This window comes from Streptomyces sp. RPA4-2, from assembly GCF_012273515.2.
Classification (GTDB): Bacteria; Actinomycetota; Actinomycetes; order Streptomycetales; family Streptomycetaceae; genus Streptomyces; species Streptomyces kaempferi.
In genome coordinates this window covers 4,357,169-4,412,579 of sequence record NZ_CP050975.2, presented here as the reverse complement: position 1 = coordinate 4,412,579, position 55,411 = coordinate 4,357,169, and the positions used below count along the sequence as shown (strand labels likewise).

At 71.5% G+C, this 55,411-nt stretch carries 59 protein-coding genes (2 of these 59 cut by a window edge); 35 read left to right on the top strand and 24 right to left on the bottom strand.

Annotation, left to right across the window (positions count from 1 at the left end):
* Together HEP85_RS19230 and HEP85_RS19225 are read right to left on the bottom strand one after the other, a co-directional pair.
* Positions 1–571, bottom strand: the start of a protein-coding gene (locus tag HEP85_RS19230) for an FAD-binding oxidoreductase (protein ID WP_168528841.1). 1,007 nt of this gene lie to the left of the window's left edge; the window shows 571 of its 1,578 coding nt (coding positions 1–571); its start codon is at positions 569–571; the stop codon falls past the left edge of the window.
* Between the two features lie 207 nt (positions 572–778).
* Positions 779–949 carry a hypothetical protein gene (locus HEP85_RS19225; protein ID WP_168524950.1) on the bottom strand — a complete coding sequence of 57 codons (171 nt, stop codon included), beginning with the start codon at positions 947–949 and terminating at the stop codon, positions 779–781.
* Between the two features lie 118 nt (positions 950–1,067).
* On the opposite strand from HEP85_RS19225, the gene HEP85_RS19220 reads away from it, so the two are divergent.
* Together HEP85_RS19220 and HEP85_RS19215 are read left to right on the top strand one after the other, a co-directional pair.
* A complete protein-coding gene (locus tag HEP85_RS19220) occupies positions 1,068–1,928 on the top strand; it encodes a hypothetical protein (protein WP_168528840.1) in 861 nt (286 codons plus the stop codon).
* A 213-nt stretch (positions 1,929–2,141) separates the two neighbouring features.
* On the top strand, positions 2,142–2,330 hold the full coding sequence (locus HEP85_RS19215) for a hypothetical protein (RefSeq protein WP_168528839.1): 189 nt from the start codon (positions 2,142–2,144) through the stop codon (positions 2,328–2,330).
* Positions 2,331–2,396: 66 nt separating this feature from the next.
* On the opposite strand, the gene HEP85_RS19210 is transcribed toward HEP85_RS19215, so the two are convergent.
* Positions 2,397–2,765 (bottom strand): metal-sensitive transcriptional regulator, encoded by a 369-nt coding sequence (locus HEP85_RS19210; RefSeq protein WP_168528838.1) that lies wholly within the window; start codon positions 2,763–2,765, stop codon positions 2,397–2,399.
* Positions 2,766–2,989: 224 nt separating this feature from the next.
* On the opposite strand from HEP85_RS19210, the gene HEP85_RS19205 reads away from it, so the two are divergent.
* Together HEP85_RS19205 and HEP85_RS19200 are read left to right on the top strand one after the other, a co-directional pair.
* Positions 2,990–3,610: a DUF47 domain-containing protein gene (locus HEP85_RS19205; protein ID WP_148009124.1), complete on the top strand. Its 621-nt coding sequence runs from the start codon at positions 2,990–2,992 to the stop codon at positions 3,608–3,610.
* Between the two features lie 6 nt (positions 3,611–3,616).
* Positions 3,617–4,615, top strand: coding sequence for an inorganic phosphate transporter (locus HEP85_RS19200; protein ID WP_168528837.1), 999 nt, complete (start codon positions 3,617–3,619; stop codon positions 4,613–4,615).
* 670 nt (positions 4,616–5,285) lie between these two features.
* Here the strand turns inward: HEP85_RS19200 and pstB are convergent.
* From pstB to HEP85_RS19145, 11 genes are all read right to left on the bottom strand, one after another.
* Entirely contained in the window at positions 5,286–6,062 is a 777-nt protein-coding gene (gene pstB, locus HEP85_RS19195) for a phosphate ABC transporter ATP-binding protein PstB (protein WP_168528836.1), read from the bottom strand.
* A 47-nt stretch (positions 6,063–6,109) separates the two neighbouring features.
* The gene (gene pstA / locus HEP85_RS19190; protein WP_168528835.1) at positions 6,110–7,174 is read right to left on the bottom strand and encodes a phosphate ABC transporter permease PstA; all 1,065 of its coding nucleotides are present in this window, start codon (positions 7,172–7,174) and stop codon (positions 6,110–6,112) included.
* A complete protein-coding gene (gene pstC / locus HEP85_RS19185) occupies positions 7,171–8,178 on the bottom strand; it encodes a phosphate ABC transporter permease subunit PstC (protein WP_168528834.1) in 1,008 nt (335 codons plus the stop codon). Before pstC ends, pstA begins: the two co-directional genes overlap by 4 nt.
* Positions 8,179–8,279: 101 nt before the next feature.
* Positions 8,280–9,419, bottom strand: coding sequence for a phosphate ABC transporter substrate-binding protein PstS (gene pstS / locus HEP85_RS19180; protein WP_168528833.1), 1,140 nt, complete (start codon positions 9,417–9,419; stop codon positions 8,280–8,282).
* A gap of 433 nt (positions 9,420–9,852) precedes the next feature.
* Complete coding sequence (locus tag HEP85_RS19175; RefSeq protein ID WP_168528832.1) at positions 9,853–10,272, bottom strand: NUDIX hydrolase; 420 nt, start codon at positions 10,270–10,272, stop codon at positions 9,853–9,855.
* Between the two features lie 10 nt (positions 10,273–10,282).
* Positions 10,283–11,368, bottom strand: coding sequence for a CHAD domain-containing protein (locus HEP85_RS19170; protein WP_168528831.1), 1,086 nt, complete (start codon positions 11,366–11,368; stop codon positions 10,283–10,285).
* Positions 11,349–13,580, bottom strand: a complete 2,232-nt coding sequence (locus HEP85_RS19165) for an RNA degradosome polyphosphate kinase (RefSeq protein WP_187285603.1) — start codon at positions 13,578–13,580, stop codon at positions 11,349–11,351. Before HEP85_RS19165 ends, HEP85_RS19170 begins: the two co-directional genes overlap by 20 nt.
* A 387-nt stretch (positions 13,581–13,967) precedes the next feature.
* Positions 13,968–14,903, bottom strand: a complete 936-nt coding sequence (locus HEP85_RS19160; protein ID WP_168528830.1) for a hypothetical protein — start codon at positions 14,901–14,903, stop codon at positions 13,968–13,970.
* On the bottom strand, positions 14,900–15,925 hold the full coding sequence (locus tag HEP85_RS19155; protein ID WP_168528829.1) for an ABC transporter permease: 1,026 nt from the start codon (positions 15,923–15,925) through the stop codon (positions 14,900–14,902). The genes HEP85_RS19160 and HEP85_RS19155 overlap by 4 nt, the downstream gene beginning before the upstream one ends.
* Complete coding sequence (locus tag HEP85_RS19150; protein ID WP_168528828.1) at positions 15,922–16,815, bottom strand: ABC transporter ATP-binding protein; 894 nt, start codon at positions 16,813–16,815, stop codon at positions 15,922–15,924. The genes HEP85_RS19155 and HEP85_RS19150 overlap by 4 nt, the downstream gene beginning before the upstream one ends.
* Complete coding sequence (locus HEP85_RS19145) at positions 16,812–17,216, bottom strand: GntR family transcriptional regulator (protein ID WP_168528827.1); 405 nt, start codon at positions 17,214–17,216, stop codon at positions 16,812–16,814. Before HEP85_RS19145 ends, HEP85_RS19150 begins: the two co-directional genes overlap by 4 nt.
* Before the next feature lie 122 nt (positions 17,217–17,338).
* On the opposite strand from HEP85_RS19145, the gene HEP85_RS19140 reads away from it, so the two are divergent.
* The 6 genes from HEP85_RS19140 (at position 17,339) to HEP85_RS19115 (ending at position 22,341) form a co-directional block, all read left to right on the top strand.
* Positions 17,339–17,881 (top strand): RNA polymerase sigma factor, encoded by a 543-nt coding sequence (locus HEP85_RS19140; protein ID WP_168528826.1) that lies wholly within the window; start codon positions 17,339–17,341, stop codon positions 17,879–17,881.
* The gene (locus HEP85_RS19135) at positions 17,878–18,771 is read left to right on the top strand and encodes a zf-HC2 domain-containing protein (protein ID WP_168528825.1); all 894 of its coding nucleotides are present in this window, start codon (positions 17,878–17,880) and stop codon (positions 18,769–18,771) included. Before HEP85_RS19140 ends, HEP85_RS19135 begins: the two co-directional genes overlap by 4 nt.
* Positions 18,768–19,022 carry a hypothetical protein gene (locus HEP85_RS19130; RefSeq protein ID WP_168528824.1) on the top strand — a complete coding sequence of 85 codons (255 nt, stop codon included), beginning with the start codon at positions 18,768–18,770 and terminating at the stop codon, positions 19,020–19,022. The genes HEP85_RS19135 and HEP85_RS19130 overlap by 4 nt, the downstream gene beginning before the upstream one ends.
* 130 nt (positions 19,023–19,152) lie before the next feature.
* Positions 19,153–20,016, top strand: a complete 864-nt coding sequence (locus HEP85_RS19125) for an ABC transporter ATP-binding protein (protein WP_168528823.1) — start codon at positions 19,153–19,155, stop codon at positions 20,014–20,016.
* Positions 20,013–21,557, top strand: coding sequence for an ABC transporter permease (locus HEP85_RS19120; protein ID WP_369657767.1), 1,545 nt, complete (start codon positions 20,013–20,015; stop codon positions 21,555–21,557). The genes HEP85_RS19125 and HEP85_RS19120 overlap by 4 nt, the downstream gene beginning before the upstream one ends.
* Before the next feature lie 139 nt (positions 21,558–21,696).
* On the top strand, positions 21,697–22,341 hold the full coding sequence (locus HEP85_RS19115) for an ABC transporter (protein WP_329288729.1): 645 nt from the start codon (positions 21,697–21,699) through the stop codon (positions 22,339–22,341).
* Between the two features lie 243 nt (positions 22,342–22,584).
* Here the strand turns inward: HEP85_RS19115 and mshD are convergent, their stop codons facing one another.
* Positions 22,585–23,511, bottom strand: a complete 927-nt coding sequence (gene mshD, locus HEP85_RS19110) for a mycothiol synthase (RefSeq protein ID WP_168528822.1) — start codon at positions 23,509–23,511, stop codon at positions 22,585–22,587.
* A gap of 304 nt (positions 23,512–23,815) precedes the next feature.
* On the opposite strand from mshD, the gene HEP85_RS19105 reads away from it, so the two are divergent.
* From HEP85_RS19105 to HEP85_RS19085, 5 genes are all read left to right on the top strand, one after another.
* Positions 23,816–25,615: a bifunctional UDP-sugar hydrolase/5'-nucleotidase gene (locus HEP85_RS19105; protein WP_168528821.1), complete on the top strand. Its 1,800-nt coding sequence runs from the start codon at positions 23,816–23,818 to the stop codon at positions 25,613–25,615.
* Between the two features lie 119 nt (positions 25,616–25,734).
* A complete protein-coding gene (locus HEP85_RS19100) occupies positions 25,735–27,033 on the top strand; it encodes a DUF2993 domain-containing protein (protein WP_369657766.1) in 1,299 nt (432 codons plus the stop codon).
* Positions 27,034–27,281: 248 nt separating this feature from the next.
* Positions 27,282–27,422 carry a hypothetical protein gene (locus HEP85_RS19095; protein WP_168528819.1) on the top strand — a complete coding sequence of 47 codons (141 nt, stop codon included), beginning with the start codon at positions 27,282–27,284 and terminating at the stop codon, positions 27,420–27,422.
* 116 nt (positions 27,423–27,538) lie between these two features.
* On the top strand, positions 27,539–29,293 hold the full coding sequence (locus HEP85_RS19090) for an ABC transporter ATP-binding protein (protein ID WP_168528818.1): 1,755 nt from the start codon (positions 27,539–27,541) through the stop codon (positions 29,291–29,293).
* 223 nt (positions 29,294–29,516) lie between these two features.
* Positions 29,517–30,437, top strand: a complete 921-nt coding sequence (locus HEP85_RS19085) for a hypothetical protein (protein WP_365217398.1) — start codon at positions 29,517–29,519, stop codon at positions 30,435–30,437.
* Positions 30,438–30,458: 21 nt separating this feature from the next.
* Here HEP85_RS19085 and HEP85_RS19080 read toward each other — a convergent pair whose 3' ends face one another.
* The 4 genes from HEP85_RS19080 to HEP85_RS19065 form a co-directional block, all read right to left on the bottom strand.
* Positions 30,459–31,931, bottom strand: a complete 1,473-nt coding sequence (locus tag HEP85_RS19080) for a cell wall metabolism sensor histidine kinase WalK (RefSeq protein WP_168528817.1) — start codon at positions 31,929–31,931, stop codon at positions 30,459–30,461.
* Entirely contained in the window at positions 31,928–32,659 is a 732-nt protein-coding gene (locus HEP85_RS19075; protein ID WP_168528816.1) for a response regulator transcription factor, read from the bottom strand. Before HEP85_RS19075 ends, HEP85_RS19080 begins: the two co-directional genes overlap by 4 nt.
* 159 nt (positions 32,660–32,818) lie before the next feature.
* Complete coding sequence (locus HEP85_RS19070; protein ID WP_168528815.1) at positions 32,819–33,055, bottom strand: hypothetical protein; 237 nt, start codon at positions 33,053–33,055, stop codon at positions 32,819–32,821.
* 48 nt (positions 33,056–33,103) lie between these two features.
* Positions 33,104–34,303, bottom strand: coding sequence for a S1C family serine protease (locus HEP85_RS19065; RefSeq protein WP_369657765.1), 1,200 nt, complete (start codon positions 34,301–34,303; stop codon positions 33,104–33,106).
* Positions 34,304–34,673: 370 nt separating this feature from the next.
* On the opposite strand from HEP85_RS19065, the gene HEP85_RS19060 reads away from it, so the two are divergent.
* A complete protein-coding gene (locus tag HEP85_RS19060) occupies positions 34,674–36,419 on the top strand; it encodes a trypsin-like serine protease (protein ID WP_168528813.1) in 1,746 nt (581 codons plus the stop codon).
* A 121-nt stretch (positions 36,420–36,540) separates the two neighbouring features.
* Here HEP85_RS19060 and HEP85_RS19055 read toward each other — a convergent pair whose 3' ends face one another.
* Positions 36,541–37,563 (bottom strand): LacI family DNA-binding transcriptional regulator, encoded by a 1,023-nt coding sequence (locus HEP85_RS19055; protein ID WP_168528812.1) that lies wholly within the window; start codon positions 37,561–37,563, stop codon positions 36,541–36,543.
* Positions 37,564–37,613: 50 nt separating this feature from the next.
* Positions 37,614–38,405 carry a response regulator transcription factor gene (locus HEP85_RS19050; protein WP_168528811.1) on the bottom strand — a complete coding sequence of 264 codons (792 nt, stop codon included), beginning with the start codon at positions 38,403–38,405 and terminating at the stop codon, positions 37,614–37,616.
* Positions 38,406–38,708: 303 nt separating this feature from the next.
* Here HEP85_RS19050 and HEP85_RS19045 point away from each other — a divergent pair, with 303 nt between their 5' ends.
* The 8 genes from HEP85_RS19045 (at position 38,709) to HEP85_RS19010 (ending at position 44,219) form a co-directional block, all read left to right on the top strand.
* The gene (locus HEP85_RS19045) at positions 38,709–39,572 is read left to right on the top strand and encodes a S9 family peptidase (protein WP_168528810.1); all 864 of its coding nucleotides are present in this window, start codon (positions 38,709–38,711) and stop codon (positions 39,570–39,572) included.
* 139 nt (positions 39,573–39,711) lie between these two features.
* Positions 39,712–39,966, top strand: coding sequence for a MoaD/ThiS family protein (locus tag HEP85_RS19040; RefSeq protein ID WP_168528809.1), 255 nt, complete (start codon positions 39,712–39,714; stop codon positions 39,964–39,966).
* 8 nt (positions 39,967–39,974) lie between these two features.
* Positions 39,975–41,234 (top strand): hypothetical protein, encoded by a 1,260-nt coding sequence (locus HEP85_RS19035; protein WP_369657764.1) that lies wholly within the window; start codon positions 39,975–39,977, stop codon positions 41,232–41,234.
* A 234-nt stretch (positions 41,235–41,468) separates the two neighbouring features.
* Positions 41,469–42,215 (top strand): DUF2993 domain-containing protein, encoded by a 747-nt coding sequence (locus HEP85_RS19030; RefSeq protein ID WP_168528808.1) that lies wholly within the window; start codon positions 41,469–41,471, stop codon positions 42,213–42,215.
* Between the two features lie 240 nt (positions 42,216–42,455).
* Positions 42,456–42,536, top strand: coding sequence for a putative leader peptide (locus HEP85_RS19025; RefSeq protein WP_350310325.1), 81 nt, complete (start codon positions 42,456–42,458; stop codon positions 42,534–42,536).
* Positions 42,537–42,677: 141 nt separating this feature from the next.
* Positions 42,678–43,517, top strand: a complete 840-nt coding sequence (locus tag HEP85_RS19020; protein WP_168528807.1) for a sulfurtransferase — start codon at positions 42,678–42,680, stop codon at positions 43,515–43,517.
* Positions 43,518–43,547: 30 nt separating this feature from the next.
* The gene (locus tag HEP85_RS19015; RefSeq protein ID WP_054232391.1) at positions 43,548–43,835 is read left to right on the top strand and encodes a DUF1416 domain-containing protein; all 288 of its coding nucleotides are present in this window, start codon (positions 43,548–43,550) and stop codon (positions 43,833–43,835) included.
* 123 nt (positions 43,836–43,958) lie between these two features.
* On the top strand, positions 43,959–44,219 hold the full coding sequence (locus tag HEP85_RS19010) for a DUF3099 domain-containing protein (protein ID WP_168528806.1): 261 nt from the start codon (positions 43,959–43,961) through the stop codon (positions 44,217–44,219).
* A 40-nt stretch (positions 44,220–44,259) separates the two neighbouring features.
* On the opposite strand, the gene HEP85_RS19005 is transcribed toward HEP85_RS19010, so the two are convergent.
* Complete coding sequence (locus HEP85_RS19005; protein WP_168528805.1) at positions 44,260–44,622, bottom strand: DsrE family protein; 363 nt, start codon at positions 44,620–44,622, stop codon at positions 44,260–44,262.
* A 318-nt stretch (positions 44,623–44,940) separates the two neighbouring features.
* On the opposite strand from HEP85_RS19005, the gene HEP85_RS19000 reads away from it, so the two are divergent.
* From HEP85_RS19000 to HEP85_RS18970, 7 genes are all read left to right on the top strand, one after another.
* Positions 44,941–45,600 carry a hypothetical protein gene (locus HEP85_RS19000; protein WP_369657763.1) on the top strand — a complete coding sequence of 220 codons (660 nt, stop codon included), beginning with the start codon at positions 44,941–44,943 and terminating at the stop codon, positions 45,598–45,600.
* Between the two features lie 92 nt (positions 45,601–45,692).
* Positions 45,693–46,511, top strand: a complete 819-nt coding sequence (locus HEP85_RS18995; RefSeq protein ID WP_168528804.1) for a hypothetical protein — start codon at positions 45,693–45,695, stop codon at positions 46,509–46,511.
* Positions 46,508–47,449: a hypothetical protein gene (locus tag HEP85_RS18990; protein ID WP_248001995.1), complete on the top strand. Its 942-nt coding sequence runs from the start codon at positions 46,508–46,510 to the stop codon at positions 47,447–47,449. Before HEP85_RS18995 ends, HEP85_RS18990 begins: the two co-directional genes overlap by 4 nt.
* A 246-nt stretch (positions 47,450–47,695) precedes the next feature.
* Positions 47,696–48,271, top strand: coding sequence for an FABP family protein (locus HEP85_RS18985; protein WP_168528803.1), 576 nt, complete (start codon positions 47,696–47,698; stop codon positions 48,269–48,271).
* Between the two features lie 95 nt (positions 48,272–48,366).
* Entirely contained in the window at positions 48,367–48,771 is a 405-nt protein-coding gene (locus HEP85_RS18980) for a response regulator (RefSeq protein ID WP_365217422.1), read from the top strand.
* A gap of 10 nt (positions 48,772–48,781) precedes the next feature.
* A complete protein-coding gene (locus HEP85_RS18975; RefSeq protein ID WP_153289849.1) occupies positions 48,782–49,204 on the top strand; it encodes a Fur family transcriptional regulator in 423 nt (140 codons plus the stop codon).
* Positions 49,205–49,298: 94 nt separating this feature from the next.
* Positions 49,299–50,264, top strand: a complete 966-nt coding sequence (locus HEP85_RS18970; RefSeq protein ID WP_168528801.1) for a folate-binding protein YgfZ — start codon at positions 49,299–49,301, stop codon at positions 50,262–50,264.
* Between the two features lie 72 nt (positions 50,265–50,336).
* Here HEP85_RS18970 and dtd read toward each other — a convergent pair whose 3' ends face one another.
* Positions 50,337–50,762 carry a D-aminoacyl-tRNA deacylase gene (dtd, locus tag HEP85_RS18965; RefSeq protein WP_168528800.1) on the bottom strand — a complete coding sequence of 142 codons (426 nt, stop codon included), beginning with the start codon at positions 50,760–50,762 and terminating at the stop codon, positions 50,337–50,339.
* Between the two features lie 225 nt (positions 50,763–50,987).
* On the opposite strand from dtd, the gene HEP85_RS18960 reads away from it, so the two are divergent.
* The 3 genes from HEP85_RS18960 to HEP85_RS18950 all read left to right on the top strand — a co-directional run bounded on the left by HEP85_RS18960 (position 50,988) and on the right by HEP85_RS18950 (position 54,514).
* Positions 50,988–51,719 (top strand): AmfC protein, encoded by a 732-nt coding sequence (locus tag HEP85_RS18960; RefSeq protein WP_168528799.1) that lies wholly within the window; start codon positions 50,988–50,990, stop codon positions 51,717–51,719.
* A 165-nt stretch (positions 51,720–51,884) separates the two neighbouring features.
* Positions 51,885–52,970 (top strand): asparaginase, encoded by a 1,086-nt coding sequence (locus HEP85_RS18955; protein WP_168528798.1) that lies wholly within the window; start codon positions 51,885–51,887, stop codon positions 52,968–52,970.
* Between the two features lie 287 nt (positions 52,971–53,257).
* Positions 53,258–54,514, top strand: a complete 1,257-nt coding sequence (locus HEP85_RS18950) for a GNAT family N-acetyltransferase (protein ID WP_168528797.1) — start codon at positions 53,258–53,260, stop codon at positions 54,512–54,514.
* Between the two features lie 262 nt (positions 54,515–54,776).
* On the opposite strand, the gene HEP85_RS18945 is transcribed toward HEP85_RS18950, so the two are convergent.
* Positions 54,777–54,962 carry a hypothetical protein gene (locus HEP85_RS18945; protein WP_168528796.1) on the bottom strand — a complete coding sequence of 62 codons (186 nt, stop codon included), beginning with the start codon at positions 54,960–54,962 and terminating at the stop codon, positions 54,777–54,779.
* Between the two features lie 291 nt (positions 54,963–55,253).
* Here HEP85_RS18945 and HEP85_RS18940 point away from each other — a divergent pair, with 291 nt between their 5' ends.
* On the top strand, positions 55,254–55,411 hold the beginning of the coding sequence (locus tag HEP85_RS18940) for a winged helix-turn-helix domain-containing protein (RefSeq protein WP_248001994.1). The gene runs 676 nt beyond the window's last position; the window shows 158 of its 834 coding nt (coding positions 1–158); it begins with the start codon at positions 55,254–55,256; the stop codon falls past the right edge of the window.

Sequence of the window (55,411 nt, the reverse complement as noted above, 5' to 3'; positions counted from 1 at the left end):
AGACGCCGACGGTCGGGCAGGAACCCGCGGGGATGGTGACACCCTTCGCGGCGAGGGCGCGGTAGACGTCGATCAGCTTGGAACCGGCCCCGACGACGGCCTCGTTCGCGGACGCCCGGATCTTGTTCAGCTTGGAGACGTCGAGGATCAGCCGGCCGTCGCCGGAGGACCAGCCCGCGTAGGAGTGGCCGCCGTTGCGGATCGACAGCGGTATGTGGTGGGCGCGGGCGTAGGCCATGGCCGTACGGATGTCGTCCGCGTGGGCGGCGTACGCGACGGCGGTGGGCTTCAGCGCGTCGAAGCGGGTGTTGTACAGCTGGTGCGCGGCGGCCCAGGCGCGGTCGCCGGGGCGGACCAGGGGGCCGTCCAGGTCCTTGGCGAGGGCGGTCCAGTTCGCGGCGGCGCTGACGCCGGCGGTGGTGGTGCCCGAGGTCGTGCGGATCGGGGCGCTGGTCGTCTCCGCGGCCCCTGACGACGTCTTGGTGGCCGCGCCGTTCTTCCCGTTGCACGCGGTGGTGACCGCGGCCGCGAGAGCGGCCGCGCCGCCGCCTATGAATATTCGCCGTTGCATGTGAGCCTCCCGTTGGTTCCCGTGGGACGAGACGGGTGACCGTTTCCGAGGGTTCCACAACGAACGGGCGCGGGACGCAACCGCTACAGGACCGTGATCCCTTTATGACCGATATCACGGGTGTCCCACCCGGAATGCGGACTCCTGCCAGAGGCGTCGCGTCTCCACGCCCTCGCTCGCGCGAGGCCGTCCGGGCCGGACGCGGGGTCAGGCGAGCGGGGGCGTCGTGTGCGACTCCGCGTCCGTGCGCGCGAGGCTGCGGGCCCGGCGCGCCGGACCTCTCCAGCCGCAGGAGCAGCGGGCCACGCAGAAGCGGCCCTGCTCGACCGTGATGGTCCGGTGTTCTCCGACGAATGCGATGTCGTCCTGCTGCGCCACGCCCATAACGTTACCCAAGGCAAGCAAACGGAATCGGACCCGCGTGACGAGCGTCCCTACCCGTCGTTAACCGGTACGACAGGAGGCCCGGGACGGACCGGCTGGGGGTCGGCGGACGATGGTGGCGCAACAGGGCAGGCGGACGGACGCTCGCGTTCTCGCGGTCGCGATGGCGGGGCTCATGTGCTGCGCCGCCGGATGTTCGGCCGGCCGAGCGGGTGCCGAGGACGCGCGCCCCGCCGCCGTGAGCACCCGCTCCGGCGCCGTCTCCGCCGAGGCGCTGCACCGCGCCGCCGCCACCCTGGAGCGCGCCGGCAGCGCGAGGACCCGTACGTCGATGGAGATGGCCACCGGCGGGACCCGCGTCACCATCCGGGGAGAGGGTGTCTACGACTTCAGGAAGCAGTCGGGGCAGCTCACGGTGGAGCTGCCGCAGGACCCGGCCGGCGCCGAGGAGCACCGGCCGATCACGGAACTCCTCGCGCCGGGAGCCCTGTTCATGAAGAACCGCGGCGCGGGTGTCCCGGCCGACAAGTGGGTGCGCGTCGACACGGCCACGCTCTCCGACGGGAATCTGGTGACCGGCGGTGCCACCGACCCGTTCGCCGCGGCCGAGTTGCTGCGCGGGGCGCGGACGGCGACGTACGTGGGCAGGACGGACGTGGCGGGGGTGCCGGTGGCGCACTACCGCGGGACCGCCGACCTGGGCCTCGCCGCACGGAGCGCGTCGAAGGGGAACCGGGAGGCGCTGCGGGCGGCGGCGAAAGGGTTCGCCACCGCCGAGGTCCCGTTCGACGTCTATCTGGACGACGAGGGACGGATCCGTGAGCTGCGGCACCGGTTCAGCTTCGTCAACGGCCAGCACCGGGGTACGGTCGCGGTCGTCTCGACGACCCTGCTGTACGACTTCGGGGTCCCGGCGCCCGTACGGCTTCCCGAATCCGGGGACATCTTCGCGGGGAAGATCGCGGAGCCGTAGAGGCGCGGCGACCGCGGGGTGAAGGGTGTGCGGCATGTCGTGCATGCCGGCGGAGTCCGGGTAGGGGCCCGAGCCGGGGGCGGCGCGGGGGCGCGGAGTGCCTGGGCGGGCTCCGGGTGGGAGGCGGGGTTGGGGGCTGGAAATGGCCCTTCCGTGCCATGCGCGGTGTGTAGGCCGCTCCCTACTCTAGGAAGTCGGTGACGGCAGGAAGAGGTGACGCGCGTGGCTCCGGTCGGCGGTACGGCAGTTCAGGACCACGTGGCCCTCGCCGAGATCGAGCTGTGCGGCGATCTGATCATCGCGGCGTCGGCCGCCCATGAGGACCGGCTCAGCCTGGAGAGCATCGACGAGGTGCTGAAAGTGGCCGAAGAGCGTGCGCGGGAGAGCGGCACGGAGGAGTAGGTCCCGCCGCCTCGCCTCCCACCTGGTGGGTGCCGGGCGTGGTGAGGGGGCGAACGATGACAGCTCTCAGGTACGCAGCAGGCGGCCGATCGCCTTCGTGGCTTCCTCGACCTTCGCGTCGATCTCGTCGCCGCCCTTGAGGGCCGCGTCCGCGACGCAGTGGCGCAGGTGCTCTTCCAGGAGCTGGAGGGCGAAGGACTGCAGGGCCTTGGTGGAGGCGGAGACCTGCGTGAGTATGTCGATGCAGTAGACGTCCTCGTCGACCATCCGCTGCAGACCGCGGATCTGGCCCTCGATCCGGCGCAGGCGCTTGAGGTGCTCGTCCTTCTGCTTGTGGTAGCCGTGGACACCGCGGTCGTGGTCGGTCACGACCTCCTCCGCGGTCTCCCGCGTGTCACCGGAGGGCACCGGCGCGCCGGCCTCGGTGGTCGTCATCGCGTCCTCCTGCTGATCCCGCCGGAAAGGTCGGTTACATATACCCCTGGTAGGTATATGGTATCGAACTTCGTTGGGTATAGGGCCCTTGCCCGATGCCGGGACCGGACCCTGTGCTGATCACTGTGCCTCATGGGCGACACTGGGGGACGGCCGGTTAGCCGTGGCCGGATGATGCGCCTAGCATCAGCCTGACCGAAACAAAAGGACCCCGAGGACCTCACGTGCGATTTCGTCTGACCCCCAGGGAGACGAGCTTCTACGACATGTTCTCCGCATCCGCGGACAACATCGTCACGGGCTCGAAACTCCTGATGGAACTGCTCGGGGCCGACGCCTCGGCCCGGGCCGAGATCGCAGAGCGTATGCGGGCAGCGGAGCACGCCGGTGACGATGCGACGCACGCGATCTTCCACCAGCTGAACTCCTCCTTCATCACACCCTTCGACCGCGAGGACATCTACAACCTGGCCTCGTCCCTCGACGACATCATGGACTTCATGGAGGAGGCCGTCGACCTGGTCGTGCTGTACCAGGTCGAGGAGCTCCCCAAGGGTGTGGAGCAGCAGATCGAGGTGCTGGCGCGGGCGGCCGAGCTGACCGCCGAGGCGATGCCGAACCTGCGGACCATGGACAACCTCACCGAGTACTGGATCGAGGTCAACCGCCTCGAGAACCAGGCCGACCAGATCCACCGCAAGCTGCTCGCCCAGCTCTTCAACGGCAAGTACGACGCCATCGAGGTGCTGAAGCTCAAGCAGATCGTGGATGTGCTGGAGGAAGCGGCCGACGCGTTCGAACACGTGGCGAACACGGTGGAGACCATCGCCGTCAAGGAGTCCTGAGGCTCCGTGGACACCTTTGCGCTGATCGTGACCATCGGGGTCGCGCTCGGATTCACGTACACGAACGGCTTCCACGATTCGGCGAACGCCATCGCCACGTCGGTGTCCACCCGGGCGCTGACCCCCCGGGCCGCGCTCGCCATGGCCGCGGTGATGAACCTCGCGGGCGCGTTCCTCGGCAGCGGGGTCGCGCACACCGTGAGCAGTGGTCTGATCGCGACGCCCCAGGGCTCCAAGGGGATGGGCATCCTCTTCGCCGCGCTCATCGGGGCCATCGTCTGGAACCTGGTCACCTGGTACTTCGGTCTTCCGTCGTCCTCGTCGCACGCGTTGTTCGGCGGTCTGGTGGGGGCGGCGCTCGCGGGCGGTACGACCGTTCTGTGGTCCGGCGTCCTCGACAAGGTCATCATCCCGATGTTCCTGTCGCCGGTGGTCGGCCTGATCGGCGGCTATCTGGTGATGTGCGCGATCATGTGGCTGTTCCGCCGGTCCAACCCGCACAAGGCCAAGAGGGGTTTTCGGATAGCCCAGACGGTTTCGGCGGCCGGTATGGCGCTCGGGCACGGTCTGCAGGACGCGCAGAAGACGATGGGTATCGTCGTGATGGCGCTCGTCATCGGTGACGTCCAGGGCGCCGACGATCCGATTCCGGTGTGGGTGAAGATCTCCTGCGCCGTGATGCTGTCCCTCGGTACGTACGCGGGTGGGTGGCGGATCATGCGGACGCTGGGGCGGAAGATCATCGAGTTGGATCCGCCGCAGGGGTTCGCCGCGGAGACGACCGGGGCGTCGATCATGTTCGCTACGGCGTTTCTGTTCAAGGCGCCCATCTCCACGACGCATGTCATCACGTCGGCGATCATGGGGGTGGGGGCGACCAAGCGGGTGAACGCCGTGCGGTGGGGTGTCGCCAAGAACATCGTGCTGGGGTGGTTCATCACCATGCCGGCGGCGGCGTTGGTGGCTGCGGCCAGTTTCTGGGTCGTGGACCTGGCGTTCCTGTAGGGACCCGCGGGTTCCCTCCGGGGGTCTGCGAAGGATTTCTCTCGCCCCCGCCGCCCCTACGCGACCCATCCCCTAACCGGGGCTCCGCCCCGGACCCCGGCATGGGGCTCCGGCCCTGCATCCCGGCATGGGGCTCCGGCCCTGCATCCCGGCATGGGGCTCCGCCCTGCATCCCGGCATGGGGCTCCGCCCTGCACCCCGGCATGGGGCTCCGGCCCGGTCCCCGCCAAGGGGCTGCGCCCCCTGGACCCCCGCATCGCCCGAAGGGCTTGTCCTCAAACGCCGGACGGGCTGGAGGGCATGGCCTCGGCCGGAGGCCCCCCGCGCACGCCGAGATCCGCCGCGTGTGCCCGCGCCAACAGGACAGGGCCGCGTCCTCAGCGTGGGCCGGCATCTCCGAGGTAGGCCCCGTCTCCGGTGTGGGCCCGCATCTTCCGCGCGAGTCCGCAGCGCAGCCCCCGTCTTCCGCGCGAGTCCGCAGTGCAGGTTCCGTCTGAGGTGCGAGTTCGCAGCGCAGGTTCCGTCTGAGGTGCGCGGGCGTGGTTTCAGGCTGGGGGCGGCTGGACCCGGAGACGGGAGCGGGCCCGCCCCCGGGAGCCGGGGGCGGGCCCTTCTCGTCCTCGCGGTGGCACCGCCATGCAGCACCGCGAGGGGTTTGTGGGGGGTCGGCTCAGCCGAAGCGGCCCGAGATGTAGTCCTCGGTGGCCTGGACCGACGGGTTGGAGAAGATGCGCTCCGTGTCGTCTATCTCGATGAGGCGGCCGGGCTGGCCGACCGCGGACAGGTTGAAGAACGCCGTGCGGTCGGAGACGCGGGCGGCCTGCTGCATGTTGTGCGTCACGATGACGATCGTGAAGCGCTCCTTCAGCTCACCGATGAGGTCCTCGATGGCGAGGGTGGAGATCGGGTCCAGGGCCGAGCACGGCTCGTCCATGAGCAGGACCTGCGGCTCCACCGCGATCGCCCGCGCGATGCACAGTCGCTGCTGCTGGCCGCCGGACAGGCCCGAGCCGGGCTTGTTCAGGCGGTCCTTGACCTCGTTCCAGAGGTTCGCGCCCTTGAGGGACTTCTCGACGATGTCGCTGAGCTCGGACTTCCGGTAGGAGCCGTTGAGCTTGAGGCCCGCCGCCACGTTGTCGAAGATCGACATGGTGGGGAAGGGGTTGGGACGCTGGAAGACCATGCCGATCGTGCGGCGCACGGCGACGGGGTCGACGCCCTGGCCGTACAGGTCCTCGTCGTCCAGGAGGACCTTGCCGTCGACACGGCCGCCGGGGGTGACCTCGTGCATCCGGTTGAGGGTGCGCAGGAAGGTCGACTTGCCGCAGCCGGAGGGTCCGATGAAGGCCGTCACCGAGCGCGGTTCGACCGTCATCGAGATGTCTTCGATCGCCTTGTGGGCGCTGTAGTAAGCGGTCAGACCGCTTACGTCGATTCGCTTGGCCATGTCAGTCACTGCTTCTTTCGAGAGGTTCGGGTCGCTGATTGGCCGCGTCAGCGGCCCGTCTTCGGGGCCTTCCAGCGGGCGATGCCGCGGGCCGCCAGGTTCAGGATCATGACGAAGGCGATGAGCGCGAGTGCCGCCGCCCAGGCCCTGTCGTAGGCCGCGCCGGAGCCGGCGCTGTTCGCGTACTGCTGGTAGATGTACAGCGGCAGCGAGGCCTGCGGGTCCGAGAACGGGTTGGTGTTGATGAAGTTCGTGCCCCAGACCAGGAGCAGCACCGGGGCGGTCTCGCCCGTGATGCGGGCGACCGCGAGCATCACACCCGTGGTGATACCGCCGATGGACGTCGGCAGGACCACCTTGATGATGGTGCGCCACTTCGGGACACCCAGCGCGAGGGAGGCCTCGCGCAGCTCGTTCGGTACGAGCTTGAGCATCTCCTCCGTGGAGCGGACCACGACGGGCATCATCAGGATGGACAGGGCGAGCGAGCCGGCGAAGCCGGAGTAGCCCATGTCCAGGATCAGGATCCAGAAGCTGAGGATGAACAGGCCGGCGACGATCGACGGGATGCCCGTCATGACGTCGACGAAGAAGGTGACGGCCTTGGCGAGCTTGCCCCGCCCGTACTCCACCAGGTAGACGGCGGTGAGCACGCCGATCGGCACGGCGATCAGGGTGGCGATGCCGACCTGCTCCAGGGTGCCGATGATCGCGTGGTAGATGCCGCCACCGGTCTCGGTGTCGGCGACCACACCCATGGAGTGGGTCAGGAAGTAGATGTCGAAGACCTTCACGCCACGCTTGGCGGTCTCCCAGATCAGGGAGGCCAGCGGGACGATGGCGACGAGGAAGCAGACCCAGACGAGGCTGGTCGCGACCCGGTCCTTGGCCTGGCGGCGGCCCTCGACGCGGGCCGAGATGCCGTAGGTGCCGAGGATGAAGAGGATCGCGGCGATCAGGCCCCACTGGACCTTGCTGTCGAGGCCGCCCACCAGTCCGATGACCACGGCGAGGACGAGCGCGCCCACGGCGATCCCCCACGGGGACCACGAGGGGAGGCTGGCGCCGCGCAGGCTGCTGGGGCGCCTCTCGGTGACGGATGCGTGGCTCATGCGTTGGCCCCCGAGTACTCCTTGCGGCGGTTGATGATCATCCGCGCGCCGCCGTTGACCAGCAGAGTGATGACGAACAGGACGAGACCGGAGGCGATCAGCGCGTCCTGGCCGAGCGGGGTGGCCTCGCTGAACTTGCTCGCGATGTTCTGCGCGAAGGTGCCGCCGCCCGGGTCGAGCAGGCTGGCGTTGATCTCGAAGGTGGGCGAGAGGACCGTGGCGACGGCCATCGTCTCGCCGAGCGCGCGGCCGAGGCCCAGCATCGAGGCGGAGATCACACCGGAGCGGCCGAAGGGCAGCACCGACATGCGGATGACCTCCCAGCGCGTGGCGCCGAGCGCGAGAGCGGCCTCCTGGATCATCAGCGGAGCCTGGCGGAAGACCTCGCGGCTCACGTTGGTGATGATCGGCAGGATCATGATCGCGAGCAGGACGCCGACGGTGAGCATCGAGCGGGGGGCGCCGCCCTGCCAGTCGAAGATGCCGGTCCAGCCGAAGTAGTGGTCGAGCCAGCCGAACAGGCCGTCCATGTGGGGGACCAGGACGAGGGCGCCCCAGAGGCCGTACACGATGGACGGGACGGCGGCGAGCAGGTCGATCACGAACCCGATGGGGCCGCCGAGCTTGCGCGGCGCGTAGTGCGTGATGAACAGCGCGATGCCGACGGCGACGGGGACCGCGAGGGCCATGGCGATGATCGAGGAGACCACCGTGCCGAAGGCCAGCACCGCGATGCCGAAGCTCGGCGGCAGCAGGTTGGTGTTCCACTCGAACGTCGTGAGGAAGTTCCCGTGGTCCTCGCTGATCGCGTTGGCCGCGCGATAGGTGAGGAAGGCCGCGATGGCGGCCATGATCACCAGAAGGAAGATGCCGGACCCACGGGAGAGGCCGAGGAAGACGCGGTCTCCGATGGGGGAGGCGCCGCGGTCGGCGATCTTCGTGCCGGGCGCGGAAGTCTGTGGGGTGGGAGGTGGCGCTTCAGTGTTCTGTGTCGTTATGTCCATGAGGATTCTCCGGTCTGCGGAACCGTAAGGGGTGGCGGCTCCAGGCGGCGGTGCACCGGACGGTGCGGCCCGCCTCGGGTGAGGCGGGCCGCACACTCAGGTCAGCTCAGGTTCGAGACGGCGGCGCGAACCTTGGTGATGATCTCGGCGGGGATGGGCGCGTACTGCGCGTCGGTCAGAAGCTTCTGACCGTCCTCGCTCGCGATGTAGTTGAGGAAGGACTTCGTGGCGGGCAGGGTGTCGGCCTTGTTGCCCTTCTCGCAGACGATCTCGTAGGTGACCAGGGTGAGCGGGTAGGCGCCCTCCGTGGTCGGCTTGTAGTTCAGGCCGAGGGCCAGGTCGTTGCCGCTGCCCTTGACCTCGGCGCTGGCGATCGCCTTGGTGGCGTTCTCGACGCTGGCCTTCACCGGGGTGGCGGCGTCCGTCTTGAGGTCGACGGTGCTGATGCCGTCAGCGGCGTAGGAGAGCTCGAAGTAGGAGATCGCGCCGGCGGTCTGCTTGACCTGCTGGGCGAGACCGGCGGAGCCCTGCGCGGACTGGCCGCCCTTGGCCTGCCACGCCTTGCCGCCGGAGTAGTTCCAGTCGGACGGGGCGACGGCCTTCAGGTACTTGGTGAAGTTGTCCGTGGTGCCGGACTCGTCCGAGCGGTGGAACGCCTGGATCTTGGTGCTGGGCAGCTTCGCGGAGGGGTTGAGCTTCGCGATCGCGGAGTCGTTCCACTTCGTGATCTTGCCGTCGAAGATCTTGGCGATGGTGGACGCGTCGAGGACGAGGCCGTCCACGCCCGGCAGGTTGTAACCGATCGCGATCGGGCCGCCGACCATCGGGAGGTCGATCGCCGGGTTGCCGCCACAGGCCTTCGCGGCCGCGCCGACCTCTTCGGGCTTCAGCGGGGAGTCCGAACCGGCGAACGCGGTCTGGCCCTGCGTGAACGCCGTCACACCGGCACCCGAACCCGTCGGGTTGTAGTTGATCTGGACGCCGGAGCAGGCCCGGGTGAACTCCTTCACCCAGGCGTCTATGGCGTTCTTCTGCGCGGAGGACCCGGAGGCCTGCAGCTGGCCCTTGGCGTCGTCGCACTTGATGGCGCTGGCGCTCGTGGCGGAGGAGGTCGCCTTGTCGCCACTGTTGCTCTTGCCACCGGTGTCGTCCGAGCCGCACGCCGTGAGGGCCAGGGCGCCGGAGACGGCGACGGCACCGAGCGAGAGGGCGCGAAGCCGGTTCTTGCGCTGAAGCTTCACTTTTCGGGAGTTCCTTCCAGGAGCCGCCGTCGAGTGGCGGCGTGCGATGTCGGTGGTAGGCGGAAGCCGTGTCCCAGGACTTGCCCGGGGCGCGGTCCGCACCGCGTAAGGCCGAAATTAGGCAGAAGAGGTGAAGGCGCCGATGGCCATAAGTGAACGGAGGGTGAACCCCTGCGGTCGGTGCGGTGAGGTCACGGAACGCTTACGTCGAGGACACGGGGCGGTTTCCGACAACTCGGGTCGCATGGGTAACTCTAGGCAACCAGACGCAATCGTTCAGGTTTCGGCGCGAGAGGCGTGACGGGGCCGGATGCGGTGCTGTGCGGGCATACGGCGCACGGCCTCCTCGTACGGGCGCGGAGTCCGGGCGGGGTGCGACGGCGTGCGCCGGCCTCAGGGTGCGTACCGGTCCGTACCTCATGACTCGTACGGCCTACGCGAGATGCAGCGAGTGCAGCAGCGCGTCGACCAGGTCGCGGTCCCTGGGCTGGGTCAGGCGGTGCCGGGCCGCGGGCGGCGGGAGCCACAGGACCCGGTCGACCTCGCTGTTCGGGCGGAAGCAGCCGTCCGCCGCCTCGGCCGCCCAGTAACGGACCTCCTTGGTGCGTCCGCCGACGACGTATCCGAGCGTGGGCAGGGTGGCGCCCGGCACCGCGGAGTACCCCGTCTCCTCCTCGACCTCCCGCAGCGCCCCCGCCAGGGCGTCCTCGGCGCGCTTGAGCTTGCCCTTCGGATGCGACCAGTCGTCGTACTTCGGACGGTGGACCAGACAGACCTCCAGCTCGCCGTCGACGGGCGAGCGGCGCCACAGGACGCAGCCCGCCGCCCGGATGATGTCGGTGCCGTCGGTCATGGGGTCTCCCTCAGGGGGTGCGTGCGGCTTCCTTCTGCCAGCTCTGCTGGAACGCGAAGCGTGCCGCCTCCACCTCGTGCCGCTGGTCCGCGTGGAGCACTCCGAGCGCGTACGCGGTCGCCGGCGCGATGCGCGGGGTGCGGGCCGCCGACGCCGCGGCCGCGGCCGCCTCGGCCGCGTCCCGGTGCCGGTCGAGGGCCTGACCCGCGCCGAGCAGCCGTACGTCGGAGGGGACGTCCTCCTGGTAGAGGCACTCGCGCGCGTAGCGGTGCAGCCGCAGCAGCAGCCGGACCTGGTGCCAGGGCGCGTCCTGGGGGTGGGGAGCGGCGTCCGCGGACAGGCCGTGCACCAGGGCCTCCGCGTTGTACGGATGCCCCGCGGTGAGCAGCGGCAGCGCGGCGACGGCGTCGATGAGCCGGTCCTGTGCGGCGGCCGCCAGCGGGCGCAGGTCGGCCGCGGTGGCCGCCGTGGTGAGCGGTACCTCGCTCGCGAGGACGGCGACGCTGTCCGCGACCGCGTGGAAGCGGGAGGAACCCAGTGCCTGGAGTGCCGCCGAGTGCGCCCGGGTGCGGGCGAGGGTCAGCTGCCGGTCGAGCAGCGCGCCCGCCTTCGCCGCCCCGATGGTCAGGTGGCCCTTGGGGGGAACGTCGGAGCCCCCCGCGGTCTGCGTGGGGAAGCCGGTCGGGCCGGACAGCCGGTTCAGCGCGCCGAGCAGCCGCTCCAGCCGGGCCGCGTAGGCGTGCTCGCGCGCCAAGGTGCCCGACAGCCAGGCGAGTTCGGGGCGCATGCCCTCCGACCAGTCCGTGTCGAGGAGGGGCCGGAAGGTGTGCAGGGTGCCGCTGATGCGGCGGGCCGAGCGGCGCAGGGCGCGCGCCGCGTCGACAGAATCCGCCGAGCCGCCCGCCGCGGCGCCGGTCTCCCGGTGCTGCCGCAGCGAACGGAGGAACTCCGTGGCCTGGTCCCGCAGATAGTCCGCGAGGACCTCGCCGACGGGTGTACCGCCCTGCACGCGAGGGTCCCGCAGGTCGGGCGGGACCGCCAGCCGGGGTGAGGACCCGGCCGTGGGGTCGGTGGGGTCAAGGTGTTGCTGTGCCACGCCGGCGCCTCCGGGCGTCTATGAGCATCTCCTGGACGTTCCGCAGCGGTTGGCCGTCCTGGTCGGTCGCATGCCGGGTCCATTCGCCGTCCGGGCCCAGGTGCCAGGAAGCGGTGGTGTCCGACATCCCGGTCTCGAACAGCCGGCTGAGGGCTGCCCGGTGGGCCGGGTCGGTGATCCTGACCAGGGCCTCGATCCGCCGGTCGAGGTTGCGGTGCATCATGTCGGCGCTGCCGATCCACACCTCGGGCTCGCCGCCGTTGCCGAACGCGAAGACCCGTGAGTGTTCCAGGAAGCGGCCGAGCACCGACCGGACCCGTATGTTTTCGGACAGGCCCGTGACGCCGGGCCGGACCGCGCAGATGCCGCGCACCCACACGTCGACGGGGACTCCGGCCTGGGACGCGCGGTACAGCGCGTCGATGATCGCCTCGTCCACCATCGAGTTGCACTTGATGCGGACGTAGGCGGGGCGTCCCGCGTTGTGGTGCTGGACTTCCTTGTTGATCCGCGCGATCAGGCCGTCGCGCAGCGACTTCGGGGCGACCAGGAGCCGGCGGTAGGTCTCGCGGCGCGAGTAGCCGGAGAGCCGGTTGAAGAGGTCGGAGAGGTCGGCGCCGACCTGCGGGTCGGCGGTGAGCAGTCCGAGGTCCTCGTACAGCCGGGCGGTCTTGGGGTGGTAGTTGCCCGTGCCGACGTGGCTGTAGCGGCGCAGGGTGTCGCCCTCCTGCCGGACCACCAGCGACAGCTTGCAGTGGGTCTTCAGCCCGACGAGTCCGTACACGACGTGGCAGCCGGACTCCTCCAGCTTCCTGGCCCACTTGATGTTGGCCTGTTCGTCGAAGCGTGCCTTGATCTCCACGAGGACGAGGACCTGCTTGCCGGACTCGGCGGCGTCTATCAGCGCGTCGACGATGGGGGAGTCGCCCGACGTCCGGTACAGCGTCTGCTTGATCGCCAGGACGTCCGGGTCGCTCGCCGCCTGCTCCAGGAAGGCCTGTACGGAGGTGGAGAAGGAGTCGTACGGGTGGTGCAGCAGGACGTCGCGCTCGCGCAGGGCGGCGAAGATGTCGGGCGCGGACGCCGACTCGACCTCCGCGAGGTCGCGGTGGGTGCCCGCGATGAACTTCGGGTACTTCAGCTCGGGCCGGTCGAGGGCGCCGATGCCGAACAGGCCGGTGAGGTCCAGCGGGCCCGGCAGCGGGTACACCTCGGCCTCGGAGATCTTCAGTTCCCGTACCAGCAGGTCGAGGACGTACCGGTCGATGGACTCCTCGACCTCCAGGCGCACCGGCGGCCCGAAGCGGCGCCGCATGAGCTCCTTCTCCAGGGCCTGGAGGAGGTTCTCGGTGTCGTCCTCCTCGACCTCGAGGTCCTCGTTGCGGGTGAGGCGGAAGGTGTGGTGCTCGAGCACCTCCATGCCCGGGAAGAGCTCCTCCAGGTGGGCCGCGATCACGTCCTCGATGGGGACGTAGCGGTCGGGGGAGGCCTCCAGGAAGCGGGAGAGCAGCGGCGGGACCTTGACGCGCGCGAAGTGCCGGTGGCCGCTGACCGGGTTCCGCACGACCACGGCCAGGTTCAGGGACAGGCCGGAGATGTACGGGAAGGGGTGCGCGGGGTCGACCGCCAGCGGGGTCAGGACCGGGAAGATCTGGTGCCGGAAGAGCGTGAAGAGGCGGGCCTGCTCCTTCTCGGTGAGCTCGCTCCAGCGGACCAGGTGGATGCCCTCCTCCGCGAGCGCGGGGGCGACGTCCTCCTGGTAGCAGGCCGCGTGCCGGGCCATGAGCTCGCGCGAGCGGGCCCAGATCATCTCCAGGACCTCGCGTGGCTGCAGGCCGGAGGCCGACTTGGTGGCGACGCCGGTCGCGATGCGGCGCTTGAGGCCGGCCACCCGGACCATGAAGAACTCGTCCAGGTTGCTGGCGAAGATCGCCAGGAACTTCGCCCGTTCGAGGAGGGGCGTGCTCGGGTCCTCGGCGAGCTCCAGGACGCGTTCGTTGAACGCCAGCCAGCTGCGTTCCCGGTCCAGGAACCGCCCCTGCGGGAGCTGGATGCCGTCCTGCACCGTGTCCTCGTACGCGTCGAGGTCGGCGTCGAGGTCGGGCTCCAGGTCGGAGACGTTGGCGGCGACGGTGTGCGGCCGGTGCGCGGCGATGGAACCGACGGACGGCTGCGGGTGCTGGACCTGGGCCTGGGCGCTGGGCTGGTTCATGGACCCATTCTTCCGCGCCGGACGCGAGACCGGCGCGTCGGAGCGGGCGGGCGGCAGCGCGGCGAGACGGATGACGGCTCCCCGGCTCACGGCTTCGTCCTGCCGGGAGTGCCCCTGGCGGGGCACGGACACGGGTTCGTCCGCCGTCGACGGCTGGGGCTCGTTCTCCGGTGGAGGCGAAGGCTCTGGCACGGCGGGCTTCATTGGCTGAGCGTCGCAAGCTCGTCTGAATCGATGGTTACGGCGACATGACGTGCGGGATATCGGGGAGCGGCCCCCGGACGTCCAGATGTCCGGGGGCCGCGTACGTCCCCACCCCCGTGGAGGGCGTACGGGACAGGTCGCAGCGGCTGATTCCGCCCCCTCCCCGCAGCGCCGGGGCGGGGTCTACGCGGTGCGGCGGCGCAGCAGCCGGAAGGCGGTGGCGGTGGCCGCGGTGGCGACGGCGAGGACGATGCCGGTCTCCACCAGGTGGAGGGGCCAGAAGTGGGAGACCGGATGGTAGACCGCGTAGTGGCCGGTGATGCCGTGGTCGGCCGCGCAGCGTCGGATCCGCGCGGCCGTACCGACGCAGTGCCCGTAGTCGGGGTTCGCGACCCGGTGGCCGTGGACGAGCACCCCGTTCTCCAGCTGCCAGGCCCGGTGGGGGAGGCCGGCCGCGGTGACGCCGGTCCGGGTGACCTTGGGCCACAGGTCGGCGCGGAAGGTCCCCAGGATCTGGTTGAGCAGCAGCATCAGGGCGAGGGTGACGCCGAGGGCGGGCAGCGCGCGTCCCAGCAGCAGGCCGGCGAGCGCGCCGACGGCCAGGGCACACAGGGCGTACGCGACCGTCGCCGGGCCCAGGGCGACGAAGGTGTTGAAGCCGCTCCAGCCGTCGTCCAGCCGGTCCGGGTTGTTCGACCAGACCCAGCGGAAGAGCGGTACGAGCACCGCGCCGCCGAGCGTGAGGGCCAGCGCGGGTACGGCGAGCTTGGCGGTCAGCCAGCGCACCGGCGACACCGACTGGGTCCAGGCGAGCTGTGCGGTGCCCGACTCCAGTTCCCGGGCGACCAGGGAGGCGCCCGCCCAGGCGGCCACGGCGCAGAAGGAGAAGCACAGCGCGAGGCCGGCCCAGCGGATGGTGGCGCCGTAGAAGAGGGTGGCGGTGACGGAGCAGGCGTCGTGGTGCGCGCAGCGGGCCAGCTCCGCGCGGGCCCTGTCGGCCTCGATCTCGACGGCCCACACCAGGAGCCCGGCGACGACGGCCACGAACGCGCCCCACAGGACGAGTGCCGGGCGGTGCACGCGCAGGACGGTCCACGGGAGTCCGCTGACGGTGTTCACCGGCGGGCCTCCTTCGGGGCGGCGCCGACCTGCCGGGTCAGCAGCCGGAAGGCGGTGAGGACGGCGAGCGCGGCGAGGGCCAGGACGATCCCGGCCGCCACCCACTGGAGGGGCCAGTAGTGGGAGTACGGGTGGGAGTCGCGGTAGAAGCCGACGGCGCGCAGTTTCGCGTACAGCTCGCGGCACGGGGTGCTGAGGTCGCTGCCGCAGTGCGGGTCGGCGAGGTGGCCGCCGGTGGAGGTGAGGAGACCTTCGTCGACGGTGATGCCGACGCCCGTGGGGCCGTTGTGGTGCAGGTCGGTGACGGTCCGCACCGTTGGCCACAGGTGCGGCAGGGCCAGACCGGTGCCGAGACCGACGGCGGCCGTGCAGAGCACCGACAGGGCGAGCGCGGCCAGCGAGCGGCGCAGTGCGAGGCCGGTCAGCGCGCCGGCGGCCAGACCGAACAGGGCGAGGGCGACGGTGGTCGGGCCGTTGGCGTGGAAGGTGAGGGCGTCGGTCCAGTCCTTGGCGGTGTCGATCCGGGTCTGGCTCCTGCGCCAGGTCCGCTGGTGCAGCAGGACCAGCACGCTCGTCCCGGCGGTGACGAGTGCGGCCGGGAGGGCCAGCTTGACCGCGAGCCAGCGGGCCGGGGAGACCGACTGGGACCAGGAGAGCCGCGCGGTGCCGGTCTCCAGTTCGCGGCCGAACAGCGACGCGCCCGCCCAGGCGGCGACGAGGAACGGCACGCAGGTCACCGCGATGGTGGCGTACTGGGAGAAGGACTTGTAGACGAGGAGCGAGTCCTGGTCGTAGGCGCAGGCGGCCTCCTGGCAGTGGTCGTACTGCCGCCAGGCGGTGGCCGCCGCGTCCATCGCCGGGCCGTGCAGCCACAGCAGCAGGCCGGTGAGGACGGCGAACAGGCCGGCCCCGGCGTACAGGGCCGGACGGTGCAGCCGCAGGACCGTCCGGACCAGGCCGAGCGAGGCCGAGGGGCGGCGGACGGGTGCCGCCGGGGTGCCGGTGGTGGCGGGCGCGGTCATACGGCGGGCTCCTGGGCGCGGGCGGGGGTGAGGATCAGCGCGGGGGCCGCGGGGTTGCGCAGGTGTGCGAGGACCAGCTCCTCCAGCGAGGGCGCGGTGGCTCCGGCGTCGGCGGGGTAGGGGCCCTGCGGGCGGATCAGGGCGGTCTGCTGGCGACCCGTGGTGCGGGACTCGACCACGGTGTGCGGGGCGAGGTCGCGGACCGGGCCGGTGGTCAGGGTGTGCGCGGCCAGCAGGTCGTCCAGGTCGCCCGCGAGCCGTACCCGGCCGTCGCCTATCAGCAGCAGGTAGTCGCAGGAGCCCTCCAGTTCGGCGACGACGTGCGAGGACATCACGACCGTCGTCCCGTACTCGGCGGCCTCGGCCATCAGGGTGCCCATCAGTTCGTGCCGGGCGAGCGGGTCGAGGTCGGCCATCGGCTCGTCCAGGAGCAGGAGTTCGGGCCGTTTGCCGAGTGCGAGGGCGAGGGCCACCCGGGTGCGCTGGCCGCCGGAGAGCGCGCGGATCCTCTTCTTCGGGTCCAGGCCGCCGACCTCGTACGCGATCCGTCCGGCGACCCGGTCGTCCCAGCGGGCGGGGTTGAGCTCCTGGCCCAGGCGCAGTGTCTGGGCCACGGTGAGCTGCGGGTACAGCGGCTTGTCCTGGGCGACGTACGCGACGCGCTCGCGGGCGGCGGCCGGGTGGGTGCCGAGCACGGTGAGGGCGCCCTCGGTGGGGGCGAGCAGGCCGGCCGTGTGGGACAGCAGGGTCGACTTGCCCGCGCCGTTGGGACCGACGACGGCGCAGACGCGTCCCGCGGGGAGCCGGAAGGAGCACGCGCGCAGTGCCCAGCTCCCGCGTCGCCCGAAGCGCTTGCCGAGCCCGGCCGCCTCGATGGCGGTGTTGCTCATTCCTGATCTCCCTTGGCGTGTTCCTGAGTGAAGCGGTCGTCGATTGCGGAGGCGAAGAGCGCCGCCATGTCGTCCCGGCCGAGCCCCGCCGCGCGAGCCCGTGTCACCCAGGCGTCCAGTTCGGCGCGCAGGGGCGAGTCGGCCGGGGCGGTGATGCCGAGCGAGCGGCGTACGAAGGTGCCGAGGCCGCGTCTGGCCTCGACCAGGCCTTCGCGCTCCAGCTCGCGGTAGGCCTTGAGGACGGTGTTCGGATTGATCGCGGTGGCTTCCACGACCTCGCGGGCGGTGGGGAGCTTGTCGCCGGGTTCGAGCAGGCCCAGCCGCAGGGCCTGCTTGGTCTGCTGGACGATCTGGACGTACGTGGCGACACCGCTGCGCCGGTCGATGCGGTACTCCACCACTCGTAACCACCCTTTCACTAATTGAGTAGTGAAAGGGTGGTGCAGAAGGGTGCCTTGAGTCAAGTGCGAAATCCGTCGGCGAGAACATGAACCGATCGCCGGGGCTCGTCCGATGAGGTGACGTGAGGGAAACGAGAAGCGACGGGGAGCTGCTGCGGGCCATCGCGGCGGACGGGGACCGTCGCGCCTTCGAGGAGCTGTACCGGCGATACGCGCCGTGGCTGACCGCGCGCCTGCGCGGCCGGTGCGCGGACGCCGAGGTGGTCGACGACGTCGTACAGGAGACGTTCCTCGCCGTCTGGCGCGGTACCGCGCGCTACCGGGAGGAGGGCGACGCGGCCGGCTGGCTCTGGCGCGTCGGTTCCCGGCGGCTGATCGACACCCTGCGCGGCGACGGCGCACGCGGCCGGATGCGGCAGGCCCTGGCCCGCCTGCGCCACCGGGACGAGGCGTCCGCCGAGGAACGCGTGCTCGCGGGGGTGGAGCACGGAGACCTCGCGGGCGCCCTGGTCCGGCTCTCGCCCGAACTGCGGGCGGTGCTCCAGGCCACGGTGATCGACGGCCTCACCACCAGGGAGGCGGCCGTCCTGCTCGGCATACCGCCCGGCACGGTCAAGACGCGGGCCCTGCGGGCGCGCAAGCAGCTGCGGGAGGCACTGGCATGAGCGGCATCGACAAGGACACCGGCACCGCCTGGCACGTGCCGGAGGAGGACATCCGGGCCTACGCGCGAGGCGAACTCGCCCCGCCCCGGCTCTGGTCCGCGGACACCCACCTCGCCGCGTGCGCGCACTGCCGCGAGACGCTCTCCGCGGCGGCCGACCCGGTCGCGCTGGACGCCGGGTGGGAGCGGCTCGACGCCGAACTGGACGCGCCCCGGCCGCGCCTGTTCGAGTCACTGCTGCTGCGCATCGGCGTCGCCGACCACACCGCGCGCCTGCTGGCGGCCGCACCCGTACTGCGCCGCTCCTGGCTGGGAGCGGTCGCCGCCGTCCTGGTCATGACCGTGGCGGCGGCCAACTCGACGCAGTCCGCCACCGCGCCCAACCTGTTCCTGGCCCTCGCGCCGCTGCTCCCGCTCGCCGGGGTCGCCCTGTCGTACGGGCCCGTGCTCGACCCGACGTACGAGATGGCGGTCGTCTCACCGACGCACGGATTCCGGCTGCTGATGATCCGCACGCTCGCCGTGCTGACCGTCGTCCTCGGCCTGAACGGTCTCGCCACCCTCGCCCTGCCCTCGTACGGGCTGCGCGCGCTGGCCTGGCTGCTGCCCGCGCTGGCCCTCACCGGGACCGGGCTCGCGCTGACGCCCCGGCTGGGCCCGGTGCTCGCGCCCGGCCTGGTCGGCACGGTGTGGGTGACGCTGCTCGCGCTGACGGCGTCGGCGGCCGGGCCCCACCACGGCACACTCGCGCCGTTCACGGCGGCCGGGCAGGGCGTCGCCGCCACGGTGGCCGTGCTGGCCGCCGGGCTGCTGTACCTGGCGCGCGACGGGTTCGACGCGTCGTCCCCCTGGAAGCCGTTCCGGGGGTTCACCGGAGGAGGCACGGGATGACGGACCGCACACCCCCCGCTCAGGCCACGGCAGTCGCACCGGCCGGGCCGGTCGTCACGGTCACCCGGAGGGAGCGGCGGCTGCGTCTCCTGAAGGCCGTGCTGCTGACGGCCGCCTCGCTCGCGGCGTTCGCGGTCGAGCTGCTTCTCCTGGTCCTCTGCGCCCCGGACCGCCGACGGTCCTCCGGAGGAGACATCGGCTGGGACACCGGCGGGTGCGGCGGCGGGAACGACGGCGGGTGCGACGGGTGAGGCCGCCCGCGGCCACCTCCCCGGCCCGCCCCTTCTCCCCCCTCACCCCGCTCTCCCCCCTCTCCGTCCTCTCCGCCTTTCCCTCCACCTCTTCCTGTTCCTTCTTCGACCACTCCCGCAGGAGCGCCGTATGACCCCCACCGTCTCCGCCTCCGGGCTGAGCCTCAGCTACGGCAGGACCTCCGCCCTCGATGACGTGTCGCTGCGGCTCCAGGAAGGGGTCACCGGGCTCATCGGTCCCAACGGGGCCGGAAAGACCACCCTGTTGCGGGTGCTCGCCACCGCCGTGCCCGCCGACCGGGGAGCCTTCACGGTGCTCGGACACGACCCGGCCACGACGGCGGGGCGGCAGAACGTCCGGCGCGCGCTCGGCTATCTGCCGCAGGCCCCGGGATTCCACCCGGACTTCACGGCCTTCGAGTTCGTCGACTACGTGGCGATCCTGAAGGAGCAGACGGACCGCACGGCCCGGCACGGCGAGGTGCGCCGGGTCCTGGAGTCCGTCGACCTGACCGACGTACGCGGCAAGCGGATCAAGAAGCTGTCCGGCGGTATGCGCCAGCGGGTCGCGCTGGCCGCGGCCCTCGTCGGCGACCCCGGCTTCCTCGTCCTCGACGAGCCCACCGTCGGCCTCGACCCCGAACAGCGCATGCGCTTCCGTGAGTTGATCGCCCAGGCGGGAGAGCAACGCACCGTCCTCCTCTCCACCCACCAGACCGAGGACGTCGCGATGCTCTGCCACCGCGTCATCGTGATGGCCCGCGGACGCGTCCTCTTCGAGGGCACCCCCGCCGACCTCGCCGCACGCGCCGCGGGTCATGTGTGGAGCAGCTCCGAGCGCGACCCGGCCGCACGCGCCGGATGGCGTACGGGCACGGGCTCCTTCCGCAACGTCGGCGACCCGCCGCCGGGCGCCGCACTCCTCGAACCGACCCTGGAGGACGGATACTTGCTCGCCCTCGACGGCGTGCCCGCGGAGGTGACGGCGGGATGAGCACCGTACTGGAGACCCCCGCCAAGGCCGTCGAGCCGGCCCGGGAGCCGCGCCCCTGGGCGGCCGTGACCGCCCTCGCCCGCTTCGAGGCACGCGAGCTGCGCCTCTACGTGTCCTTCCTCGGTGTCGCGCTGCTGTACGTCGGCTGGATCGTGTGGCGGTGCGCGACCGGGACGGACGACTACCCCGCGCTGCAGGACGTCGACCGGGCCACCCAGAGCATGCCGATGCTCGTCGGCCTCTCGGTCATGCTGTGCGTCAACCGCGCCGTCCTGCGCTCCCACCGCAACGACACGGAGCGCCACTTCGGGGTGCTGGTCGTCGAACCGTGGCGGCGTACGGTCGCCCACGCGCTGTCCGTCGTCCCGGCGGCCCTGTTCGTCGCGGTGTGCGTCACCGTCCAGTTCACCTGGGAGGCGCTCAAGCCCGGTGCCGTCGGGCACGGCTCACCGGCCGAACTGGCCGTCGGCCCGCTGACGGTCCTGCTGTTCGGCGCGCTCGGTGTCCTCCTCGGCCGCCTGGTCCGTTCCGCCGTCGCCGCGCCCGTCCTCCTCGTCTTCCTGCTCTTCACCCAGGCGCTCGGCGGGACCATCTCCGGCGGGACCGGCTGGACGGACTGGCTGTCCCCGGTCGTCACCGAGACCGGCGCCAGGCCGTACCCCTCCGACCTGCTGGGCCGCCCCGCCGCCTGGCACGCGCTGTACCTCCTCGGGCTCGCCCTGTTCGTGGCCGTTCTCGCCGTGCTGGTCGGCGGCGGACGTACGAGGGCCGTCCAGGGGGTCCTCGCGGGGGCGCTCGCCCTGACGCTGGTGGGGGCGGTCGCGCAGTCCGGCGGCACCCCGGCCGCGACGGTCGCGGCCCGCGAACGGGCCTCGGTCACCCCCGAGAAGGTCCAGACGTGTCTGGAGCACGGCACCTCGATGTACTGCGCCTTCCCCGAATGGAAGGGCCGCACGGCCGACTGGGCCGCGGTCGTCGACCGGGTCCGGGGTCTCGCGGGCGGCGCCGCCTGGGGAGAGCGGCTGACCGTGCGCCAGCGCGTCGACGCCCGCTCCGGGCTGGCTGACAACCCCGCCCTCGAACCGTCCACCGTGCCCGGCCGGGTGACCGTGGGCACCGCCTGGGGCGGCAACCGCGTCACGGAGTTCGCGGTCGCCGTCGCGTCCGTCCTGGTCGCGGGGAACGAGAAGGCGGGCAGCACGGTGTGCGACGCCCGCATGGTGACCATCATGTGGCTGGCGCTGGGCGCGGAGTCCGACCCGATGACCCTCTTCCGGAACGTCCGCCTCGACGACAGCGTCACGGGCTCCGCCATCGTCCTCGCCTCCACGGATCCGCTCTCCATGAGCACCGAACAGACGCGGATCGTGAGGGAGTTGCTGAAGATGCCGCGCTACGGCGTCACCGCCAAGGTGAAGGCCCACTGGTCGCAGCTGATCTCCCCGAAGACCTCGACGGCCCGGGTGGCGGAGCTGCTGGGGGTGCCGGCCAGGACGGGGGCGGCGGACACGGACACGGACGGTGGCCTGTGCGAGGGGTGACCGCGCCGGACACGGACACGGACGCGACCTCGCCAATCGTGGGTGGGCGAGGTGCGAGCGTACGAACAGCGAGCGCAGGAACGGCCGGTGTGCGAAGCGCGAGCGCGCGGACAGTGAGCGGACGAACGGGGAGTACGTCGTGATCCGCGCCCTTCTGCGGCCCGTCTGGCGCACCCTGCCCCGAAGGGCCCTCGCGGCCTGCGGCGGTCTCGGGCTCCTGCTGGCCGGGATCCCGCGCCTGCTGTCCGGTCAGCCGGATCCGTGGCTGTGTCTCAACCTGCTGCGGGGAGCCGCGCTCGTCCTCGGTGTGGGCCTGGCGTTCCTGCTGGACGACCCGGCGCGGCACACCACCGCGCCGGTACCGGCCCGCAGGCCGCTGCGCAGCGGCCTGCGGATGGCGCTGGTGGCCCCGGCCGCCGCGCTCTGGTGGACGGTCGCGCTGCTCCTCGTACCGGGGCAGGCGCGGCCCCCGGCCGGCGCCCTCACGCTGGAGGCGGCCGCGATCGCCGCGACCGCCCTGGCCGCCGCGTCCGCCGCCGTGCGGTTCACGGACCGGGCCGAGCCGGGGCCGGCCGTCGCGACCGGGCTGCTGGTCATCGCCATGACGGTGCCGACCCTGCTGCTGCCCGGGCGATGGGCGCTGATCGTGTCCGTGAACGACCCGCACTGGGACGCCGCGCACGAGCGGTGGGCGGCGATCCTGGCCGTTGCGGCACTGCTCTGCGCGGTGTGCTGCACCGAACCGGTACGGACGTGGCGGCGGACGGTACCCGCCCGCCGCTGACGGCCCGGCCCCCGGCCGCCCGGCGCCGGGCCCGCCCGGGCAGGTCACCGCCGCTCGGGTGCGCCGAGTCCGCCCCGGATGCGGCGGCCCCGGCTCCTGACGCGTGGGGCCGCCCGGGTCGGGGCTGACCCCCGCGGATGGCATCGGACCGTTCCTCGATACGGCCCACGGGGTGCGCGGGACCCCGTCCGGACAGGGTCGGTCCTCGCCCCGGACATGCAGGTGCCGCCCAGCTCCGCTCCGTCAGGACTCGCTGCGGTACATCAGGTCCGTCTCGTGGGTGACGAAACCGAGCCGCTCGTACACGGCGACGGCCGCGCTGTTGTCGGCGTCGACGTAGAGCATGGCGGTCGGCAGGGCCTGCGCCGCGAGATGGCGGAGCCCGATCGTGGTGAGGGCCTTGCCGAGGCCGCCGCCCTGGGCGGCCGGGCTGACCCCGAGGACGTAGACCTCGCCGAGGCCCTCCGTGGCGTGGACCTTCGTCCAGTGGAAGCCGACGAGTTCGTCGCCGCGCAGGGCGAGGAAGAACCCGGCCGGGTCGAACCACGGCTCGGCCATGCGGTCGTCCAGGTCGCGCTGGGTGAGGGCGCCCTGCTCGGGATGGTGGGCGAAGGCCTCGGCGTTCAGGGCGAGCCAGGCGGCGTCGTCCCGGCCCGGCACGAAGGCACGGACGCGCACCCCGTCCGGGAGCTTCGGCTCGGGCAGGTCGAGGTCGGTCAACGGCCTTCGCAGCTGGCGCAGTTCGCGGAAGAGGGTGAGTCCGAGGACCTGGGCGAGGTGCCGGGCCGCGGAGTGGCCGCCGTGCGCCCACACCCGCAGCCGCTTGCCGGACTCGGCGAGCAGCGCCGAACCCAGCGCCCGTCCGTGGCCGTGCCCACGGTGCGCCGGGTGCACGACCAGCTCGGCGGCCGGGGCCTCCACCGGATCGGTGTCCTCCAACTGGGCGTATCCGACCAGCACGTCGCCGAGGGTCAGCAGCAGGTGCCGTACGCCCTCGCGCGCGCCGCGCTTCAGCTGGAGCCGACCCTGCTCGGAGACCGCCTGCTGTCCGTCGGCCAGGGCGGCCTCCGAGAGGAGCCGGAGCACGTCCTCGGCCTGCGCCGGGGAGAGCGCGGCGGAGGTCTCGATGGAGCGGGAGAGCGCGGGGGGTGCGGTGTCGTCGCTGGTCATGGATACGAGGGTACGGCGCGGTCTTTTCCGGACAAGGAGTTGGGCGGGGTGGATGTGGAGCGTGGCGGGACGGGCGGCCTCCCGGACGGCGCGGTGCCACACGTCGACTCCGGGTGCGTCGCCTCGCGGGCCCCCCTGCGCGGGTCCCCGCGCCGGTGCCTCCCGGTGAGGCGATGGCAACCAGTCCGTAACCCCGAACCCCCTGGTGTGCTACGCGCGTTGATTCTAAAGTGCGTGCAAAGCCACAGCCGTCGCACAGCGATCGTGACACTCGTGGCTCTCACCGTTCTCCAGGGGGGATCCCATGCCGCCGACGTTCCGGAACAGACGTACCCATCGCCTCCTCGCGGGCGCCGCGGGCCTGGCCACCGTCGCCGCCCTGGCCGCCGCGCTGCCGGCGAGCGCGGGGCAGGACAGGGCGAGCGCCCGGCACCACCACGGCAGCGGCCGCTACCAGGACGTACAACTGCTGTCCTTCAACGACCTGCACGGCAACCTGGAACCGCCGTCGGGTTCCTCCGGCCGGGTCACGGAGCTGCAGGCGGACGGGTCGGCGAAGTCGATCGACGCGGGCGGTGTCGAGTACCTCGCCACGCATCTGCGCGACGCGCGCAAGGGCAACAAGTACTCGATCACGGCCGCCGCGGGCGACATGGTCGGCGCCTCCCCGCTGCTCTCCGGGCTCTTCCACGACGAGCCGACGATCGACGCGCTGAACAAGCTCGACCTGGACGTGACGAGCGTCGGCAACCACGAGTTCGACGAGGGTGCCAAGGAGCTGGCCCGCCTGCAGAACGGCGGCTGCCACCCCACGGACGGCTGCTACGACAAGAAGGCGAAGTTCCAGGGCGCCGACTTCCCCTACCTCGCCGCGAACGTCACCGGCGAGAAGACCGGCAAGCCGATCCTCAAGCCCTACTGGGTGTGGAAGAAGAACGGCGTCAAGGTCGGCTTCATCGGGGTGACCCTCGAAGGCACCCCGAACATCGTGTCGGCGGAGGGCGTCAAGGGCCTCAAGTTCGGTGACGAGGTCGAGACGATCAACAAGTACGCCAAGGTGCTCCAGCGCCAGGGCGTGAAGTCGATCGTCGCGCTGATCCACGAGGGCGGTGCGCCCGCCTCCACGGCGTACAACTACGACTGCGACAGCCCCGGCGCGGGCGACGGCATCTCGGGCCCGATCGTCGACATCGCGAAGAACGTCACGCCGGCCGTGGACGCGCTGGTCACCGGCCACACCCACCAGGCGTACGCGTGCACGATCCCGGACCCGGCGGGCAACCCCCGGATGGTGACGTCGGCCTCCTCCTTCGGCCGTCTCTACACGGACACCACGCTGACGTACGACCGCTGGACGGGCGACATCGCGCGGACGGCCGTGAAGTCCGCGAACCACGTGGTCACCCGTGACGTCGCGAAGGCCGCCGACATGACGAGCCTGATCGCGAAGTGGAACACCCTCGCCGCCCCCATCGCCTCGCGCCCCATCGGCTACATCGCGGGCGAGATCGGCAACGCCGGCACCGAGTCCCCGCTCGGCGACATGATCGCCGACGCGCAGCTCGCGTACGCCAGGTCGGTCGACCCGGAGGCCGACATCGCGCTGATGAACCCGGGCGGCATCCGCGCCGGGCTCACCTACACCGCGAGCGGCGGCGAGGGCGACGGAGTGGTGACGTACGGGGAGGCGTACACGGTGCAGCCGTTCGCCAACACCGTCAACCTGGTGAGCCTCACCGGCGCTCAGCTGATCACCGCACTCCAGCAGCAGGTCAGCGGAGCCAACGAGGCAGCGCCGAAGATCCTGCAGATCTCCAAGGGCCTGACCTACACGCTCGACCTCACCATGACGGGCGCCGCCCGCGTGGTGGCCGGCTCGGTCAAGCTCGACGGCATGGCGATCGACCCGGCGGCCGGCTACCGCGTCGCGATGAACTCCTTCCTCGCGGGCGGCGGTGACGGCTTCGCCGAACTCGGCAAGGGCACGAACGTCCTGGTCGGCGGCGACGACCTGGCCGCCTTCGAGACCTACCTGACGGCCAACTCCTCCGCCACGGCGCCGTATCCGGTGCCCTCGGCGGACCGTGTCACGGTCGTTCGGTAGCCGCCGGGGCCGGACACCGGCACCGGCGAAGATCGTGAAGTAGATCGCATCCGCACGGTTGCGGTTGCGGTCGGGGGCGGTACGCATGGTCGGATGAGACGATGCGTACCCCCCACCGCATGACAGCGCATCCCTTTCCGGACGACCACCAGTCGAACGCGTACGACCACCCGTACGACCACCCGTACGACCTCCAGGACGACCCGCCGGACCGCTACCCGAACCCGTACGACGAACTGGGCGCCCTCGGTGGCGCGGGCCCGCTGGAGGACTTCCTCCACGAGGACGAGCCGGAGACCGGGCCGGACGGCGGGCCGGACGGCCCGCCGTACGAGGAGCCGGACGAGGCGTGGTCGCCGCCCAACCACCGCCGGGGCAGCCGGCGCCGCCGCAGGCACCTCGCGGGCCTGCCGTTCGCGATGAAGGCGGCCGTCCTCGTCGTGACCCTCGCCGCGTTCCTCACCCTCGCCGACCGCTGGGCGCTGCTGTACGCCGAACACAAGGCCTCGCGGACCCTCGAGGACCAGCTGCACCTGACCGCCGCGCCCGAGGTCGAGATCGGGGGCTTCCCCTTCCTGACCCAACTCGCCGACGACCGGCTGGACTCGGTGCGGGTGACCGTGCCGGACGTGGCCGCCGACCGGGTCTCCCTGGCGAAGGTGTCGGCGACCGCGACACGGGTACGGCTCGACAGCGACGGACCGGCCGACGTGCACGGCGCCCGCATCCCCGAGCTGCACGGCGAGGTACTGCTCTCCTTCGACGACCTGAACCGCGAACTCGGCTCCTCCCAGGTGACGTTCACCGGACACGGCCGCGACCAGGTGCGTGCGCGCGGCACCCTGCCGGTCGCCGGACACGAGCTGGGACTACGGGCCGACGCACGCATCCGGCGCGACGGGACGCGCGGCATCTCCACCCACATCGACGGAATGCGCCTGGACATCGGTGACCTGGCGACGTACCGCCCCGGCGCCCGCCCCTCCGAGGGCCTCCACCTCACCCCGCGCTCGGCGGCCCGCCTCGCCGGCCAGACCGCCAGGGCGAGGGCGCTGCTGTCCGTCCCGTCGGTCGTCCGCAGGCTCGGGGTCCCGGACACGGCGGTGCGCCGGGCGCTGCGCGACGACACCGAGCTCGCGTCCCTGACGGGATCGCGGACCTTCGTCCGGCAGGCGATGCGCCTGAACCTCCTCGACGTGGCGGCGGCCCACCCCGAACTCCTGAAGCGGCTGGGGCTGGACCCGGCTCTGCTCGACGGCCTCTCCCGCCTGACCCGCCCCGTCCTCGTCGACCAGCTCTCGCTCGGTTTCCGGCTGCCGCATCCGGCGGACGGACGGATCCGGCTGCGGGACGTACGGGTGGAGCGGGACGGGATACGGGTCGACGTGACGGGGACGGGACTGTCGGTCGGGCGTTGACGAAACCCCGCTGAATTCAATCGGACCGGGCATTGCTTCGGTAAGTTCCGGGCGAGGGGCGTCATAAATTCTGTGTGAGCGGCCGGTTGGTTCCTCTGTCGTCCTGAGAACTTCTTTCAGTCGCAATTCATGCAGGTCTCAGTGGAATTGGCGATTTCCGGCTCCGGGGCGCCGTAGTGTTTTCCATGTCGAAAGCGAACAGCGCGGACGGCAAAGGGAATTCGCCCGCACCGAACAAGGAGCAACCCATGAGCTTCCACAAGATCGCCCCGGTCAAGCGCATCCACAAGGCCGCCCCGGCCCCCCGGCACGCGGCCGGGCCGACGCCGAAGCACGGTGCGAAGAAGGCGGCCCCGAAGCCGCGCCCGGTGGGCCGTCAGGGTCGCTAGCAGATCGCACGGAACGCCGCGCGGTGCACGAGGCGGGGTCCCCGGAATTCCATTCCGGTGGCCCCGCCTCGGCCTTGCCCGACAATTCGAGGACCGGAAAGGGGAACTGAGTCGATATGCGGGAAGTACGGGCGGCGTTCGCACGCTTCTGGCCGCTGACCCGCGGCGACCGCGCGTGGCTGGTGCTGATCGTCGGCTGTGTGGTCGTGGCCGCGCTCGCCGAGACGGCCGCGATCCTGCTCTTCGCGCGGCTCACCGACCACGCGCTCGCGGCGGGTTCGCTCGCCGCGTTCTGGGGCCCGGCCGGAGCCTGGCTGGGCGTGGCCGCGATCGGTGCGGCCGTCGGCTACCTCGGCAACTCCCTCGCCGTGTGGACCGCCGAGAGATTCGTCCTGCGCCTGCGCGCGGGCGTCTTCCGGCACGTCCAGGACCTGCCCCCCGACTTCTTCCAGAGGCACCGCCGGGGCGACCTCGTCGAACGCCTCACCGGTGATGTCGAGGCCATCGAGCAGATGGTCGTGTCCGGTGCCGTCGGCACGGTCTCCGCCGTCTTCTCGGCCGTCTTCTACGCCGCCGCCGCGCTCTGGCTGCGCTGGGACCTGGCCCTCGTCACCTTCGTCCTCGCCCCGCTCCTCCTCGTCGCCGCCCGCCACTTCTCCGGCCGGATCGGGCAGGCCGCCAAGGAGGAGCGGACCGCCGACGGCGCGATCACCTCCGTGGTCGAGGAATCGCTCGGCAACATGGTGCTGACCCAGGCCTACAACCGCCGGTACGCCGAGGAGCTGCGGCTCGACCGCGAGGCGCGCGCCTGGATGCGGGCGTCGGTGCGCGGGGCACGGGCGAGTGAGATGTACGAGCAGGTCGTCGAGGTCGTCGAGACCCTGTGCGTGCTCGTGGTGATCGGCCTCGGCGTCTGGGAGATCTCCCAGGGGCGCATGTCGCTGGGCCGCCTGCTCGCCTTCGCCGCGTTCCTCGGGTACCTGTACCCGCCGATCCGCTCTCTGGGCGGGCTCGGCCTCACCCTCACCGCCGCCACCGCCGGCGCGGAACGCATCCAGGAGGTCCTGGACACCGAACCCGCCGTCAGCGAACCCGCCGAGCCCGTCCCGGCCTGGCCCGTGCGCGGCCGGGTCCACTTCCAGGGCGCGTCGTTCCGCTACCCCGGCGCCGAACGCGATTCGCTGCGCGACGTGACCTTCACGGCGGGCCCCGGTGAACTCGTCATCGTCACCGGTCCGAGTGGCGCCGGGAAGTCCACGCTCTCCAGACTCCTCACCCGCTTCTACGACCCCACGGCCGGTGTGATCCGCCTGGACGGCGTCCCGCTGCCCGACATGTCCCTGGAGTTCCTGCGCGAGAACGTCGCGCTGCTGCCCCAGGAGACCCTGATCCTGCGCGGCACGATCCGGGAGAACATCGAGTGCGGCCGGCCCGGGGCGTCCCGGGCGGACATCGAGCGGGCGGCCCGGGACGCCGCCGCGCACGACTTCGTCAGCGCGCTGCCCGACGGGTACGACACGAGGATCGCCCCCGGCACGGCCACGCTCTCCGGCGGCCAGCTCCAGCGCGTCGCCATCGCCCGCGCCATGCTGCGTGCCGCGCCCGTGCTGGTCCTCGACGAGCCGACCGCCGGGCTCGACTCGATCGCCGCCCGCCGAGTGGTGCGGCCGCTGCGGCGGCTGATGGCGGGCCGCACCACCATCATGATCACGCACGACCTGTCGCTGGCGCCGGACGCGGACCGGATCCTGGTCGTGGACGGCGGCCGGCTCCTGGAGGCCGGGACACACGACGAACTGCTGGCGAGGGGCGGTGCGTACGCGCGGCTTGCGATGCCGGAGTCCGGCTCCCCGGTGACGCGGAGCGCTTAGCTCCGCCGCGGGCGGCCTCGCCGTCGCCGGCCGGATCGCCGCGCCGTTCGTGCGGTGTCCGTGCCCTGCCCGCTCGCCCCGGCGGGGAGAGGTGACGATGCGGCATCGCGCGCGGCCACGGGACGGACGGATCGAACGCGGCCCGGGGGCCGGGCGTCACAGGTGCGGTGCGGGCCCCGTCCCGCACGACTCCGTCCGCCGATGCGCCTCCCTGGGGGATCCCATGCGTACGAAGACCACACGCACCGCCCACCTGTTCCTCGCCCTCGCCCTCCTCGCCGCCGGGTCCGGTGCCGTCGCCGGATGCGGCGGCACCGGACCCGGCGGTGACACCGGCTCGGAAGCGCGCAGGGAGGCCCGCGCCCGCCGGGTCGCCGAGGCCTGGGACGGCTCCGGGGCCGCCCGGACGTGGCGTGCCGGCTACCACCCGATGGCGGAGGCGGTGCAGCCGCCCGCGGGCGGCTTCCACGCGGGCGCCGACACCCGCGCCTTCACGACGCAGAACTTCGTCCTGCGCGGCACGCTTCCCGCTGCCGGGCCCGCGGAGGGCACGGTGCGGTGGAGGAGCGGAGCCCCGCTCGCCCTGCCGTTGACGGGGGCACGCGAGGCGTACGAATCCGTGGCCCGTGGAGGCGACGACGGTCCGCACCTGACGGTGACCGGGGCGAGGCCGGGCGCGATGACCCTGGCCACCAGCCGTGGTCCGGCGACTGTCCCGGCCTGGCTGTTCACCCTGGAGGGGTACGACACCCCGCTCAAGCGGGCAGCCGTCGCCCCCTCGAAGCTCCCCCGGCCGCCGATCGGGCCGCAGCGGGAGGTGTCCACGAGCCAACTGGCGCCCCTCGCCGGGCTGGTCGAGGTGGCCGGCGACGGCCGGTCGGTCACCGTGACGGCCGAGCACGGGGCCTGCGACGACGGCCCCGCCGTGCACGTGCTGGAGACCGGGGGCGGCGTGGTGCTGTCCGCCTTCGTCACCGGGGTGCGCGAAGGCCCCTGCGCCGGTGTGATGCTCCTCGAGGAGGTGACGGTGCGACTGGCCGGGCGGGTCGGTGACCGTGTCCTCCTGGACGCGTTCACGGGCCGGCCCGTGCCCTACGGGGTACCGAACGGCGCCTCACCGAGCCGGCGCGGGGTGAGTCCGTGAGCGGCCCGCTCCCCGCGGCGGTCACTCCTGTTCGAGGGCCGTCTCCGGCGGCGGCGTGGGCGCTCCCGGGAGCCGGACCGTCACCGCCGTGCCGCCGCCCTCGGCCGGCCGCAGGGACACCTCGCCACCCGCCTGCTGCACCGTCCGCGCCACTATCGACAGCCCCAGACCCGAGCCGGGGAGCGCGCGGGCGGACGGGGAGCGCCAGAAGCGGTCGAAGACGTGCGGGAGTTCCTCGGCGGGGATGCCGGGGCCGTGGTCGCGGACGGTCAGCTCGCCGGCCTTGAGGGTGACGTCGATGGCCTCGCCCTCGGGGCTGAACTTCACCGCGTTGTCGAGGATGTTGACGACGGCCCGCTCCAGCGCGGTGGGCTCCGCGCGGACGTACCAGGGCTGGAGGTCCGCCGTGATCGTCAGCTCCGGACCGCGCAGCCGTGCGCGGCGCAGCGCCGCCTCGACCGTGTCCTGGAGCGGCACCGTCAGTACGGTGTTCGCCTGCTGGCCCGCGTCCGAACGCGAGAGTTCCTGCAGGTCGCCGATGAGCGAGGCCAGTTCGGTCATCTGGGCCTTGACGGAGGCGAGGAGTGCCCTGCGGTCGGCCGGGGGGATCGGACGGCCCGTCTCCTCGCTGCGGGTGAGGAGCTCGATGTTCGTGCGGAGGGAGGTCAGGGGCGTACGGAGTTCGTGGCCGGCGTCCGCGATGAGCTGCTGCTGCAGCTCGCGGGAGTTGGCCAGCGCGGACGTCATCGAGTTGAAGGAGCGGGTGAGGCGGGCGACCTCGTCCTCGTTGCCCTCCTCGACGGGAATGCGGATCGAGAGGTCCTCCGTGCGGGCCACGTGTTCCACGGCCTCGGTGAGCTTGTCGACGGGACGCAGGCCCGCTCGGGCGACCGCGAGGCCCGCCGCGCCGGCGCCGACCACGCCGATCCCGGAGACCAGGAGCAGCACGAGGGCCAGGTCGTTCAGGGTGGCCTGGGTGCTCTTGAGAGGAACGGCCACGACGTAGGCGCGGTCGCTGTACAGGACGCGGGTGCCGGGGAGTTCGTTGGGAAAGTTCGTGACGACGAGCGGCATCGCCAGGACCCGGACGTCGTTGCCCTTGGTGTCGGTCCCGTTCCGCGGTGCGCTCTTGTTGAACTGCGGGTGCTTGGCCACGGCCTTGTCGGCGTCGGTCACCGTCACCGAGCCCGCCGAGTACCCGAAGACGCAGACGGTCCCGTCCGAGTTGATCACCTGGGCGTAGTCGTCGAACCGTCCGTGGAAGTCGTTGTCGTTGCTCGGTTCCTTGCGGCAGTTGTCGAGGACGCCCTGGACCAGGGTGTACTGCTGGGCCTGCTTCTGGTCCTGCAGGTTGTTGTCGATCTCGTCGTACAGCTTCCCGCGCACGATGAACCAGCAGGTCACCGAGACCGCCGCGACCCCGAAGGCCACCGCGGCCGCCACCAGCAGCGCCAGCCGGGAACGGATCGGCAGGGATCTGAACCGTCTGATCACTCCGCGCCGCCCGACCGGAGCACGTACCCGACCCCGCGCACCGTGTGCACGAGCCGCGGCTCACCGCCCGCCTCGGTCTTGCGGCGCAGGTACATGACGTAGACGTCGAGGGAGTTGGAGGACGGTTCGAAGTCGAAGCCCCAGACGGCCTTCAGGATCTGCTCGCGGGTGAGGACCTGGCGGGGGTGCGCGAGGAACATCTCCAGCAGGGTGAACTCGGTGCGGGTCAGTTCCACGGCCCGGCCCGACCGGGTGACCTCGCGCGTCGCGAGGTCCATCCGCAGGTCGCCGAAGGTGAGCGCGTCCTCGTCCGGGGCGGCATCCGCGGTCGCCGCGTACGAACTGCGCCGCAGCAGGGCCCGGACCCGGGCGAACAGCTCGTCCAGCTCGAAGGGCTTGACGAGGTAGTCGTCGGCACCCGCGTCGAGGCCGGTCACCCGGTCCCCGACCGTGTCGCGGGCCGTCAGCATGAGGATGGGGGTCGTCGTGCCGGCTCCGCGCATCCGGCGGGCGGCCGTCAGGCCGTCCATCCGGGGCATCTGGATGTCCAGGACGACCAGCTCGGGCTGGTAGGCGGTCGCCTTCTCCAGCGCGTCCGCGCCGTCGACCGCGACCTCGGTGTCGTATCCCTCGAAGGCGAGGCTGCGCTGGAGTGCTTCGCGCACCGCGGGCTCGTCGTCGACGATCAGGATGCGCTGGGGTTCACGGTCGCCTTCGGCGGGGCTCATGGGCGGGAGTCCTCGGGTGCGGTGGGGTGGAGGGTCTGACGGCCTTCAGCGTCGCACGTTTCCGGGCGGGGGCGGAAAGCATCAGCGGAGGAAGAAACGTCCGAGTCGGTGCGAAAAGCATCGGATGCGGGAGAAACGTCATGTACTGCTGGGTGACGTTCAGCCCGACAGTGCGGTGAGCCTGTTCAGCGGGACCTTGCGGCGGTGCGGGCGGGTGGCGGGGGTGCGCAGGCCCATCAGCTGCGGGACGGCGGCCGGGAGCGCCACCTCGGGCGCGCGCGGCACCGGCAGGTGCAGTTCCCGGGCCACGGCGAGGGCCAGGTCGAGCCCGGCCGGGTCGCCGCCCTCGCGGGAGTGCGTGACCGGGGAAATCCGAGAGATCCGCTTCCTGATCATGTCGACCTCCTGGGTGTGCTGTGCTGAGCTCTCGCCCGTGTGCTCTCGTCAGCTGTCGGAGCCGCCGGCCCGCAGGTTCGCGAGGTCGGCCTTGACGGTGTTGACCGGGATGGCGAAGCCGAGGCCCACGCTGCCGGCCCCCGACGAGCTGGACGAGGAGTCCGAAGCCGCCGAGTACATCGCGGAGTTGATGCCGACGATGTTGCCGTTCATGTCGATCAGCGCGCCGCCGGAGTTGCCGGGGTTCAGGGACGCGTCGGTCTGGATCGCCTTGTACGTGGTGGTCGAGGAGCCGGTGTCGCCGTTGAACTGGCGGCCGCCGAACGAGAACGGCCACTGGCCGCTGTCGCCGCCCTGCTGTTGCTGGCCCTGGCTCTCGTCGGTGGAGACGGTCACGTCCCGGTCGAGGGCCGAGACGATGCCGCTGGTGACGGTGCCGGTCAGGCCCTCGGGGGAGCCGATCGCGACGACGTCGTCGCCGACCTGGACACCGTCGGAGTTGCCGAGGGTGGCGACCTTCAGACCGGAGGGCGCGTTTGCCACCTCGATGAGCGCGAGGTCCTTCTTGCTGTCGGTGCCGACGACCTTCGCGGTGTAGGACTTTCCGTTGTTCAGCCGCACCTTGATCGCGGAGGCGCCCGAGACGACGTGGTTGTTGGTGACGATCTCGCCGCCGGACGTGATGATCACGCCCGAACCGGTCGACGAACCGGCGTTCGAGGTCGCGCTGACCTCGACGATGCTGGGGCTGACCGCCTGGGCGACCCCGGCGACGGTGCCCCTCTTGGCCGTGGGCACCACGGTGGTGCTGGTGCTGCTGGACGCGGTGTCCTTGCCGGTGAGCTCCTGGATGCCGTACGCCGTGCCACCCCCGATGGCGGCGGCGACTATCGCGACCGCGGCGATCAGGGCCAGTGGGCCCCTCGCGGGCTTCTTCCGCGCGGTCCCGGGCGGCACGGGAGCCGCGGACAGCACCGCGGTGGAGCCGTCCGGCGGGCCCGGGTGTCCCGGGTAGGCACCGCTTCCGCCGCCCTGACCGCCGGCCGCGCCGCTGCCGAACCGACCGGAGCCCGGCCACACGGTGGTGCCCGGTTCGACGGCGACCGGCGGGGTAAGCGCGTACGTAAGCGGGGGCGGCCACTCGGGGTTCACGGGGGAGGGAGCGGAGGCAGGCTGCTGCTGGGGGTACGGGGACTGGTGGTCGTCGCCCTGGGGATACTCGCCGCTGCGGCGGAAGCTCTCGGTCATGACATGAGACTCCCGCGCGATCATGAGAGCTCCCTGAGTCCCCGCTGAGAAGCCCGACAGAACCTCGTATGCCCGATATAAAGACGCTCGGACTCCGCTCTGGTCGGGCAAACAAAGGGTTGCGCCGGGGTGATGTCACGGAATGCGACGGACGAATACTTGAATGCCCGCTGTGTAGTACATGTGTTCTGGGGCGGGTGAGGCCTACGATCACGGCGCCGGAGGGGGGCTCCGCGGTGGTGCCTGATCGATGCGGGCGGTCGGCCGGCCATGGCCGGTGACCGCCGACGTCGGTCGGGCCGGTGCGTCGTACGCCCCTTCTCGGGCCACTCACGTCATGACCCACCCGCACCCATTCCAGGAGCCCTGAGTGATACGTGCTCTGCGCGACCGCTGGAGACGCCCCGTCACGGCGTTGCCCACGGCCGCCCTCGCGCTGGCGCTGACCTGCGCCGGCGCCTTCGCGGCGCAGCCCGCCCAGGCGGCGGACGGACCGTCGCTGCCGGCCGTCGGCCAGGCCCAGCCCGCGAAGCCGACCGTCTCCGACAAGGAGCTGCGCAACCGGGTCGCCGAGGCCGTCAAGGACCAGGCGACCCCGGCGACGAGTCCCAAGAAGACGCCGTTCATCATCGGCGGCAGCCCGACGACCATCTCCTCCGCGCCGTGGATGGTCCAGCTCTCCTACTACGACAGCGCGGCCGACACCGGCTACTTCTGCGGCGGCACCCTCGTCGCCCCGAACAAGGTCCTGACGGCCGCCCACTGCGTCGCCGGACTGAACTGGGTCAAGAACGGCGCTGTGGTGGCCGGCGCCACCGGACTGCTGGACGACACGACCGGCACGGTCGCGGGTGTCTACCGCCAGTGGAACCACCCGCACTACAACAGCGACACCGTCCAGAACGACATCGCGGTCCTCACCCTGGACCGCCCGCTGGAGCAGCAGTGGCAGCGGCTGGTGGCCGCCGGCGACAGCGCCTCCTACAAGGCGGGCGGCTCCGCCACCGTCTACGGCTGGGGCCTGACCTCCGGCGCCGACGGTGCCGACCTGTCGGCCACGCTGCGCAAGGTGACCCTGCCCGTGGTCGCCGACTCCACCTGCAACAGCGCGATGCAGTCGGTCCTCCATGAGGACGACTTCGTCGAGGGCTCGATGTTCTGCGCCGGTACCCCGGCGACCGGCACCGACGAGGGCACCAAGAGCCCCTGCAACGGTGACTCCGGTGGTCCGGTGATCGTCGGCGGCAAGGTCGTCGGCATCGTCTCGTGGGGTGTCGCGGGCTGCACCGCGAAGGGCGCCTACCCGGTCTTCACCAAGGTGTCCTCGTACACCTGGGCCGCGCAGCCGCGTATCGACGACGCGGACCTGACCTTCGACGGCAAGGCCGACCTGCTCGAGCGCACCCCTTCCGGGGGCCTCTTCGAGCAGGACAGCAAGGGCACCTCGCTCGCCACCCGCGCTTTCCAGAGCAGCGGCTGGCAGAACGCCAGCTGGGGCCTGCAGGCCGACCTGGACCGGGACTTCTTCCAGGACCTGATCATCCGCGACAAGGGTGACGGCAAGCTGTACCGCAGCTACCTGAACCACAGCTCGAACGAGTTCGAGTGGATGCAGATCACCTCGGTGTGGGGCGGCTACAAGTCGTACGCCATCCCCGGCGACATGACCGGTGACGCCCGCCCCGACCTGGTCGCGGTGGACGCCGACGGCTCGGTCTACCTCTACCCGGGCAAGGGCAACGGCGAGTTCTACGGCCGCGTCAAGGTCGTCGACAAGGCCTGGAAGAACGTCAAGATCTTCGGCCACGGCGACCTGTCCGGCGACGGCCGTGCCGACCTGCTGGTCCGCAACAGCTCCGGCGTCCTGTACCTCTACCGGGGCACGCAGGTCGAGCACACCCCGTGGTCGGCGCGGATCCAGGCGCGTACGGGCTGGAACTTCACCTCGTACGTCTCCAACGGCGACGTCACGGGCGACGGCATCGCCGATGTCATCACCCGCGACTCGGCGGGCAAGCTCTGGCTCTACCCCGGCACCAACAAGGCCTCCAGCAGCCTCTTCGGCTCGCCGGTCAGCCTGGGCTCGGGCTTCAACCAGTACAACCTGCTGTTCTAGCGGTACGACCGGCTGTTCCAGCCGGTACGGCAAACGCGTCGGCCCCGCGATCCGCGGGGCCGATGTGCGTTTCAGGGGGCGGCGGGCGGCCGCGCGGCCGGCCGGAGCCGGCCCGGCGGTCTCACACGCAACCGCAGGACCGCCGCACCACCAGCCGGGACGGGAACACCTTCAGCCGCTCGCGCCGCGACCCGGCGACCCGCAGCCCGTCGTCCAGTACGAGATCCACCGCCGCGCGGGCCATCGCCGACCGGTCGGAGGCGATCGTCGTCAACGGCGGATCCGTCAGCGCGGCTTCCTTGACGTCGTCGAAGCCGGCCACGGCCAGCTCCCCCGGCACGTCGATGCGCAGCTCACGGGCGGCGCGCAGCACGCCGATCGCCTGGTCGTCGGTGGAGCAGAAGATGGCGGGCGGCCGGTGGGGCCCGGCGAGCAGCTGCAGGCCGACCTGGTACGCGTCGTAGCGGTTGTACGGGGCCTCGAAGAGACGGCCCTCGGTGGGGATCCCGGCCTCCTGCATGGCTCGCCGCCAGCCCTCGACGTGGTCGGAGACCGGGTCGCCGACGACGGGGGTCTCCGCGATACCGCCGAGACAGGCCACGTAGTCGTAACCGTGTTCGAGCAGGTGGCGGGTGGCGAGCTGGGCGCCGCCGATGTCGTCGGTGACGACGGCCACGTCGTCGATCGCCTCGGGGCGTTCGTGCAGCAGGACGACGCGGGCGTCCCAGGCGTCGATCTCCGCGGCAGCGTTGTCATTGAGCGCGTGGCTGACGAGGATCAGGCCGGAGACCCGCATGCCGAGGAAGGCGCGCAGGTAGTGGACCTCGCGCTCGGCGATGTAGTCGGAGTTGCCGACCAGGACCATTTTCCCGCGCTCGGCGGCGGCCTGCTCGACCGCGTGCGCCATCTCGCCGAAGAAGGGCTGGCGCGCGTCCGGCACGATCAGGCCTATGAGCTCGGTCCGCCGCGACGCCATGGCCTGGGCGACCCGGTCGGGCCGGTACCCCAGCTCCTTGATCGCGGCGAGAACGCGCTCGCGCGTGGCCGGGGCAACCGGCCTCGGTCCGTTGTTGATGACATAGCTGACGACGGCGGTCGAAGTACCCGCCAGTCGCGCCACATCGTCCCTCGTCACCTTGGCCACGCGCGGAGTCTACGCGGATGGACCCGCCTCTGGGCAGGGCGTACGGAGGCTTACTGGACCTCGGCCCCGGCCTCGACCGCGCGCGCGGCACCGAGGTGCGCCGTCTCGTCCGCATCCGCCGCCTTTGGCTGTGCGGCCTTGGCCTTCGCCTCGTCCGCGGCCCGCTCCACCTTCTCGGGTGTAACGAATCGATAACCGACGTTCCGCACGGTTCCGATCAGCGACTCGTGCTCGGGACCCAGCTTGGCGCGCAGCCGGCGTACGTGGACGTCGACCGTCCGCGTGCCGCCGAAGTAGTCGTAGCCCCAGACCTCCTGGAGCAGCTGTGCGCGGGTGAAGACCCGGCCCGGGTGCTGCGCGAGGTACTTGAGGAGCTCGAACTCCTTGAAGGTCAGGTCGAGGACCCGGCCCTTGAGCTTGGCGCTGTACGTCGCCTCGTCCACGGAGAGGTCGCCGTTGCGGATCTCCATGGGGGAGTCGTCGTTGACGATCTGCTGGCGGCCCATGGCGAGCCGCAGCCGGGCCTCGACCTCGGCCGGACCCGCGGTGTCGAGGAGTACGTCGTCGATGCCCCAGTCGGCGGTGACGGCCGCGAGGCCGCCCTCCGTCACGACGAGGACGAGGGGACAGCCGGGTCCCGTCGAGCGCAGCAGCTGGCACAGGCTGCGCACCTGCGGGAGATCACGCCTGCCGTCGATCAGGATGACGTCGGCACCAGGAGTGTCGACGAGGGCGGGTCCTTCCGCCGGAGCCACTCGCACGTTGTGCAGGAGCAGGCCGAGAGCGGGAAGCACCTCCGTCGACGGCTGAAGGGCATTGGTCAGGAGCAGCAGAGAACTCATCGCGCCCCACCTGCCCGGGTCGTCCTACGTTCGTGCACGGTTCGCTCGCCCATAACGTCTGGTTCCTCCTCGGTCCCTGTATGGGGGTACCTCCCACGCCCTCAAGGCGGTGGGGGAGTTTGCGGCACTGCTTCCTTGCTTCTTCGTTCGTCCTGCGGCGCGGCTCCCGCGTCCCGGGGAACCGCCGCGCCTTCGGAGGCTTCGTACACCGGCGGTTTCCCGTTTCGTATACAACGCTTCAGAAAGCACAAAAGGACCCGGGGGCTTCACTGCCCGAGTCCTCTGCCCAGCAGAATAGCCCACATGAGCTCAGGTCCGGCAGGTCAAGTGACGGGATCTTCCCTCCGTCCACCCCTTGAGACGGCCCCGCGCGCCCCTTTGCGGAGGTTTCTGCGCACCGTCGACGGGGTGACGATCGAGGCGGCGTACGACCCCGCGAGGGGCGCTTCCGATGATGTGGGCGGGAGCCTGGCGATCGTCGTGGCGCACGGTTTCACGGGCGGTCTCGACCGTCCGCACGTGCGCCGGGTGGCCGGTGTCCTCGGCCGGGACGCGGCGGTGGTCACGTTCTCCTTCCGGGGCCACGGCGGTTCCGGCGGCCGTTCCACCGTCGGCGACCGCGAGGTGCACGATCTCGACGCCGCCGTGGAATGGGCCCGCGAGCTGGGGCACGCGCGGGTGGCCACCGTCGGCTTCTCGATGGGCGGGTCGGTGGTGCTCCGGCACGCGGCGATGCACGGGGAAGCCGGCCGGGAGCACGAGGGGCGCACGGAGGCGCGTACGGACGCGGTGGTTTCGGTGAGCGCGCCGGCCCGCTGGTACTACCGGGGGACGGCGCCCATGCGGCGTCTGCACTGGCTGGTCACCCGGCCGGCGGGGCGGGTGGTCGGCCGTTACGGACTGCGGACCCGCATCCACTCCCGCGACTGGGACCCGGTGCCGTCCTCGCCGGTCGAGTCGGTCCCGCTCATCGCGCCCACCCCCCTGCTGATCGTCCACGGCGACCAGGACGGCTACTTCCCCCTGGACCACCCGCGGATGCTCGCCGAGGCCTCCCGCGGCCACGCCGAACTCTGGGTGGAGCACGGGATGGGCCACGCCGAGCACGCGGCCCGCGACGAGCTGCTGGCCCGCATCGGTGCGTGGGCGGGTTCGGCCGCGGGCTAGCCTGACCGTGTTCACAGGAACCACCGACGCGTGTGTCCGCTGACGCACGCGTCGATTGACGCACGTATATCCACTGATGGCACGTACCCACCGATCCGCTGGTCCACTGGATCCGCCGGTCCACCGATTGAGGAACGACATGGCAAAGGGCACGGTGCGTTACTGGGCCGCCGCCAAGGCCGCGGCAGGTGTCGCCGAGGAGCCGTACGACGCGGGCACGCTCGCCGAGGCACTCGACGGGGCCCGCGAGCGACACCCCGGCGAACTCGTCCGCGTCCTGCGGCGATGCTCGTTCCTCATCGACGGTGACCCCGTGGGTACCCGCGGACATGAGACGGTACCGCTGGCCGAGGGCGGCACGGTCGAGGTGCTCCCGCCGTTCGCAGGAGGGTGAGCGAGACGATGAGCAACCAGCAGCCGTACGAGCCCCAGTTCGAGCCCCCGCACGAGGGGCACGACCCGTATCAGCAGCCTCAGCAGCAGGCCGACTGGCAGCAGCACACCCAGCAGTGGGAGGGCCAGACCTGGGAGACCCAGGTGCAGCCCACGACGCCCGCCGCCGACCCGGCCTACCCGCCGCCCCGGACACCCCGGACCCCCGAGGGCCGGCAGGCGCCGCAGGGCCACCAGCAGGCCCACCAGGGGTACGCGGAGCCGCAGGGCACCGGGCACTCGCAGGGCACCGGGCACTCGCAGGGCGGCGCGCACGCCCAGGCGTACGGGTACGATGCCGCGGCCCGGCCGCTGCCCCAGGAACCCGCCGCGCAGGGCTGGGACCACGCCCGGCCGCAGCAGCACCCCGAGGCACCCGCGCCTATGGCGGCGCCCGCCCCCACCGCCGGCAACGCCCCGGGCGCCGGGGCCGCACCCGGCTACGGTCCCGCGACCGTCACTGGCAACGCCCGTGTCACCGACGCCCAGCGTGCCCGCGCCGAGGGCCGCTCGCCCGTCATCGAACCCGGCATCCAGCCGGCCGCGCTCACCGCCGTGCTGGCGCTGCTGCTCTCCGGCACGGCGGCGATCGGGGAGTACGCGCTCGTCGTCCCGCTGGTGCTGCTCCAGGCCGTCACCGCGGCGGGCTGGTTCCGCCTGAACGGGATGTGGCCCGCCCGGCAGGGCATCGCGCTGGCGTTCCTGGGCGCGGTGACCGCCGACGTGGTGCTGCTCGCGGCCGGCCGGGAGAACGCGCCCGCCGCGATCCTCGGCACCCTCGGCGTGTGGGTCCTCCTCACGCTCGTCCTGCAACTGCGCAGCCACGCCGACCCGGACACCCGGATGTACGGCCTGATGGCGACCGTCGTCTCGGCGGCGCTGTCGATCATCGCGGCCGGCCACCTCGCGGCCGAGCCGGACGCCGTCACGGTGGGCGCCGCGGCGGTCGCGGTGGCGATCCTGGCCCGCGCGCTGCCGCTGCCCACCGCCGCCTCCGTGGTGGTGGCCCTGCTGGCCGCCACCGGCGCGGGATTCGTGGTCGGCGGGATGACGGACCTGGGCGGCCAGGGCGCCGTCCTCGGTATCGGCGCCGGTGTCTGCGCGCTGATCGGCCACCGGGTCGCCAGTTACGACTACCCGTCGCGTTTCGTGCACTTCACGGCCGGCGTGGCTCTCCCGCTGGCCGCGGCCGCCCCGGCGGTCTACCTGCTGGGCCGGGCGCTGAGCTAGGGCGTGTCGCGAAGGCCCGTCGCCCGCCCGGAGGGCGCGCCGGGCGTCGCGAGGCCGCCGCACATCCTGGAGGGCGTCGTCCGGGTTCCACCGGCGGCGCCGGACCGCGCCGTTCGTCACAGGTGATCGACAACCGCTTCGAAGGGCCCCTGCGCGGGGCCCTTCGGAGTTAGGTTCGCGCTGGACGGCCATTGTCGGCCGCCCGGACCCGGTCTAGGTGAGGGAACCCCGAGCATGCGCGCACTGCGAATAATTCTGGTCGTCACCGTCATCCTCGGCGGGCTGTTCGTGATCGCGGACCGCGTGGCGGTCGGCTTCGCGGAGAACAAGGCGGCGGACCGGATCAGGAGCTCCGAGGGACTCGCCGGCACCCCCGACGTGTCCATCGAGGGCTTCCCCTTCCTCACCCAGGTGGCCGGCGGCGAGCTCGACGACGTGAAGATCGGCATCAAGGACTACGAGGCGTCGGCGGAGGGCGCCAAGGGCGCCGCGGGCGGCACCATCCGCATCGACGCCCTGAACGCCGAGATGCACGGCGTCCGCTTCAACGGCGACTACAGCTCCGCCACCGCGAACAGCGCCTCCGGCTCCGCGACCGTGTCCTACGCCGAGCTGCTCAAGGCCGCCAAGGCCCAGCCCACGGAGGTCGCCCCCGCGGTCACGGCCCAGGTCGTCGGGCTCTCCGACGGCGGGAACGGCAAGATCAAGGTCGAGATCACGGCCACCGTCCTCGGCAAGAAACTGCGGCCGGTCTCCGTGCTGAGCTCCGTCACCGTCGTCGGGGGCAACACGGTCAAGGTGCGCGCGGACGGGCTGCCCAAGCTGGGAGTGGATCTCGTCGAGGGCCGGATCCGCACGGTCACCGACTTCGAGCAGAAGATCGACGGGCTGCCGGGCGGCATCAAGCTCGACAGGATCGAGGCGGCCGCGAACGGCGTGGCCATCTCGGTGAAGGGTTCGGACGTCAAGCTGGTCGGGTAGGACGGTTGACGGCTCCCGCCGGGGCCGCGGTTCCGGCGGCGGTCGGAGCGCGCGTGTCCGAAAGGCGAGACAGGCCCGTCCGTACGACAGATGCGCGGCGGACGCGATGCCGGACGCCGGGGCCCGGAGAACGGGCGGGAGTGGTCTTGATGGTCAACTCATCCCACATCCCGGACGATCCCGTCTCATGATGCGACACACCGGTGACATGTCCGGCTGTCCGTCCCTACGATCGGACCCATGAAGCGACAGGCGGACCTCACGAAGCGGCGGGCAGTAGACCTGTGCCGCGTCGCCGCCATGCTCTGTCGCACCTTCTAGCGGGGGCGTTCGCCCATCCGCCCTGCCCTGGCCCTTCTTCGCCAGGGACCCCCGTGCGCGCCGCGCAGCCGAGACAGGCCCGACCGCGCACCCTCTCCCTAACGCACCGCCCCGCCGCAACTGCCCCGGAGGAGAAAGAGCATGAGCCGCAGCGACGTCCTGGTAGACGCCGACTGGGTCCAGGCACACCTGGACGACCCGAGCGTGGCCATCGTCGAGGTCGACGAGGACACGTCCGCGTACGAGAAGAACCACATCACCAACGCGATCCGGATCGACTGGACCAAGGACCTCCAGGACCCGGTCCGCCGTGACTTCATCGATCAGGAGGGCTTCGAGAAGCTCCTGTCGTCGAAGGGCATCGCCAACGACACGCTGGTCGTCCTCTACGGCGGCAACAACAACTGGTTCGCGTCCTACGCCTACTGGTACTTCAAGCTCTACGGCCACGAGAACGTGAAGCTCCTCGACGGCGGCCGCAAGAAGTGGGAGCTCGACTCCCGCGACCTGGTCGACGAGGTGCCCGAGCGCGCCGCGACCGACTACAAGGCCAAGGCCCAGAACACGGCGATCCGCGCCTTCCGTGACGACGTGATCGCCGCGATCGGCTCGCAGAACCTGGTCGACGTCCGTTCGCCCGACGAGTTCAGCGGCAAGCTGCTCGCCCCGGCGCACCTTCCGCAGGAGCAGTCGCAGCGTCCGGGCCACGTCCCGAGCGCCCGCAACATCCCCTGGTCGAAGAACGCCAACGACGACGGCACCTTCAAGTCGGACGACGAGCTCAAGGAGCTCTACACCGACGAGCAGGTCGACCTCGCCAAGGACACGATCGCGTACTGCCGCATCGGTGAGCGTTCCGCGCTCACCTGGTTCGTGCTGCACGAGCTGCTCGGCGTGGAGAACGTCAAGAACTACGACGGCTCCTGGACCGAGTACGGCTCCCTGGTCGGCGTCCCGATCGAGCTCGGCGCCAACAAGTAATCCCCAAGGCCAGAAGGACGGAATCGAAATATGTGTGGAGCGAAGGCCGGCGGCCCCGACGCCTCGACGATCAAGCCCGGTGAGACCACCATCCAGGGCCAGGTGACCCGCGACGGCGAGCCCGTCACCGGTTACGTGCGTCTGCTGGACTCGACCGGCGAGTTCACCGCGGAGGTCCCCACCTCCGCGACGGGCCAGTTCCGCTTCTACGCGGCCGAGGGCACGTGGACCGTACGCGCCCTGGTGCCCGGCGGCACCGCGGACCGCACGGTCGTCGCCCAGACAGGCGGCCTCGCCGAGGTCGCCATCGCCGTCTGACGGCACCCGCAGGATCTTGAACGGCCGAAGGGCCGCACCCCGGGTCGAACGCTCGGGGTGCGGCCCTTCGGTATGCCCGCACGGTCCCGCGCCGGACCGCTTCCGTGGACCTACTCTGGACGTATGTACGCACGACGGCGGCACGTGTACTTCGCCATGATGGGGACGTGCATCGGTCTCTTCGTCCTGGCCTGGGGAGTCGTGCGGATCTGGTCGATTCCCGCGGCCGTGGGGATGTGTGTGGTGGCGATGGTGATCCCGCCGGTGGCCGCGATGGTGGCCAACCGGCGTGGCCCCGAGGACCGCTGGTGGGACGACCCGTCGGGGGATCCCAAGTCCGACGAGTGGTGGGACGAACTGGACGGGAAGAAGCGACGGCCGTAGCGGCCCCGCGCCCCTCTGCCCCCGACCGGCCGGCGCGATCTCAGTAGACGAGCGCCTGCGTCTCGTCGGCCATGGCCTCCTGGACGAACACCTGGGCGCCCGCGATGCGCACGCCCTCCAGCACGTCCTTCTCCGCGATGTCCCGGCGGGCCGCGCACTGCGTGCACAGCGTGATGCGGCCCGCCGCGAGGATCGAGTCGATCAGACCGGGCAGCGCAGCCGCGTGCGGAAGCTCGAACTCGGCGGCCCGGCCCGGCAGGGCGAACCACGCGGACTCCCCGGTCAGCCAGAGGGAGACATCGACGCCACTGGCCACGGCCACCGCCGCCACCGTGAACGCCTGTGAGCAGCGCTCCGGGGCGTCGGACCCCGCCGTCACCTTGATCAGGAGCTTCTTCGCCATGGATGCATCGTAGTCGGCGGAGTCCGAATCGTGATCAAGGCCCTTACAACCCCGTGGGTCATCCACGGGTCTCCTGTGCGCGCGGATACGGAATCCGCGCTTCGCGTTCCGTGGGGGGACGAGTTGGAAGTCGATGCAGTACCCGAAACATCCGAGGCGGCCGACGCACCTGGGGAAAGACCCCCAGCGCCGCAGCCGCTCGACCAGACGTCCGGGCAGACGCCCGAGCACGTACCTGACGCGCCTGTCGAGTCCGGCGTACCCGGCCCGCGTCGGCGTCGTCGTGGGCGTACGACCCTTCTGATCGCCACGGCCGCCGTGCTGGGGCTGGTCGCCGGCACCTGTGCCGGCTATCTGATCCAGGCCGACCGGGAGCCCACCGGGCTGCCGTCGCTCTCGCAGCCCGTGGTCGCCCAGGCGCGGGGAGCGGCGCCCGAGCCCCTGTCGGCCGCGCAGGACCACCGGGTGAAGACCGACGGAGACCTGCGCAAGCTGCTGCTGAAGCGGCCGAAGGGCGCGCGGGAGGCCGAGTGGATCGGCAGCGACGGCTGGATGGACATCGGCGAGTACGCGGAGTCGTTCACCAAGCCGGCCGGCGCCTTCAAGGACCTGGTCGCCGACGAGTTCCGGCGCGCGGCAGTGACGGGCTGGAAGCAGGGCAGCGCCGGCACCGTGGAAGTCAGGCTCCTCCAGTACCGCCAGGAGGAGAAACTCGCCGCCGGGGAAGCGTCCGACAACGGCCAGTACTGGGCGGACGAGGAGAGTGGCACGCGCAGCTGGGCCATTCCCGGCACGGGGAACGGCATGGTGTACGTCCACAGCAAGCCGGACACGCATCCCGGCTACCTGCCGGTCTACGGGGCGGAAGCGCAGGCCTGGCGCGGCGACATCGCCATGGAGATCTGGATCTACGACAGCAAGCCGATCCCGAAGGCGACGATCATGGACCTGGCCAAGCGGCAGATGGAGCGGCTGTGAACGAGCAACCGGCGAACCCGTCGGACACGGGGACCGTCCCGGCGCCCGCCACGCCTGAGTCCACCGTCACGCCCGAGCCCACGGTCACTGGCGTGCCTGAGCCGGCGGCGCCGGAGCCCTCCGCCGAGCCCGGGCCGAGCGCGCCCGAGCCCGCTCCGGCCAGGAAGCGCGTACGTCGTGGCCGTGTCGCCGGTGCCGTCCTGCTCGTCGGGGCCGTCGTCGCGGGCAGCGCCTACACCGTGGTGACCGTCCAGGACGCCGACCGGGACCCCGGCGCGCCCACCTGGACCTTCCCCAAGGCCGCGCACGACGCCAGAACGGCGAAGGGGCCCGCGGGGCTCGCCGCCATGCTCGTGCCGTACGGCACCGACGGCTGGAGCCGGGGACCCGACATCGCCGAGTTCGGCAACGAGGCCTCGCTCAGCGGTCCCGAGGCCGCCGCCCTGCGCAAGGAGTCGCTGCGCGAGCTGCCCCGCACCCAGCGGCGGCAGATGGAGAAGAGCATCGACAAGCAGCACACCAAGGGCATCGCGATGCGCAGCTACCTCAGCACCGACAACGCGACGGACTCCACGCTCTACGCGGACAGGGCCTTCACCGTGAGCATCGAGCTGGCCCAGATCGAGGACAGGTCCGCGGTCCGGAACATGTCGACGTTCCAGAACGAGTTCTTCGACGCCCTCAAGATCTTCCGCGCGGGGCCGAAGATCGAGGGCCACAAGAACGCGAAGTGCTTCCTGCCGCCCAAGGACAAGAAGGAGAAGCTCGACGCGATGGTCTGCTCCGCCTATCAGGGCGACGTACTGGTCAGCGCCACCGCGTACGGGGCCAAGCCACTGAACACCAAGGGCGTCGCGATGCTGCTGCGCGAGCAGCTCGACCGCATCGCCGAGCCGGGGGAGGCGGTATGACCGAGCAGACGACGTCCGTCGAGGAGCAGGACCCCTTGCTGCCCGCACCTCGACCGGCGGACAAGCCCCTCGCCGAGCCGCCCGTCGAGCCGGCGGCCGAGTCGCCGGCCGAAGCACCGGCCGAGTCGGCTGCCGAACCGCCGGTCGTCGCGCCCGCCGAACCGCCGGTGAAGAAGGACCGCCGCGTCCTGCGCGCCGTCCTGCGCTGGACGGCCGCCGCCGTGGTGTTCGCCGCGGTCGGCACCTCGGCCGCGTACGGCATCACCCGGATGGAGCGGACCGACGTCCCGGGGCTGGCGACGGAGTCGGACGGTCGCTGGGACTACCCGGAGATCACCATGCCGCCGCTGCCCGAGGACAGTCCACGCCCGTTCGACGACGCGAACAAGGCCGGCACCCACTACGCCGACCTGCGCAGACTCGTACTGCCCGCTCCGAAGGGCGCGAAGGCCGACGCGGCACTGCGCGGCGAGGACGGCTGGCTGGCGACGAAGACCTTCCTGGCGGAGTACGCCTCCAAGGACGACCGGGAGACCGTCGGACAGCTGCTGACCGACAACGGGCTGCGGAACATCGCCGCGCGCGGCTGGCGTACACCGGACGGCACGCACACGCGGATCTACCTGCTGCACTTCGGCACCGCGGCCGTCGTGGACGAACTCGGCACCGTCGCTCTGACCTCCTACGACAGCCCGAAATACGCGATGCGCGGCGCCGCGGCGATGTCCAGGGACGACGAGTTCCCCGACCGCGCCGGGATCGACGACGTCGTGCGGACGGCGTACACCGAGACCAAGCCGTACGGCGCCGAGCACGTCCGCGAGGCGTACCTCACGGCCGGGGACACCCTCGCCGTGATCGTGCAGTCCCGCGAGGGCGTCGCGAAGGCCGTCCCGTTCCAGCAGACGGTGGTCCTGCAGAGCCAGCTGCTCGGCTGAGCCGCCAGGGTGCACCTCGCAGAGAGAGCCGGGCCCCGCACGACTAGAGTGGGGTCCGGTTCTCGTACCGCCTGTCACCGCCCACCACCGCGTCACCCGAGGAGCACCCCGTGCTTGAGGCATTCTTCGAAGCCCTGCTGGTTCTGGTCTGCGTCGGCGTTCTGGCCTTCGCCGGGCTGACCGTGAAGAAGCTGTACCAGGGCCAGCGCTGACCCCGCCTCTGACGTCGACGACGAAAAGCTGCTCATGATCGAGATCCCGTCCGACCTCCACAAGGACCTGCTCCCCCTCGCCTTCCTGCTCGGCGACTGGGCCGGCGCGGGTGTCCACGAATTCCCCGGCTCCGAGAAGTGCAACTTCGGGCAGGAGGTCACCTTCAGCCACGACGGGCGCGACTTCCTCGAGTACCACTCGCACACCTGGGTGCTCGACGCCGACGGGAACAAGGTCCGGCCGCTGGAGTCCGAGTCGGGCTTCTGGCGCATCGACCCCCGCCGCAAGGTCGAGGTCGTCATGACCCGCGACGACGGTGTCGTCGAGATCTGGTACGGCGACCTGGCCGACAAGAAGCCGCAGATCGACCTGGTCACGGACGCGGTGGCGCGAACGGCCGCGTCCGGTCCGTACACCGGCGGCAAGCGTCTGTACGGCTATGTGAAGAGCGACCTCATGTGGGTCGGCGAGAAGCAGACCCCCGAGGTCGAGCTGCGCCCCTACATGTCCGCGCACCTGAAGAAGGTCGTCACCCCGGAGGACGTCGAGCGCTGGGCCAAGGCCCTCCCGGACGACATGCCGGACGACGGGATCGCGTTCTTCAAGTAGGCCCGCCGTCGGTCGCGGCGTCGGTCGCGACTCTCTCAAGCGATGTACAGGGAAAGTTCACGCTTCTCTGATGTGGGGCCGGTAACTCTACGAGGGTGACCGGCCCCACTTTCGTTCCCGAAGTGCCCCCGAACCCACCCGTACCCGTACCCGCGCCTGCCGCCGCGCCTGCTCCCGTACCGGCTCCGGTACCCGCGGCCGCTCCCGCCCGGGTGCTCGTCGTCGACGACGAGCAGGACGTCCGCGAGCTGCTCACCGAGACCTTCCGGCTGGCGGGCTTCGCCGTCACCGCGGTCGGTACCGGCGTCGCCGCGCTGAACACCGCGTACGCCGAGACCCCCGACCTCGTGGTGCTCGACGTACGCCTCCCGGACTTCGACGGCGCGGACGTCGCCCGCCTCCTGCGCGACGGCGGCCGCGAGGTCCCGGTGGTCCTCCTCCCCAAGCCCTTCAGCCTGGAGAACGTCGTGACCCGCGTCAGAGAGATCCTGGCCGCCTAGACTGGGCGGCGTGGTAGGCACCGACTGGAAGAGCGATCTGCGGCAGCGCGGTTACCGGCTGACTCCGCAGCGGCAGCTTGTGCTCGAAGCCGTGGACACGCTGGAGCACGCGACCCCGGACGACATCCTGGTCGAAGTGCGCAAAACGGCTTCCGGTGTCAACATCTCGACGGTCTACAGAACGCTGGAGCTGCTCGAGGAGCTGGACCTGGTCAGCCACGCGCACCTCGGGCACGGCGCGCCGACGTACCACCTGGCCGACCGCCATCACCACATCCACCTGGTGTGCCGGGACTGTACGAACGTCATCGAGGCCGACATCTCGGTCGCCGCGGAGTTCACCGCGAAGCTCCGCGACACCTTCGGCTTCGAGACGGACATGAAGCACTTCGCGATCTTCGGCCGCTGCGAGGACTGCGCGGCCAAGAAGTAGGAGCCGGGCGCGGTGGCCGGCAGGGAGCAGGAAGCACGGCTTCCGGGAAATGAGAAATAAATTCGGCGGCTGCCGGGTCGTAGGCTGTGTGGATATGAAGAGCCCCCTCCTGGCACTGCCCGGCGCGGTCCCCGCCGAGGGCGTGGACGAAGACGTCGCCGCCCACTACGGCGACCTGTTCCGTGAACAGCGCGCCCTCGCCGACGGCACCGGCTTCGTGGATCTCTCGCACCGCGGCGTCGTCGCCGTCACCGGCGAGGACCGGCTGAGCTGGCTGCACCTGCTGCTCACCCAGCACGTCACGGACCTCCCGGTGGGGCGTGCCACCGAGGCGCTGATCCTCTCCGCGCACGGCCACATCGAACACGCGCTGTACCTCGTGGACGACGGCACCACGACCTGGGCCCACGTGGAGCCCGGCACCCAGGACGCGCTGATCGCGTACCTGGAGTCCATGAAGTTCTTCTACCGTGCCGAAGTCGCCGACCGCACGGGCGACTTCGCGGTCGTGCACCTGCCCGCCGGTTCGATCGCCGAGGTCCCCGAGGGCGTCGTCGTCCGCGAGACGCCGTACGGGCGTGATCTCCTCCTGCCGCGCACGGACCTGGAGTCGTACGCGGAGAAGGCCGGTCCGGCCGCCGGGCTGCTCGCGTACGAGGCGCTGCGCGTCGAGCACCACCGCCCGCGGCTCGGCTTCGAGACCGACCACCGCACCATCCCGCACGAGCTGGGCTGGATCGGCAGCGCCGTGCATCTGCAGAAGGGCTGCTACCGGGGCCAGGAGACGGTGGCCCGGGTGCAGAACCTGGGCAAGCCCCCGCGTCGGCTGGTCTTCCTGCACCTGGACGGCAGCGAGGTCCACCTCCCGCCGCACGGCGCCGAACTCCGCCTGGCGGGCGACGGCCCCGACGGCCGGAAGATCGGGTTCATCACCACCGCCGTACGGCATCACGAGCTCGGCCCGATCGCGCTGGCGCTGGTGAAGCGGAACGTACCGCTCGACGCGCCGCTGCTCGCGGACAACACGGCCGCGGCGCAGGAGGTCGTCGTCGAGCCGTAGCCGGCACTGGTCATGCGTCACCCGTCGACGGCCGTCACCCGTCGGCGGGCGCCCGTCACCCGTCGGCGGTCGTCACATGTCGACGACGACGGTGAACGGGCCGTCGTTGGTGAGGGAGACGCGCATCCGGGCGCCGAAACGGCCCGTCGCCACCGTCGCGCCCAGTGCGCGGAGCTGGGCGACGACCTCGTCGACGAGGGGCTCGGCGACATCGCCGGGCGCCGCCGCGTTCCAGGTGGGGCGGCGGCCCTTACGCGCGTCGCCGTACAGCGTGAACTGGCTGATCACGAGCAGCGGCGCGTCGACGTCGCTGCACGACTTCTCGTCGTCCAGCATGCGGATCGACCAGAGTTTGCGGGCCAGTTGGGCCGCCTTCTCCTTGGTGTCGTCGTGCGTGACGCCGACGAGCACGCACAGGCCCTCGCCGTCGATCGCCCCGACCGTCTCGCCGTCCACGACGACGCTCGCGCCGTCCACCCTCTGCACCACCGCACGCATGGAGACCATCATGCCGTGCGCGGCGAAGACCGCTTCGGAGGGTCCGGCGAAGTCCTCCGGAGGTCCCCGGAGCGCCCTTTGGGGTTTCTTTTTTTATCCTTAACCCCCCATCTAGGTCTGATCAGGGGCACTCGGTCACATAGCGTCCACTTGGGGTGGCACGATGCGTGTGTTGCGGTGCAACCGTGGGGTGGACCGCGCCGGTTGAGGGGACGGAAGAGGCACATGAGCACACCGAGTACCGGGCAGCCGCCCGGAGTCGTGTCATTGACCCGGACGAATCCACGGACGGGAGGCGGTCGCGCGGGAGCCCACCGCCCTCCCGCGCAGCGCACCGACAGTCCGCTGCCCCCGGACTCGCCCCAGCCCGATCTGACCCTGCTGCGGCTGCCCGAACTGCGGACCCTGCGGCGCGACGCCCAGCGCGACGAGGCCGACCTCAGCTATGTGCGACGGCTGCTCCAGGGCCGTATCGACATCCTGCGGGCGGAGCTCGCGCGACGTGGGGGCCTGCGGGCGCCCGGCGCGGATGTGGGGGGCCCAGGAGGATCGTCCGATTCCCCATCCCCATCCCCATCCGCGTCCACATCGGCGTCCTCGGCTTCGGCCGCCGGGCGCGGGGCGGCGGGGGAGCCCTCGGTCGTCGACCGGCTCCCGGAGATCCTGACGGACGCGCCGGCCCGGCACCGATCCTCGGCCCGCCATGTGACGGTGGGCACACCGCGCGGTGAGGAGTACCGCCGGCTCGCCTCCGACATGCTCTCCGAGGTGGAGCTGTCGGACCTGGAGGCCCGTACGGACGAGGAGCTGGTCGAGGGAATGGGGCGGCTGGTGCGCTACGAGCAGCAGGTCTCCCGGCGCCGCCAGCGGCTGCAGCGGACGGCCGACGATTGCAGCGCCGAGATCGCCCGCAGGTACCGTGATGGGGAAGCACAAGTAGACGACCTGCTCATGTGACGCGGTGGCCCCCGGCGATCCCGGGGGTGTGCGGTGGTCGCTGCGGCCGCACCGGGAACGGCCCGGGGACGCGGTCGCGGCGCTCGGCCGGCGGCATCCGGGACATCCCCGGTGCGGCGTCCCGGTCCGATCACGCGCGGGTCCCGTCCCGGAAGGCCACCGCCGATGTCCGCCGCCCCCGCAGACCCCTCCATACCCCCGTCGTCTCCCTCGATCGCCTCGGTCTCCTCGGTCCCGCGGGTCCACTCGGAGGCCACGGCCGGTGAGGCCCGCCAAGCGCTCCGGGCCCCACAGCCGGTCCGGACTCCTCCGGGCCTTCCCGTTCTGGCCGAGGTCGTCCGTTCGGGATTCGTCGAGGGGCACCATCGGGGCAGCCTGGTGGTGCTGGCCGCGGACGGGTCGGTCGAATGGGCGCTCGGCGACGTGGACACACCGGTCTTTCCGCGTTCGTCGAACAAACCGATGCAGGCGGCCGGGGTGCTGCGGGCCGGCCTCGACCTGACCGGTGAACGGCTGGCCCTCGCCGCCGCCAGCCACTCCGGGGAGACCTTCCACCTCGATCTCGTGCGGAAGATGCTGGACGAGCACGGGCTGAGCGCCGAGCTGTTGCAGTGCCCGCCGGACCTGCCGCTGGACCCGGTGGAGGCGGAGACCTATCTCGCCGCCGGCGGTGTGCGCGACCGGGTCACCATGAACTGTTCCGGCAAGCACACGGCGATGCTGGCCGTGTGCGCGCAGCGGGGCTGGCCGCTGGAGTCCTACCTCGACCCCGGTCACCCCCTTCAGCAGCTCATCCACACCGTGGTCGAGGAGGCGGCGGGGGAGCCGGTGGCGGCGGTCGGTACGGACGGGTGCGGGGCGCCGCTGATGGCTCTCACCCTCACCGGGCTGGCGCGGGCGTTCCGCTCCTTCGTCGCCGCCGCGCCGGGTTCCGCGGAGCGGCGGGTGGCCGATGCGATGCGGGCCCATCCCGAGTACGTCGCCGGTACGCGGCGGCCCGACACGTGGCTGATGCGGGAGGTGCCCGGGGTGCTGTCCAAGATGGGTGCGGAGGCCGTCCAGGCGGTGGCCCTGCCCGACGGCCGTGCCTTCGCCTTCAAGATCGACGACGGTGGTGGCCGGGCGCTGGGTCCCGTCCTGGCGCGCACGCTGGCCCGGGTGGGTCTGGACGCGCCGGTCGTGTCGAGGATCGGACGCGCTCCGCTGATGGGCGGGAGCGCGGAGGTCGGCGAGATCCGCGCCACGTTCTGACCGAGGCGGGTTTCTTCGCCGCCGCCGCCCCTACCCGACCCATCCCCGGGGCTCCGCCCCGAGACCCGCCAGGGGCGCTGCGCCCCTGGACCCCCCGCCATCGCCCGAAGGGCTCGTCCTCACACGCCGGACGGGCTGACTACCCAGCCCGTCCGGCGTTTGAGGACAAGGCCCTAAGGCCGACGGGGGTCTGGGGGCGGAGCCCCCGGGTACGGGACGGGTCGGGTAGGGGCGGCGGGGCGAGAAAACCCGCGACAGCCCCGGTCGTGAACACCTAGCGTGCCCCCATGAGCCGCCGCGATGGAATAGACGTACGCCCGATCACCGAGACCGAGATCCCGGACTGGATCCGCGCGCTGAACACAGGGTTCCTGCGCTCCCCGGCCGTCTCGGAGCAGGAGACGGCCGACCGCGGCGCGTACATGCTCCTGCCCCGCACACTCGGCGCCTTCGACGCCGGCCGATGCGTCGCGACCTTCCGCTCGTTCCCGCAGCAGCTCACCACCGTGGGCGGCGCCCACGTCCCCGCCGAAGCGATCACGAACGTCTCCGTCACCGCCACCCACCGCCGCCGCGGCCTCCTCACCCGGATGATGGGCACCGCCCTCACGGCCGCGAAGGAGCGGGGCGACGTGGTCGCCACGCTGATCGCCGCGGAGTACCCGATCTACGGGCGGTACGGCTTCGGACCCGCCACCACCGCCACCCAGTGGACCGTCGACGTCCCCAGGACCGGCCTCGACCGCCGCTGGTCGGGCCCGGCCGACGGCGGCCGCATCGACCTGGTGGACGGCGAGGAGGTGCGGAAGACCGGCCCGGAACTGCACGCACGGCTCAGCCGCACCCAGCCGGGCGTGGTGAGCCGTGTGGAGCGCTGGTGGCAGGTGAACACCGGCGCTCTGAAGCCGGACGGCACCACGTGGACCGAGCCGTTCTACGCCGTGTACCGCTCGGCGGACGGCGAGGTGGAGGGACTGGTCGCCTACAAGTCGGACGACAACTGGGGCGACGCGAAGCAGCCGCTGAACACGGCGACCGTGAAATGGCTGATCGGAGTGACCCCCGCCGCCGAGCGCGCCCTGTGGCACTACCTCTGCTCGATCGACTGGATCACCCAGGTCAAGACCGGCTGGCGCGCCCCCGACGACCTGCTGCCGGACTTCCTGCCTGATCCGCGCGCCGCCCGGATCACCACCCAGGCGGACTGGCTGTGGGTGCGGATCCTGGATGTCGTACGGGCGATGGAGGCGCGTACGTACGCCGGCTCGGGGACTCTCGTCCTGGACGTCACCGACGGGGACGGACTGTCCGCCGGGCGCTACCGGCTGGACGCGGGCCCGGACGGGGCGGTGTGTGCTCCGACCGGACAGAGCGCCGACCTCACGCTGGACGTGCGTGAGCTGTCGGCCCTGTGGCTCGGCGAAGCGTCGGCGGTGCGGCTCGCCGCGCTCGGGCGGGTGCGGGAAGAACGAGAGGGCGCCGCCTCCGTGGCCGACGCCCTGCTCCGCACGTCCAGGCGACCGTGGTGCCCGGACATCTTCTGATTCCCGCGTTCTACTGGCCCGACTCCTGCTCCTCCCTGTGGCCGCGGCATCCCGAACCGGGTTCCGTGCTCGTGCTCCGGGTTCTGGGTTCCGGGTTCCGGTTCTTCGTGCGTGATCGTTCTTCGTGCGTGATGGTGATCCGTAGCACTGCGGTTGTGGTTGTTTTTCGACGTGCGGTGGTGCGTCGTGCGGACTGACCGAGCTCCCGGCTCCCCTCCGGAGGGGAACCCGGTCAGCCGGACTGCCGGACGGTGGCGCCCGATCAGCCGGACTGGGAGAGCAGCAGGACGAGGATCACAGCCCCGATGCCGCTGATGGTGGTGTTCTTGGCCTTGAGGCCGACGGTCAGCACGGCGAAGGCGATGAGGCCCATCGGCCCGTACCTCCACTGGATGATCTGTTCGAATCCGATGGCGAGGGCGGCGACGGCGAGGGCGATGAGCGGCATGACGGTCCCTCCTTCGGGACGGCGAGGCGGACCCCGCTGGGACCGTCCACCTGGTCGATCGAACGTGTGCCTGGGCGACTCTGGCGGCCAACCCTTCGGGAAGTTTGACCATGTTGCTTAAGTTGGCAACCAACTCACTCATAGTTATCTCCGCGTTGGGTCGACTCATAACCACCTATCCTTCAACTGCCCAAAGATGGCGCGAAGTTGTAGTGTTCGGTCGTGGAGCCGGAACACGCCGCCGCCAATGGGCGGAACAGGTCACCACGGCCACAGAGGTCACACCGTGAGGTGGCCGACGAACTGCGGAGCCGGATCAGGTCCGGCAAGCTGCGGCCGGGCCAGCGCATGCCCACGCAGGCCAAACTGGCCGACGAGTTCGGCGTCGAGCGCGGGGCCGTCCGTCAGGCGCTGCGCATCCTGCAGTCGGAGCACCTGCTCGTCAACAT

Bases quoted from the DNA above. Each gene is read 5' to 3' on its own strand.
- HEP85_RS19220 (WP_168528840.1), top strand. From the start codon at position 1,068: ATGGTGGCGCAACAGGGCAGGCGGACGGACGCTCGCGTTCTCGCGGTC.
- HEP85_RS19210 (WP_168528838.1), bottom strand. From the start codon at position 2,765: ATGACGACCACCGAGGCCGGCGCGCCGGTGCCCTCCGGTGACACGCGG.
- pstB (WP_168528836.1), bottom strand. From the start codon at position 6,062: ATGGCCAAGCGAATCGACGTAAGCGGTCTGACCGCTTACTACAGCGCC.
- pstA (WP_168528835.1), bottom strand. From the start codon at position 7,174: ATGAGCCACGCATCCGTCACCGAGAGGCGCCCCAGCAGCCTGCGCGGC.
- pstC (WP_168528834.1), bottom strand. From the start codon at position 8,178: ATGGACATAACGACACAGAACACTGAAGCGCCACCTCCCACCCCACAG.
- HEP85_RS19175 (WP_168528832.1), bottom strand. From the start codon at position 10,272: ATGACCGACGGCACCGACATCATCCGGGCGGCGGGCTGCGTCCTGTGG.
- HEP85_RS19165 (WP_187285603.1), bottom strand. From the start codon at position 13,580: ATGAACCAGCCCAGCGCCCAGGCCCAGGTCCAGCACCCGCAGCCGTCC.
- HEP85_RS19155 (WP_168528829.1), bottom strand. From the start codon at position 15,925: ATGACCGCGCCCGCCACCACCGGCACCCCGGCGGCACCCGTCCGCCGC.
- HEP85_RS19150 (WP_168528828.1), bottom strand. From the start codon at position 16,815: ATGAGCAACACCGCCATCGAGGCGGCCGGGCTCGGCAAGCGCTTCGGG.
- HEP85_RS19135 (WP_168528825.1), top strand. From the start codon at position 17,878: ATGAGCGGCATCGACAAGGACACCGGCACCGCCTGGCACGTGCCGGAG.
- HEP85_RS19130 (WP_168528824.1), top strand. From the start codon at position 18,768: ATGACGGACCGCACACCCCCCGCTCAGGCCACGGCAGTCGCACCGGCC.
- HEP85_RS19125 (WP_168528823.1), top strand. From the start codon at position 19,153: ATGACCCCCACCGTCTCCGCCTCCGGGCTGAGCCTCAGCTACGGCAGG.
- HEP85_RS19120 (WP_369657767.1), top strand. From the start codon at position 20,013: ATGAGCACCGTACTGGAGACCCCCGCCAAGGCCGTCGAGCCGGCCCGG.
- mshD (WP_168528822.1), bottom strand. From the start codon at position 23,511: ATGACCAGCGACGACACCGCACCCCCCGCGCTCTCCCGCTCCATCGAG.
- HEP85_RS19105 (WP_168528821.1), top strand. From the start codon at position 23,816: ATGCCGCCGACGTTCCGGAACAGACGTACCCATCGCCTCCTCGCGGGC.
- HEP85_RS19100 (WP_369657766.1), top strand. From the start codon at position 25,735: ATGACAGCGCATCCCTTTCCGGACGACCACCAGTCGAACGCGTACGAC.
- HEP85_RS19095 (WP_168528819.1), top strand. From the start codon at position 27,282: ATGAGCTTCCACAAGATCGCCCCGGTCAAGCGCATCCACAAGGCCGCC.
- HEP85_RS19090 (WP_168528818.1), top strand. From the start codon at position 27,539: ATGCGGGAAGTACGGGCGGCGTTCGCACGCTTCTGGCCGCTGACCCGC.
- HEP85_RS19085 (WP_365217398.1), top strand. From the start codon at position 29,517: ATGCGTACGAAGACCACACGCACCGCCCACCTGTTCCTCGCCCTCGCC.
- HEP85_RS19075 (WP_168528816.1), bottom strand. From the start codon at position 32,659: ATGAGCCCCGCCGAAGGCGACCGTGAACCCCAGCGCATCCTGATCGTC.
- HEP85_RS19070 (WP_168528815.1), bottom strand. From the start codon at position 33,055: ATGATCAGGAAGCGGATCTCTCGGATTTCCCCGGTCACGCACTCCCGC.
- HEP85_RS19065 (WP_369657765.1), bottom strand. From the start codon at position 34,303: ATGACCGAGAGCTTCCGCCGCAGCGGCGAGTATCCCCAGGGCGACGAC.
- HEP85_RS19050 (WP_168528811.1), bottom strand. From the start codon at position 38,405: ATGAGTTCTCTGCTGCTCCTGACCAATGCCCTTCAGCCGTCGACGGAG.
- HEP85_RS19045 (WP_168528810.1), top strand. From the start codon at position 38,709: ATGAGCTCAGGTCCGGCAGGTCAAGTGACGGGATCTTCCCTCCGTCCA.
- HEP85_RS19040 (WP_168528809.1), top strand. From the start codon at position 39,712: ATGGCAAAGGGCACGGTGCGTTACTGGGCCGCCGCCAAGGCCGCGGCA.
- HEP85_RS19035 (WP_369657764.1), top strand. From the start codon at position 39,975: ATGAGCAACCAGCAGCCGTACGAGCCCCAGTTCGAGCCCCCGCACGAG.
- HEP85_RS19030 (WP_168528808.1), top strand. From the start codon at position 41,469: ATGCGCGCACTGCGAATAATTCTGGTCGTCACCGTCATCCTCGGCGGG.
- HEP85_RS19025 (WP_350310325.1), top strand. From the start codon at position 42,456: ATGAAGCGACAGGCGGACCTCACGAAGCGGCGGGCAGTAGACCTGTGC.
- HEP85_RS19020 (WP_168528807.1), top strand. From the start codon at position 42,678: ATGAGCCGCAGCGACGTCCTGGTAGACGCCGACTGGGTCCAGGCACAC.
- HEP85_RS19015 (WP_054232391.1), top strand. From the start codon at position 43,548: ATGTGTGGAGCGAAGGCCGGCGGCCCCGACGCCTCGACGATCAAGCCC.
- HEP85_RS19010 (WP_168528806.1), top strand. From the start codon at position 43,959: ATGTACGCACGACGGCGGCACGTGTACTTCGCCATGATGGGGACGTGC.
- HEP85_RS19005 (WP_168528805.1), bottom strand. From the start codon at position 44,622: ATGGCGAAGAAGCTCCTGATCAAGGTGACGGCGGGGTCCGACGCCCCG.
- HEP85_RS18990 (WP_248001995.1), top strand. From the start codon at position 46,508: ATGACCGAGCAGACGACGTCCGTCGAGGAGCAGGACCCCTTGCTGCCC.
- HEP85_RS18985 (WP_168528803.1), top strand. From the start codon at position 47,696: ATGATCGAGATCCCGTCCGACCTCCACAAGGACCTGCTCCCCCTCGCC.
- HEP85_RS18970 (WP_168528801.1), top strand. From the start codon at position 49,299: ATGAAGAGCCCCCTCCTGGCACTGCCCGGCGCGGTCCCCGCCGAGGGC.
- dtd (WP_168528800.1), bottom strand. From the start codon at position 50,762: ATGCGTGCGGTGGTGCAGAGGGTGGACGGCGCGAGCGTCGTCGTGGAC.
- HEP85_RS18960 (WP_168528799.1), top strand. From the start codon at position 50,988: ATGAGCACACCGAGTACCGGGCAGCCGCCCGGAGTCGTGTCATTGACC.
- HEP85_RS18955 (WP_168528798.1), top strand. From the start codon at position 51,885: ATGTCCGCCGCCCCCGCAGACCCCTCCATACCCCCGTCGTCTCCCTCG.
- HEP85_RS18950 (WP_168528797.1), top strand. From the start codon at position 53,258: ATGAGCCGCCGCGATGGAATAGACGTACGCCCGATCACCGAGACCGAG.
- HEP85_RS18945 (WP_168528796.1), bottom strand. From the start codon at position 54,962: ATGCCGCTCATCGCCCTCGCCGTCGCCGCCCTCGCCATCGGATTCGAA.